This window comes from Stenotrophomonas sp. 10N36, assembly GCF_056395005.1.
The window spans coordinates 57,672-114,342 of record NZ_JBFTIS010000002.1; the positions used below are offsets into that span (position 1 = coordinate 57,672).

The following is a 56,671-nucleotide window of genomic DNA, read 5'->3' on the forward strand; positions in this document are numbered from 1 at the left end:
GCGCGGCGCAGCCGGCCAACCGCCAGGCCTTCGTGGCCTCGTGCGTGGATGCCTACATCAAGGGCAACCTGCCGGTGACCGATGGCGCCGGTGGCGCGGGCGCGGCGGCGGGCGTGTTCGATGGCATCGACATCGACTGGGAATACCCGGTGGCGTGCGGGCTGAGCTGCGGTACCCCGGCCGACAACGCCAACTACACCGCGCTGCTGGCCGAGTTCCGCCGCCAGCTCGATGCGGTGCGGCCCGGGCTGCTGCTGACCGTGGCGGTGGGCGCGGGGATCGACAAGATCCGCGTTACCGACCCGGCGGCGTACCACCCGTACCTGGACTTCATCAACGTGATGACCTACGACTTCCACGGTGCGTGGGATCCGCAGACCAACCATCACTCGGCGCTGTTCGACTCCCCGGCCGATCCGTCCACCGGCGACCAGAAGCTCTACAACAGCAACGATGCGATGGAGGCGTTCCTGAGCCGTGGCGTGCCGGCGTCCAAGTTGAACCTGGGCATCGGCTACTACGGGCGCGGCTGGACCGGCGTGGCCAGTGGCAACAACGGCCTGTACAAGAGCGCCAGCGGCGCGGCGCCGGGCACGTATGAAGCCGGCATCGAAGACTGGAAGGTGCTCAAGAACCTGAACTGGCCGGTCTACACCGACAACGTTGCCAAGGCCACGTGGATCTCCAACGGCACCACCTTCTGGAGCGTGGATACCCCGGCGATGGTCACCGAGAAGATGGGCTACGTGAAAGCCCAGGGACTGGGCGGCGCGTTCTTCTGGGAGTTCAGCGGCGATGACCCGCAGGGCACCCTGACCAAGGCCATCAGCGACGGGTTGAACTGACCCGTAGAGCGGGGCTCTGCCCCGCTGATCGCAACCACGTAGAGCGGGGCTCTGCCCCGCTGATCGATGACCACGTCATTGCAAACGTGCAGCCGGGCAGAGCCCGGCTCTACCGAAACGGTGATGTGCAGCCGGGCAGAGCCCGGCTCTACCGAAACGGTGATGTGCAGCCGGGCAGAGCCCGGCTCTACCCGCCAAAAAAAAACGCCCCGGCATTGCCGGGGCGTTCTGGTTTCAGCGGCTGCCGCCGGCCGTGGTGCGCTCCAGCGCGGCCTTCAGCTGTGCCGGCGGCACGTAACCGCCCAGTTGGGTGCCATCGGCGGCGAAGATCGCCGGAGTGCCGTTCACGCCCATCTGCTGGCCCAGCGTGTACTGCATGGCCACCGGGTTGGTGCAGTTCTTCGGCGTCACCGGCTTGCCGGTCTTGGCCGCGGTGAGCGCCTGCTTGCGATCGGCCGCGCACCACACCGAAATCATGTCGGTGTAGTCCTGGCTGCCCAGGCCCATGCGCGGGAACGCGAGGTATTCCACGGTGATGCCGTTGCGGTTGAGCTCGGCGATGTCCTGGTGCAGCTTGCGGCAGTACCCGCACTCGATATCGGTGAACACGCTGACGGTGTACTTGGCATTGGGCGCGGCAAACACGATGCGTTCGGCCTGCGGCACCTTCGCCAGCAGCTTCTGCCGGTATGCCAGCAGACCGGCACTGCTGACCGGCGCCTTGTTCTGGATGTCGTAGGGCTGGGACTGCATCAGGTAGCGGCCGTCATCGGTGACGTACAGCACCTGCCCGCCCACCAGCACTTCGCGGAAGCCCGGGAACGGCGCGGCGCCGATGTAATCCGGCGCGAACTTGGGATCCAGTTTCTGCAGTGCGCTGCGCACGCGCTCGTCGGCACTGCCGGCGGCAGGTGCCGCAGTGGCGGCCGCGGCGGGGCTGGCGCCCTTGCTGGCGGCAGGCGCGGACGGTTGCTGCGCGCAGGCAGTCAGGCTGAGCGCGCCGAAGAGGGCGGCAATGGCAACACGGAGCATCGAGCAGTCCGTCAGGAAAGAAGGTAAGCGCGATTCTCGCACAGCCGCCCCGGCGCACAGCTGGACCGCAGCGAAACAGGGCGCCCCGCCGGCCCACCCGCGAGGTCAGCCGCGCGGGTGATGCCGGGCGTGCAGCTTCTGCAGGTGCTCACGCGCCACCAGCGTGTAGATCTGGGTGGTGGACAGCGAGCTGTGGCCCAGCAGCATCTGCAGCGCCCGCAGGTCCGCGCCGTGGTTGAGCAGGTGGGTGGCGAAGCTGTGGCGCAGCCCATGCGGGCTGATCCGCACCGGATCGATCCCGGCCAGCGCCGCGTACTTCTTCACCAGCGCCCAGAACTGCTGGCGGCTGAGCGGGTGCAGCGACGGTTCCAGGARCATCGGCACCGAGCCGTCGGCCCCGGCCGGCACTGCGCGCTTGCCGGCCAGCAGCGGCCGCGACTGCGCCAAGTAGCGTTCCAGCCAATGCTGGGATTCCTCCCCCAAGGGCACCAGCCGTTCCTTGCTGCCCTTGCCGGTCACCCGCAGCACGCCCTGGCGCAGGTTGACCGCATTGGCCGGCAGCTGCACCAGTTCGCTCACGCGCAGGCCGGCGGCGTACATCAGCTCCAGCATCGCCCGGTCGCGCAGGCCCAGGGGCGTGTCGATGTCCGGCGCATCCAGCAGTGCCTCGATCTGGCTTTCGGCCAGCGCCTTGGGCAGCAACCGCGGCAGCCGCGGGGGATCCAGCAGCACGCTGGGGTCCTCGCTGCGTTGCCCGCGGCGCAGCGCGTCGGCGAAAAACGCGCGTAGCGCCGACAGCAGCCGCGCGTTGCTGCGCGGCGACCAGCCGTGCCGTGCACGCCAGGCCAGGTAGTCGAACAGGCCGGCCCGGTCGATCGCCGCCAACCCGCCCGCGGCGCCATCGCGCCAGCGCGCCACGCCCTCCAGGTCGCGTCGATAGCTGTCCAGGCTGGCCTGCGCCAGGCCCTGTTCGGCCCAGATCGCATCGAGGAAACGCTGGATCAGCACGTTGTCGGCATCGCGCAGGGGCGGGAGTTGCTGCACCAGCTGGCGGCGCAGCGCGGGGGTAGAGGCATCGGACATGCGACCAGCATACGGAGCCGAACACGGGCCGGCCATCGAACCTGCGCCATGGCGCAGGTATGCTCGGCCCATGGCCACCACCACCGCTCCCGCTGCCGCCACCGATCGCCCCGCCAGCCTGCTGCTGTGGCGCCTGCTGGCCCTGCTCTACGACCTGTTCCCCGCGCTGGCGCTGTGGATGCTGGCCGGCACGCTGTTCACCGTGGGCTACACGCTGTCCGGCCATGCCGAGCGCGACAACATCGCCCCCTTCAGCGCGCTGCAATGGTTGCTCTGGCTGTGCTGCTGGATCGTCACCGGCCTGTACGCCACGCTCAGCTGGCGCCGTGGCGGCCAGACCCTGGGCATGCGCCCTTGGCGCCTGCAGGTCACTAGCACCGACGGCACCGCCCCCAGCCGCCGACAACTGTGGCTGCGCTACGCCGTCGGCACCGTCTCGGTCCTGCTCGGCGGGCTCGGCCTGTGGTGGTCGCTGATCGACCGCCAGCGCCTGACCTGGCACGACCGCGCCAGCGGCACCCGCATGCGACGCCTGCCGAAGCGCTGACCGCGCCCCACGGCAGTGCCGGCCGCTGGCCGGCGCCCGATACCGCCTGACGCATCAGCGTAGTGCCGGCCGCTGGCCGGCGCCCGATACCGCCCGACGCATCACCGTAGTGCCGGCCGCTGGCCGGCACCCGATATTGCCCGACATGTTCCGTGGAGCCGGCCAGCGGCCGGCACTACCCGGACGGTGAAGATTCTGCGGGGAGCCGGCCAGCGGCCGGCACTACCCGGACGGTGAAGATTCTGCGGGGAGCCGGCCAGCGGCCGGAATTACCTGGGCGGTGAAGATTCTGCGGGGAGCCTGCCAGCGGCCGGCCCTGGCGGCACCATTCTGGCCGCACCCGACCCACCTTCCAGAGCGGGCCAGGCAGCCCCCTCCAGGACCCTCCACAACATGGATGTTGTGGATGGAGCCCCCATGGATGGGTTCACGGCGTGTCCTGGAGGGGGCTGCCTGGCCCGCTCCGCGATGGCAACGGAAACGCCACACGCAGATGGTCAGCGCACAGCCACCCATCAGGTAGCCCAGAAAAGCGCGCCGCCACAACGCCGCCGCGTTACCCCGACTTGCGCCGGAACAGCATCCCCGACACCACCAGCATCACGATCGGCGGCAGCGCGTAGGCAATGCGGTAATCGAACTTCAACGCACCGGCCATCCGCCCGAAGAACAACTGCAGCAGCCAGAAGCCCAGCGCGAACAGAATGCCCAGGAACAGCCGCTTGCCCATCCCGCCGCTGCGCAGCGAACCGAATGCGAACGGCACCGCCGCCAGGCACAGCGCCAGCACATTCACCGGGTAGAACCACCGGCTCCAGTAGATGTCCTCGTAATCGCGCGCATCCAGCCCATTGCGCTTGCGGTACTCGATACTCGTGCGCAGGTCCGACGCGCGCAGGTTGCGCGGCTTGGACATGCCGCTGGCCAGCGCCGCCGCATCCAGCTTCGAGTTCCACGGCTCCGATTCCACCGTCTCACGCGTCGCCGAGCGCTCCCCAAACGTATCCCGGCGCACCTTGTTCAACACCCAGCCCGTATCGCCGTGCTCGGCCGTGCCCGCATACGTCAACGACGCCAGCTTGCCGTCGTCGCCGATCTTGTACAGCCGCACATCGCGCAGCACCAGCTTGGTCCCACCGCCCGGCAGCAGCTGCTCGTCGCCTGCGCCCGCGTTGAGGAACGTATCGCCCTCGCGTGCCCACACGCCCGAATAGCGGGCCACCGCCATGTCGTTGCCCCACTTGGCGCTCATCCGGATGTCGTCGGCCCGGCTCTGCGCCCACGGTGCCAGCGTCTCGCCGGTCAACACCATCACCGCCGTCAACAACGACAGCGCGATCGCCACCGACGCGCTCAGGCGCTTGCGCGACAGGCCCAGCGCGCGCAGCGCGGTCAGTTCGGAGGTCGCCGCCAACTGCCCCAGCCCCATCAGCGAACCGATCACCGCCGCCGTCGGGAAGAACGTGTAGGCCCGGCGCGGCACCGTGTACAGCACCCACGCGGCCGCATGGCCGATCGTGTAGCCGCCCTTGCCCACGTCCTTGAATTCGCCGGAGAAGGCCATCACCACGTCCAGCCCCAACAGGACGGCCCAGGTCAGCAGCACCGTGCCGAACACCGACCGGCCAAGATAAAGATCAAACCGCATCGGGCGAAGCTTCATGCGGTCCTCCGCGGGCGCGACAGCTTGCCGTCACGCAGGTACATCCAGATCGCCAGCGCCAGCAGTGGCAGGCTCAGCCACCACAGACCGACACTGCCGGACAATTTGCCATCGGCGATCCAGCGGGTGCCGATGAACATCAGGTTCATGCCCACCAGATAGGCCAGGAACGCCAGCATCATCCGCCCGTAGCGCTGCTGGCGCGGCGAACTGCGCGCCAGCGGCAGCGTCATCAGCGCGAACGCCAGCGCGATCAGTGGCGGGGTGATGCGCGAATGCAGCTGCGCCTGCGCCGCCGGACGCGGGTCACCCAGCAACTGGGTGGTGGGCAGCAGTTCGGGGTCATCCTTCTGGCGGGTATCGGCGCCGTCGGGCATGGCCACGTCGTTGCGCGCGAAGGTCATCAGCTTGTAGTCCAGCGCGCCGTTGGCCGGCCCTTCCACCTGGTGGCCGTCATCCAGCTCCAGGTAGCGCTGGCGCTCGCCCTCGAAGAACATGCGGCCGTGGTCGGCCGACACCACCTCGATGCGGTCGTCCTTCTGCCGCTGCAGGAACACCTTGCCCAGCCGGGTGCCGTCCGGCGACAACGAGGACAGGTAGACCACCCCGCCGTTGTTGGGCAGGTTGGTGAACTTGCCCGACTCCAGCCCGGCCATGGCCACGCTGCGGTTGGCTTCCACGATCATGGTCTCGCTGGTGCGGTCGGCCCAGGGGCCCAGCCACAGCGAGCACAGGCCGATCAGGCCCACCACCGGCAGCACCAGCATCAGCACCGGGCGCAGCAGCCGCCTGGGCCCCACCCCGATGGCGGTCAGCACCGCCATTTCCGAGTCCCGGTAGAGCCGGGCGGTGGCCAGCAGCAGGCCCAGCATCAGCGCCAGCGGCAGGATCAGCGGCATGTAGACGATGAACTGCAGGCCCAGCTGCGAGAACAGCAGGCGGGCCGGTACGCGGCCGTCGGCGATATTGCCGAGGATGTCCACCAGGACACCACCGACGCTTACCACCAGCAGCACGATCAAAGTGGCCAGGAAACTCTGGACGAAATCACGCAGGAGATAGCGATCGAGCTTCGACATGGGGCGGTGGTTTAAACTCTCGGATTCGTTCGCGGTGCTGCCCAGTCTACTGACGGGACGTAAACAGCTCGCGATTGTACGGATTTGCCAACGGAATCTGATCAATGGCCCTGGAATTCACCCTGAACCACGCAACGCCGGCCTCGGCCGCGTTCGATTGCGTCATCGTCGGCGCCTACGCCGACCAGACCCTGAGCCCGGCGGCACAGGCCCTGGACACCGCGTCCGGCGGTCGCCTGACGGCCCTGGTGGCCCGCGGCGACGTCGGCGGCAAGACCGGCAACACCACCCTGCTGCACGATCTGCCGGGCGTCACCGCCCCGCGCGTGCTGGTGGTGGGGCTGGGCGAACCGGCCAAGTTCGGCGTCCCGCAGTACCTCAAGGCGGTGGGCGATGCCAGCCGCGCCCTGAAGAGCGGGGTCAACCACCACGCGCTGTTCACCCTGACCGAGCTGGAGGTCAAGGGCCGCGACGCCGCCTGGAACATCCGCCAGGCCATCATCACCGCCGACCACGCCGCCTACCGCTACAGCGCCACCCTGGGCAAGAAGAAGGCCGACGAACCCGGCCTGACCCAGCTGGCCATCGCCGGTACCGACGCCCAGGCCCTGGCCCAGGGCCAGGCCATCGCCGCCGGCGTGCAGTACGCCCGCGAGCTGGGCAACCTGCCGCCGAACCTGTGCACCCCGGCCTACCTGGCCGAGTCCTCGGTCGCCTTCGCCCAGGCCCATGCCGGTGCCGAGGCGGAGATCCTGGACGAGCACCAGATGGAAGCGCTGGGCATGGGCTCGCTGCTGGCCGTGGCCCGCGGCTCGGCCAACCGCCCGCGCCTGGTGGTGCTGAAGTGGAGCAACGGCGGCGACGCCAAGCCCTACGTACTGGTCGGCAAGGGCATCACCTTCGACACCGGCGGCGTCAACCTGAAGACCCAGGGCGGCATCGAAGAGATGAAGTACGACATGTGCGGTGGCGCCAACGTCATCGGCACCTTCGTCGCGGCGGTCACCGCCAAGCTGCCGCTGAACCTGGTGGTGGTGGTGCCGGCGGTGGAAAACGCCATCGACGGCAATGCCTACCGCCCGTCGGACGTGATCACCTCGATGTCGGGCAAGACCATTGAAGTGGGCAACACCGACGCCGAAGGCCGCCTGATCCTGTGCGACGCGCTCACCTACGCGCAGCGCTTCGAGCCGGCCGCGCTGGTCGACGTGGCCACCCTGACCGGTGCCTGCCTGGTTGCCCTGGGCCACCAGACCGCCGGCCTGATGACCAAGCACGACGACCTGGCCAACGAACTGCTGGCCGCCGGCGAGCACGTGTTCGACCGCGCCTGGCGCCTGCCGCTGTGGGATGAGTACCAGCCGATGCTGGATTCCAGCTTCGCCGACGTCTACAACATCGGCGGCCGCTGGGCCGGCGCGATCACCGCCGGCTGCTTCCTGTCGCGCTTCGCCGAAGGCCAGCGCTGGGCCCACCTGGACATCGCCGGCGTGGCCAGCGACGAAGGCAAGCGTGGCATGGCCACCGGCCGCCCGGTTGGCCTGCTCAGCCAGTGGCTGCTGGACCAGGTCGCCCGCGCCTGATGCCGTGCCCGATCGGGGTGGCCTGAGCGCCGCCCCGATCCCGCCCGGCCTGCTGCCGGGCCTTCCCTTTCGCTCCTGGCCTGCCCATGTCCCGTGCTGATTTCTACCTGATCGCCAAGCCCCGCTTCCTGACCGAGCCGCTGCGCCTGGTCTGTGAGCTGGCCCGCAAGGCCAACGACGCCGGGCTGTTCACCCTGGTGCTGGCACGCGACCAGGCCCAGGCCGAGGAGCTGGACGAGCTGCTGTGGTCGTTCGACGACGAGGCCTACATCCCCCACCAGATCGCCGGTGAGGACATGGACGAGGAGGAGGCGCTGGTGCTGATCGCCGTGCCCGGCACGCCGGCCCCGGCGCGCCCGCTGGTGATCAACCTGCGCGACGACCCGTACCTGGCCGAGTGCGACCGGGTGCTGGAAGTGGTGCCGGCCGACCCGGAAGCGCGCGAACCGCTGCGCGAGCGCTGGCGCCAGTACAAGGCGCTGGGCTTTAACCTGAACAAGTACGACATGTAACCCGCGCGGCGCCCGCCGTGGTGCCGCCACCGAGCCCGGAGACCCTTGATGCGCCTGTTGATCGCCCTGATCTTTCCCTGGTTCGCCTTCTTCACCATTGGCCGCCCGTTCGCAGGCATCCTCTGCCTGATCCTGCAAATCACCCTGATTGGCTGGCTCCCGGCCGCGATCTGGGCCGCCTACGCGGTTTCGCAGTTCCATACCGACCAGAAGATCCAGCGCGCCCTCGGGCGCTGATGTTCCGGCACCCCCACCTCCCGTCTTCGATCCTGGTTCCCGCATGACCCAACTCGCCTCCAGCTACGACCCCAAAACCTTCGAAACCGCGCTGTACGACGCGTGGGAGAAGGCCGGCCATTTCAAGCCGTCCGGCAAGGGCGAGCCGTACACCATCCTGCTGCCGCCGCCGAACGTGACCGGCACGCTGCACATGGGCCATGCCTTCCAGCAGACCCTGATGGACGCGCTGGTGCGCTACCACCGCATGCGCGGCTACGACACGCTGTGGCAGGTGGGTACCGACCACGCCGGCATCGCCACCGAAATGGTGGTCAGCCGCAACCTGGCGCTGGAAGGCAAGGGCGAGACCCGCGATTCGCTGGGCCGCGAGGGCTTCATCGAGAAGGTCTGGGAGTGGAAGGCGTTTTCCGGTGACACCATCGAACGCCAGATGCGCCGCCTGGGCACCTCGGCGGACTGGTCGCGCAGCACCTTCACCATGGACCCGCAGCCGTCCGAAGCGGTGATCGAGGCCTTCCTGCGCTGGCACGAGCAGGGCCTGATCTACCGCGGCCAGCGCCTGGTCAACTGGGACCCGGTGCTGAAGACCGCCATTTCCGACCTGGAAGTGGAGAGCGTGGAAGAAGACGGCTTCCTGTGGTCGATCAGCTACCCGCTGGCCGATGGCAGCGGCACGCTGACCGTGGCCACCACCCGGCCGGAAACCATGCTGGGCGACACCGCGGTGATGGTGCATCCCGAGGACGAGCGCTACGCGCACCTGATCGGCAAGATGGTCAAGCTGCCGCTGACCGACCGCGAAATTCCGGTGATCGCCGATGACTACGTGGACCGCGAGTTCGGTACCGGCGTGGTCAAGGTGACCCCCGCGCACGACTTCAACGATTACCAGGTGGGTGTGCGCCACAACCTGCCGATGATCAACCTGTTCACCCCGGTGGCCGCCATCAACGACAACGCCCCGGAGAAATACCGCGGGCTGGACCGTTATGAAGCGCGCAAGGTGATCCTGGCCGAGCTGGAAGACCTGGGCATCCTGGTCGAAACCAAGCCGCACAAGCTGCAGGTGCCGCGCGGCGACCGCACCCAGCAGGTGATCGAGCCCTACCTCACCGACCAGTGGTTCGTGAAGATGGACGTGCTGGCAAAGCGCGGCCTGGAGCTGGTCGAGAACGGCAGCATCCAGTTCGTTCCGGCCAACTGGATCAACACCTACCGCCACTGGATGGAGAACATCCAGGACTGGTGCATCAGCCGCCAGCTGTGGTGGGGACACCGCATTCCGGCGTGGTTCGATGACGCGGGCAACTGCTATGTCGGCCGCGACGAGGCCGATGCGCGCGCGCGCAACAACGTCGGCGCCGACGTCGCCCTGCACCATGACAGCGACGTACTGGAGACCTGGTTCTCCTCGCAGCTGTGGCCTTTCTCCACCCTGGGCTGGCCGAACGAACAGGCGATGGCCGACCGCGGTTTCGAGCGCTACCTGCCGTCGGCGGTGCTGGTCACCGGCTTCGACATCATCTTCTTCTGGGTGGCCCGCATGATCATGGCCACCGACAGCTTCACCGGGAAGATTCCGTTCAAGGACATCTACATGACCGGCCTGATCCGCGATGCGCAGGGTCAGAAGATGTCCAAGTCCAAGGGCAACGTGCTCGACCCGCTGGACATCATCGACGGCATCTCGCTGGAAGACCTGGTTGCCAAGCGCACCACCGGGCTGATGAAGCCCAAGGATGCGCCGAAGATCGAGAAGGCCACGCGCAAGGAATTCCCCGACGGCATCATTGCCCACGGTGCCGACGCGCTGCGCTTCACCATCGCCGCACTGGCCACGCACGGCCGCGACATCAAGTTCGACATGAGCCGCGCCGAGGGCTACAAGAACTTCTGCAACAAGCTGTGGAACGCCAGCCGCTTCACCCTGATGAACACCGAGGGCAGCAGCTTCACCGGCGTGCCGCAGCCGCGCACCGATGCCGAGCGCTGGATCCTGGCGCGCCTGGCGGCGGTCTCGGCCGAGGCACAGACGCACTACGCCAACTACCGGTTCGACCTGCTGGCCCAGTGCCTGTACGAGTTTGCCTGGAACGAGTTCTGCGACTGGTTCCTGGAACTGACCAAGCCGGCGCTCAACGGCGACAACGCCGACGACGCGGCCAGCACCCGCCACACCCTGCTGTACGTGCTGGAAGCGCTGCTGCGCCTGCTGCACCCGCTGATTCCGTTCGTCACCGAACAGCTGTGGCGCCAGGTGGCCCCGCGCCTGGGCCTGGGCGAAGACACCCTGTCGCTGCGTCCGTACCCGACGGCGGACGAATTCGCGGGCGATTTCGCCCGTGCCGAGGCCGACGTGGAATGGCTCAAGGGCATGGTCAATGCGCTGCGCCGCGTGCGCAGCGAACTGAACGTGCCGCCGGCCAAGCAGGTCACGTTGCTGCTGCAGGGCGGCACCGCGGACGACCGCACCCGCGTGGCCCGCTTCACGGCCTCGCTGTCGTTCCTGCTGAAGTTGGCGCGCATCGATTGGCTGGCCGACGCGGCCGATACCCCGCCGTCGGCGGCGGCCATTGTCGGTGAGCTGAAGCTGCTGGTGCCGCTGGAAGGCCTGGTCGACCTGGGCGCCGAGCGCGCCCGCCTGGACAAGGAAATTGCCCGGGTGGAGTCGGAGAAGGAGAAGAGCCAGACCAAGCTGGGCAAGTTCACCGACAAGGTGCCGGCCGCGGTGGTCGAGCAGGAACGCGTGCGTCTGGTGGAATGGACCGCGCAGCTGGCCGGCCTGGTCGAGCAGCGCGCGAAGTTGTAACGCGGCGGTGTTTGTTGGGAGGTACCGACCACCGGTCGGTACCTGCCGGGTGGGACGATGGACGCAGCCACCCATGGGGTGGCTCTACCGGGGCATGATGCGTGTTCGTCCATGGAATGCGTGCCTGCCGACACGATGTCACTCTCCATTTTCTGTAGCGTGCTGTTCGCTGCCCTGCTGCATGCCAGCTGGAATGCGATCGTCAAACGCGGCAGCGATACGCTGCTGACCACGATCCTGGTCACCGGGTCGGCCGCGCTGATCGCGGCCGTCCTGCTGCCCTTCGTGCCCGCGCCGCTGCCACGCAGCTGGCCATGGCTGGCCGCCTCCACGGTGTTGCAGGTCCTCTATTACGTTCTGGTCGCGCGCACCTACCGGGTGACCGACATGAGCGCGTCCTACCCGCTGATGCGCGGCTGCGCACCGATCCTGGTGGCGCTGGTGGGCACCGTGTTCCTGGGCGAACGCCTGCATGCGGTGGCATGGTGCGGCATTGCACTGATCTGTGCCGGCATCCTGTGCATGGCACGCGGCGGCGCACGCCAGCACCTGTGGCTGCCGCTGCTCAACGCCGGGGTGATTGCCACCTACACGCTGGTTGATGCATGGGGTGCGCGCCAGTCCGGTGCGGCGCTCAGCTACACGCTGTGGCTGTTCCTGTTGTCCGGGCTGCCGCTGCCGGTGTGGGCGGTCTGCACGCGTGCGTCCCGACTATGGGCCTACGCGCGGGAAAACGCGGGCTTTGGCGTGGTCGGCGGGATCGGCACGCTGACCTCGTATGGACTGGCGCTGTGGGCCATGACCATCGCGCCGGTGGCGATGATTTCGGCGCTGCGCGAAACCTCGATCCTGTTCGGCATCCTGATCTCCGCATTCGTCCTGCGTGAGCGGGTGACGCGGATGCGGTGGATCGCGGCGGGGTTGATCGTTGCGGGCGCGGCGGTGTTGCGGGTGGCGTGAGGGGTGTGACCAGCCGTGCGTGGCGGCGCCGGTCCGGCATGGCGTGCAGCCGACCAACGGTCGGCTCTACCTCCGGACGATGCGCGCAGCCGACCAACGGTCGGCTCTACCTCCGGACGATGCGTGCAGCCGACCAACGGTCGGCTCTACCGCCGGACGATGCGTGCAGCCGACCAACGGTCGGCTCTACCGCCGGACGATGCGTGCAGCCGACCAACGGTCGGCTCTACGAGGGTCGGTAGAGCCGACCGTTGGTCGGCTGCCTTGCGCCGTTATGGTCGGGTCGCGCCGTTACAACGGCGGCATGGTCTGGATGTCGTCGTCCACCAGCTCCATCGCCATCACCAGGGCGTCCTCGCGCCCCTCCCGGGCCGGGTAGTAGCGCGGGCGGCGGCCGATCTCGTTGAAGCCTTCGCTGTGGTACAGCGCCACCGCCGGCGTGTTGGACGGGCGCACTTCCAGGAACACGCGCTGGGCGCCATGGTCGCGTGCCAGCTGCACCAGCGCGCGGAACAGAAACCGGCCCAGCCCGCGCGACTGGGTCTGGGGATCCACGCACACGTTCAAGACGTGGGCTTCGTCGGCCGCGATGCTGAGCACACCGTAGCCGACCAGGACGCCGTCATCTTCCAGCGCCAGCGCCGGGTAGCCCGCACGCAGGCAGTCCACGAAAATGCCGCGCGTCCACGGGAACGGGTAGCCGCGCAGTTCGATCGGCATCAGGGTGTCGATATCGCTTTCGCGCAGCGCGCGCAACGCCAGTGGGCGCGGTGAACTGACCGCGCTCACGGCCGGCCCCGCTTGCGCAGGGCCCGCAGTTGCGGCCACAGCGCGCGCTTGGCGGCGGCATTGCCGCGCAGGTCGTCCAGGTTCCACCCGGCCATCAACGCCTGCGTCTCCGGCTCGGCGGGATTGCAGCCGGAGGCCCGCAGCAGGGCGATCTGCAGGCGGTCGGGCATGCGCACGGCCGGGCGGCGCCCGGTGCTGCGTTCGCGCGTCGCTGCCGGGGCCTGCGTTGCACTGCCATTGCCCGCGGCGGCCGGTGCATCGATGCTGGTCGGCGCAGTGCGCCGCGGCGGTGGCGCAGCCTGCGCCGGGGTGTCTGCCGCCGATGCGGACGCGGGCGGCGCCACGGTGCGCTCGGCCGGCGCCGCATGGGCGGCTACACTCAGCGTGATCGGTGCCGGGGCGACCTCGTCGATCTGCCCGTCCACGAACACCGTGTAGCCCATCGCCTGCAGCCACGACTGCTGCGCCGGCGACCACAGCGGCGGCAGGCCGGCCTCGCTCACGCGCGCGGCTCAGCCGTCTTGCGGGCGCGCTGCCACAGCCAGTAGAACGGGCCGGACAGGGCGTACACGATGCCAACCGCAAACAGCACGCGCGGCAGGTCGATGACCATGATGGCAATGGCGATGGGCACCAGCGCCAGGGCCAGGAAGGGGACGCGATCGGCGCGCGGGCCGCGTTCGCCGCTGCCCTTGAAGCTCCAGAAGCGGATCCGGCTGACCATCAGCAACGCCGCCACCAGGGTCACGCCCAACGACACGTAGCGCAGCTGATTGCCATCCCAGCCCAGGTTGCCATCGGCGAAGGCCCAGACGAAGGACATCATCAGCCCGGCGGCGGCCGGGCTGGCCAGGCCGACAAACCAGCGCTTGTCGACCACGGTGACCTGGGTATTGAAGCGGGCCAGGCGCAGCGCGGCGCAGGCCGCATACAGGAAGGCGACCGCCCAGCCGACCCGGCCCCAGACCGGGTCATCGAATTTCAGCCACGACAGCGACCAGTGGTACATCACCAGCGCCGGGGCCATGCCGAAGCTGACCAGGTCGGCCAGCGAGTCGTACTGCACGCCGAATTCGCTGCTGGTCCCGGTGAGCCGGGCCACGCGGCCGTCCAGGCCGTCCATGACCGCGGCCACGAACACGGCAATGGCCGCGTTGACGAAGTCGCCGTTGGCCGCGGCGATGATCGCGTAGAAGCCGGCGAACAGGCCTGCGGTGGTGAACAGGTTGGGCAGCAGGTAGATACTGCGGGAGCGCGGCGGGGGTTTCATCTGATCCATACCGGCCAGTTTAGTGGGTGTGGTGGCCTTTGGGGCAGCCCGGTGCTCTCGGGGTCGGGGAGACCGTTGCCGGTACCCACCGGCCCGCCGGTCGCCCACGGCTTGCCAGCGCCGGGCCGGGGTGCTGCAATCGGCGCCTTGCCTTGATGCCCGGAGTTGCCATGCGTGCCCTGCCCTCGCTGTGCTGCCTGCTGCTGCTCGCCAGCGCCTCGGCCCAGGCCGGTACCGTCTATAAGTGGAAGGACGCCAACGGCGTGACCCAGTATTCGGAAAAGCCCCCGGCCGGGCAGGCGTTCGAAGCGCGCAAGGTGCAGAATCCCTCGCCAGCCACCCGGCCAGCCGCCGCGGCCGCCGCCCCGGCCGAGTCCAGCGAGTGCACCACCGCGCGCGGCAACCTCACGCTGCTCAACGGCCAGGGCGTGGTGATGCAGGACACCAATGGCGACGGCAAGGCCGACACCGCCTTGACCGACCCGCAGCGCGCCGCCCAGAAGACCTTGGCCGAGGCCGCGATCCAGGCGTATTGCAAGCCGGCCACCGGCACCTGACCGGCCGGCTGGCGGCTGCCGGCAACAGGCGGTTGCGCCCACGGCCAGGGCCGTGATGGGCAGGGCGGCGGCCGGGCTGGCAGAATATCGGCTTCTGCCGTTCAGCGAAGCCGACGATGCGCCTTTCCCAGTTCCACCTGCACACCACCAAGGAAACCCCCAGTGACGCGGAGCTCACCAGCCACCGCTTGATGCTGCGCGCGGGCATGATCCGCAAGCTGGCCTCGGGGTTGTACACCTGGTCGCCGCTGGGCCTGCGCGTGCTGCGCAAGGTCGAGCGCATCGTGCGCGAGGAAATGGAGCGCGCCGGCGCGGTGGAATTCCAGATTCCGACCATCCAGCCCAAGGAACTGTGGGAAACCACCGGGCGCTGGGAAAAGTTCGGTCCGCAGCTGCTGAAGATCAAGGATCGCAAGGACCAGGTGTTCTGCTACAGCCCCACCGCCGAAGAGGCCGCGGCCGACTTCGCGCGCCAGGAGCTGTCCAGCTACAAGCAGCTGCCGGTCAACTTCTTCCAGATCCAGACCAAGTTCCGCGACGAGATCCGCCCGCGCTTCGGCGTGATGCGTTCGCGCGAGTTCCTGATGAAGGACGCCTACTCTTTCCACCTGCACGATGACTGCCTGGTGCGCGAGTACGAGAACATGAAGGCGGCCTACAGCCGCATCTTCACCCGCCTGGGCCTGGATTTCCGCATGGTGCAGGCCGATTCCGGCGCGATCGGCGGCGACGCCTCGCAGGAATTCCACGTGATCGCCGATTCCGGCGAAGACGCGCTGGTGTTCTCCACCGGCTCGGACTACGCGGCCAACATGGAAGCGGCCGTGGCCGCCGCCCCGGGCGCCCGCGCCGCGGCCAGCGAGGCGATGCGCAAGGTAGAAACGCCGACCCAGAAGACCTGCGAAGCGGTGGCCGAGCTGCTGGGCCTGGGCCTGGAGCGCACCGTGAAGTCGATCGCGCTGATGACCGAAGCCGGGTTCGTGCTGGCGCTGGTGCGTGGCGACCACGAGGTCAATGAGATCAAGCTGGGCAAGGTGGAGGGTCTGCAGGGTCACCGCATGGCCGGCGAAGCGGAAATCACCGCGCACCTGGGCAGCGAGCCGGGCTTCCTGGGCCCGCTGAACCCGGTCAAGCCGATCCGCATCGTGGCCGACCGCGACGTGGCGGCGATGGCCGACTTCGTGATCGGCGCCAACGAGGCCGGTTTCCATGTTGCCGGGGTGAACTGGGGCCGCGACCTGCCCGAGCCGGACGTGGCCGATATCCGCAATGCGAAGGCCGGCGACCGCGCCACCGACGGTGGTGAGCTGAAGATCGCGCGCGGTATCGAAGTGGGCCATGTGTTCCAGCTGGGCCGCCAGTACGCGCAGGCGCTGAAGGCCACGGTGCTGGATGAGAACGGCAAGGCGGCGGTGATGGCGATGGGCTGCTACGGCATCGGCATTTCGCGCATCGTGGCGGCGGCGATCGAGCAGAACCACGACGAGGCCGGGATTATCTGGCCGGCGGCAATGGCGCCGTGGCAGGTGGTGGTCTGCGTGATCAACCCGAAGCAGGACGAGGCAGTGGCCACCGCGGCGGCCGAGCTGCTGGCGCAGCTGCAGGCGGCGGGGCTGGACGCGGCGCTGGACGACCGGGGTCTGCGCCCGGGCCAGATGTTTGCCGATATGGAGTTGATCGGTGTGCCGCACCGGGTGGTGGTGTCCGAGCGCGGGCTGGCCGCCGGGACCTACGAGTACCGGTCGCGCAGCGCGAGCGAGGCCGAGAGCCTGGACCGCGAGACGCTGCTGGCCCGCCTGGCAGGCTGACCGGAACAGGGTGTCGAAGAAAGCCGGGTGGAATATCCCGGCTTTTCTTTTGCGCGTTCCGATTGAATATCCGGGTTAACTCTGTGCAGCACCCGATGGGATATGTATGCTGTCGCCGACGCCAAGGACTGGCCCACCCCGTCCTTAAATAGATTCCGGAGTAGTTGATGAGCATTGACCTGAGTGGCCTGTCCGCCAAAGAGCTGGGCGCCCTGATCAAGAACGCGAAGAAGCAGCAGACCATCGTGGCCAAGCGCCCGGCGGTGACCAAGGTGCGCGCGCAGCTGACCAAGCTGGCGAAGGCGCACGGGTATTCGATCGAAGAAGTGTTCGGCGGCGTGGCCCCGGCCCGCGGCCGTGCAGCGAAGGCCACCAAGGCCCCGGCCAAGAAGGCCGTGCGCAAGCTGGGCAAGGTTGCCCCGAAGTACCGCAACCCGGCCAACCCGAAGGAAACCTGGACCGGCCGCGGCAAGCAGCCGCGCTGGCTGGCCGCGCTGACGACCAAGGGCAAGAAGGTCGAAGAGTTCCTGATCAAGAAGTAATCGATTCTGGTTTCATCAGAAACCGAATCTCAAAACGCCGGCGAAAGCCGGCGTTTTTTGTGTCTGTGTTCTTATGTCGCTGGCGGTTCTGCGGAGTACGCCAAATGCCAGAGCAACAGCTGCAACGCCGTGTGCGTGCTTTCCCTGGCTGGTCGGGTACGGGTGGGTTGGCGGGACACGCCGTGAATCCATCCCTGGAGGCTCGTGGGCGCCATCCATGGCGCCCAACGGTCCCGCCAACCCACCCGTACCCGCCCTCTGACAGTGTTTCGGTACCCAACGAAAAAGCGAAAAGCGGTTATCGGCCGAAGCGGCTTCCGCTCTTGCTTGATTATGGCCACCAGCAAACTGTCGAGGGTCGGGGGGTGTGGGTTCCCGGGACCCTGAGGCGCATGGATGCGCCGACGGAGCCTACACGGACGTACTTGCGGCGTGTCCCGGGAACCCACACCCCCCGGCCCAGCACGATGCAGGAGGTTACAAGGTCTTGGTCTTGGTCTTGGTCTTGGTCTTGGTCTTGATTTGGATCTGGATTTGGATCTGGATCTGGATCTTGATCCGAACGCTCAAAGATTCTTCCGCGCCGGCACCAGCAGGTTGCCAAACAGCAGCCCGGCCACCAGCGCCATCACCACATTGAGCACCGTCATCAGCACCGTCTGGCCCGCGCTCATATCCTGCTGCTGCACCAGCGTCAGCACCCCGCGCAGACTCGTACTGCCCGGCACCAGCATGATGATCCCCGGCAACCGGATGATCGCGCCCGGCCGTTGCACCCACCGACCGAACAGATTGCCTGCCGCCGTCATCACCATCGCCGACATGAAGATACCCGCCGGCAACCCCCATGCCTGCCCGGCGAATTTCGAAATCGCATAACCGGCCACAGAGGCCGCCATCACCCACGGATAATCTCGCCGATTCGCCTTGAACAGCATCGCGAACGCGAACGCCGCCACCAACAGCGCGCTCCATTCCACCCAGTCAGCCTGCGGCCGCGATGCCCGCACCTGCGGGTCCAGCCCGATGATCCCCGACAGCGTCACCGCGATCACCGCGCCTACCGTCAGTTTCAGAATCGTCGTGATCGCACCGGCAAACCGCGCCGTCCCCGAAACCCAATGCTGACTCGCCAGCTCGTTTACCGCATTGGTCAACGACATCCCCGGCAGCATCACCACCAGCGACGCGATGATCACCGTATTGAGATTCAACGGCCCCAGGAACGACGCCACCAGCGCCGCCACCGTACCGGCCAGCAGCGCCGCCAACGCCTCGCTTGCCTCCCGGCTGGCCGGCCGGCGGTCGGTGTACAGCGTCATCAGCCCGATCAACAACCCGATCATCCCCGCCGTCGCGATATCCAGCCACGGCAGCTTCCACAAGCCGGCCACGCCCGCCGCCCCCAGGCTGTAGGACAGAATCATCCGGATTTTGCCCCGCCGGCCCGGATCCTTGTCCAACTGCCGCAGCGCCGTGTGACCCTGCGCGATGCTCATCGTGCCGTTGGCCACCGCATCGGTGATCTGGTCGGCGATGCTCAGTTTATGCAGGTCGTTCTCGCCCGGCGCCAGCCGGATCACCCGCGTGATGTCCGACGAACCGATCGCCTTGGTCGGGTCGCTGAAACTCAGGATCAGCCCGGTCGGGTTCGACCACGGCTCGCAATCCAGGTCCAGCCGCTGCGCCAGCGCGACCACTGCCGCCTCCAGCCGCTGCGCCGTCGTGCCATAGCTGTGCAGGCGCCCGGCCATTTCCGATACGAATGCCACGCGCTGCGCGTAGGTGGCCTGGGGGGTAACGATGGTGGCGGTATCGGCGGACATGTTTCGTAGTATTACCCGAAGCCTGCCCGGCTGAACATTCATGTTGCCTGCCACACACTTGCCGTCTACACGGACAAGGTATGCTGCGCGGCAGGACGCCCATGACGCACACACAAGCCCCCCATCTCGAACAGGATGCGCAGGACCCCGGCCTGGTCCGGTTGTCCGGCCACTGGACCCTGCATACCGCGCTGGCCGCGGCCGAAGTGCTGCGCGGTATTCCCGACACGCTCACCGGCATCGACGCCAGCGGCATCACCGTGCTCGACTCGGCCGGCGTGCTGCAGGTCCTGCGCGTGGCGCGGCGTGCCGACCTGGGCGAAGACGCCCTGGCCTTCCGCGAAGAACACCGCGCGCTGGTGTGCACCATCGAAGAAGTCGCCGACGACCGCCCCCGCCCCAAGCGTGATTTCGGCGTCCTGGCCGCGCTCGAACGCCTGGGCGTCAGCGTGCACGGCATGGGCCACAACATCGTGGCCCTGGCCAGTTTCCTCGGCGAGAACCTGGTCAAGGGCGCGCGCCTGGTCAAGGAACCGCGCCGTTTCCGGCTCACCGCCACCGTGGCCCAGATGGAACAGGTCGGGCTCGATGCCGTCCCGTTGGTGGCCCTGCTGTCCTATCTCGTGGGCGCGGTGATCGCCTTCCTCGGCTCGACCATCCTGCGCGACTTCGGCGCGGAGATTTACGTGGTCGAGCTGGTCAGCATCGCCTTCCTGCGCGAATTTGCCGTACTGCTCACCGCCATCGTGCTGGCCGGCCGCACCGCCAGCGCCTTCACCGCGCAGATCGGCGCGATGAAGGCACGCGAAGAAATCGATGCGATGAAAACCCTCGGCCTGGACCCGATCGACCTGCTGGTGCTGCCGCGACTGGTCGCGCTGCTGATCACCCTGCCGCTGCTGACCTTCATCGCGATGATGGCCGGGCTTGCCGGTGGCGTCACCGTGGGCGCGTTCGATCTCGGCATCCCGCCGCAGATGTATATCGCGCGCATGTACGAGACCATGGAAGTACGCAACATGCTGGTGGGCTTGTCCAAGGCGCCCGTGTTCGCGCTGGTGATCGGCCTGATCGGCTGCCTGGAAGGCCTCAAGGTGGAAGGCACCGCGCAGTCGGTCGGTGAGCGCACCACCTCCAGCGTGGTCCAGGCCATTTCGCTGGTGATCATCCTCGACGCGTTCGCCGCGCTGTGGTTCATGAAGATGGGCTGGTAACCGGATGACCCTCGACACCGCCCCTGCCGCCGACCACAGCGCGCCCGCCAGCGCCGATCCCGACCTGGTGATCCGCGTGCGTGGGCTGGTCAATCGCTTCGGTGCGCAGCTGGTGCACGACGGCGTCGACCTGGACGTGCGTCGCGGCGAAATCCTGGGCGTGGTGGGCGGCTCGGGCACCGGCAAGTCGGTGCTGATGCGCAGCATCCTCGGCCTGCGCGAGCCCGACGATGGCCAGATCGAGGTACTGGGCGTGGATGCACGCTCCAGCGACCCGGCCAGTCGCCTGCACATCGAACGCAATACCGGCGTGCTGTTCCAGGACGGTGCGCTGTTTTCGTCGCTGACCGTGGGCGAGAACGTGCAGGTGCCGCTGAAGGAACACCACCGCGAACTGCCCGAGCGCTGGCACTACGAACTGGCCCTGCTCAAGGTGAAGCTGGCCGGGCTGCCGGCCGATGCGATCAACAAGCTGCCCTCGCAGTTGTCCGGCGGCATGCGCAAGCGCGCCGGCCTGGCCCGTGCGCTGGCGCTGGATCCGCCACTGCTGTTCCTGGACGAACCCACCGCCGGGCTGGACCCGATCGGCGCGGCCGCCTTCGACCGGCTCATCAAGACCCTGCAGGAAGCGCTGGGCCTGACCGTCTTCCTGATCACACACGATCTGGACACGCTGTATGCCATCTGTGACCGGGTGGCGGTGCTGGCCGACAAGAAGGTCATCGCCAACGCACCGCTGCACGAGATCGAACAGCTGGACCACCCGTGGATCCAGGAGTATTTCCACGGACCACGCGCCCGCGCGGCGCGAAGCGCAAAGAACGAGATCGAGTAAGCCATGGAAACCAAAGCCAATTACGTCCTGATCGGCGCCTTCACCCTGGTGGTGGGACTGGCGCTGCTGGCCTTCGGCCTGTGGGCGGCCAAGTACTCCTCCGACCGCACCTGGACCGAGTACCGGGTGGTCTTCCGCGAGGCCGTCACCGGCCTGACGGTAGGCAGCCCGGTGCAGTACAACGGCATCGCGGTCGGCTCGATCACCGAACTGAACCTGGTGCCGGATGACCCGCGCCAGGTGGTGGCGCGCATCCGCCTGAACTCCAACACCCCGATCAAGACCGACACCCGCGCCAAGCTGGCCATCACCAGCCTGACCGGCCCGTCGATCATCCAGCTCAGCGGTGGCACCCCGCAGGCCGCTGCGCTGACCGCGGTCAACAAGGACCCGGCGCCGATCATTCCGACCACGCCCTCGGCGCTGCAGAACATCACCGACGTGGCCAACCGCATCGTCGAGCGCATGGACCAGGTGCTGAGCGACCGCAACGTGGCCAGCATCAACGCCACCCTGGCCAACCTGGAAACCATCAGCGGCGGCCTGGCCGACCGCGACCAGGGCACCCAGGCGCTGCTGCTCAGCGCGCGCGACGCCGCGCGCAGCCTGGATGTGACTCTCAAGAGCACCAACGGCACCATCCAGCGCCTGGACAAGAACCTGGTGCAGCAGTTGCCGCCGATCCTGGACAAGCTGGAAACCACCCTGAGCAAGCTGGATTCGGCCGCCGGCAATGCCGATTCGATCCTCGGCGAGAACCGTGCGGCGATCAACAGCTTCGCCAACGATGGCCTGGCCCAGCTTGGCCCGACCCTGACCGAGCTGCGCGGGCTGATCCGCGACCTGCGCCGGGTCAGCGACCGCCTCGACAACAACCCGGCACGCTATCTGCTGGGCCGTGACGCGCCCAAGGAGTTCGAACCCAAATGAGCCGCCCGACTCTCACCCGGATCCTGTTGCCGGCGGCGATGCTCGCCCTGCTGGGCGGCTGCTCGCTGCTGGGCAGCAACGAACGCAGCGCGGTCACCATCTATTCCCCGGTCGTGCGCATCCAGGCCGACCCCAGCTGGCCCAAGGTCGACTGGCAGCTGGTGCTGGTGAAGCCCAGCGCCGCACGCGTGGTCGACAGCCCGCGCATCAACGTGCGCCCCTCCCCCTCCGAGCTGGAGGTGTACAAGGGCGTGAGCTGGGCGCAGCCGGCCACCGACATGCTGGATGACGCCCTGGTGCGCGGCTTCGAGGATTCCGGCCGCATCCAAGGGGTGGCCCGCGCCACCACCGGCATCCGCGCCGACTACAAGCTGGCGCTGGATGTGCGCCGCTTCGAGGCCGACTACCGCGGCCAGACCACGCCCACCGCGCTGATCGAAGTGAACGCCAAGCTGATCCACGTGGTGGACCAGCGCGTGGTTGCCGACCGCACCTTCCGCCAGGAGCAGCCGGTGCCCAGCACCGCCACCGCCGATGTCGCCCGCGCGTTCGAGCAGGGCCTGCAGGCGACCACGTCCGAGGTGGTGGGCTGGACGCTGGTGAGCGGCCAGGCCGATTACCAGCAGGCGCAGGTCACGCCGACCCGGCTGCGTCAATCCAGCGGAAAGTAAGGTTGATGCGCTCGGCCAGCGGCCGGGTGCTTTTCGGCAGCGCGTGCTGGTAATGGCGCTGGGTGGCGCCGCCCATCAGCAGCAGGTCGCCATGGCCCAGCACCACTTCGGCCTTCTTTGCATGGTCGTCGCGACGGCGCAGCGCGAAGCGGCGTTCGGCACCCAGGCTCACTGAGGCGATCAGCGGTGCCGGACCCAGCTCGGGTTCGTTGTCGCTGTGCCAGCCCATGCCGTCGTCACCGTCGCGGTAGCGATTGAGCAGCACGCTGTTGAAGTCCCTCCCGCAGAACGCCGCCAGTCGCTCGCGCAGCGGCAGCAACGCCGGGTGCCACGGCGCGGGCACGAAGTCGGTGCCCGAATAGCGGTAGCGCGCCGCCGGGTCGCCCATCCAGCAGCTCAGCCGCGGCGAGTCCACCTGGCGGCCGAACATGCGGATGCGGTGCACCTCCCACGGCACCTGCTCGCGCAGGGTGCGCTGCAGGGCATCGGCATCGGCAGCCGCCAGCCAGTGGCGGTGCCAGCGTACGTCGGCGTCGCGCAGATGCAGGTCCATGCGGTCCTCGTGGGTGGCCGGAGCGCCCGCTTGCACGGGCACCCCGGCACGCCGGGTCAGGCCTGGTCGAAGGCCACGCCGGTCTTTTCCTTCAGCTCGTCGATGCCGACGCCCGGTGCGGCTTCAACCAGCACCAGGCCGGTGTCGGTCACGTCGAACACGGCCAGGTCGGTGATGATGCGGTCGACCACGCCCACGCCGGTCAGCGGCAGCGTGCACTCGGGCAGGATCTTGTGCTCGCCGTTCTTGGCGGTGTGCTCCATCAGTACCACCACGCGCTGCACGCCGGCCACCAGGTCCATCGCCCCGCCCATGCCCTTGACCATCTTGCCCGGCACCATCCAGTTGGCCAGATCACCGCTGGCGGTCACCTGCATCGCGCCCAGGATGGCCAGGTTGATGTGGCCACCGCGGATCATCGCGAAGCTGTCGTGGCTGCCGAAATAGCTGGCGCCAGCGCGCGCGGTAACGGTCTGCTTGCCGGCATTGATCAGGTCGGCATCGACCTCGGCATCGGTCGGGAACGGGCCGATACCAAGCAGGCCGTTCTCCGACTGCAGCCACACACCCACACCCTCGGGAATGTGGTTGGCCACCAGCGTCGGCAGGCCGATGCCCAGGTTGACGTAAGCGCCATCGGTGAGCTCACGCGCTGCGCGCGCGGCCATTTCATCGCGGGTCCAAGCCATCTCAGTTGCCCTCCGCGCGGACGGTGCGCTGTTCGATACGCTTTTCAGGCGTGGGGTTGTGCACGATGCGGTGCACGTAGATGCCCGGCAGATGCACCTGGTCGGGGTCGATGCTGCCCAGCGGCACCACTTCTTCAACCTCGACGATGCAGACCTTGCCGGCCATCGCGCAGGCCGGGTTGAAGTTGCGCGCGGTCTTGCGGAACACCAGGTTGCCGGCCTCGTCGGCCTTCCACGCCTTGACCAGGGCCACGTCGGCGCGCAGCGCGGTTTCCAGCACGAAGTGCTTGCCGTCGAATTCGCGGGTTTCCTTGCCTTCGGCCACCACCGTGCCGTAGCCGGTGGCGGTGAAGAAGGCCGGGATGCCGGCACCGCCGGCGCGCAGGCGCTCGGCCAGGGTGCCCTGCGGGTTGAACTCCAGCTCCAGCTCGCCGGCCAGGAACTGCCGTTCGAATTCCTTGTTCTCGCCCACGTAGGACGAAATCATCTTCTGGATCTGGCGGGTTTCCAGCAGCTGGCCCAGGCCGAAGCCATCCACGCCGGCATTGTTGGAGATCACCGTCAGGCCCTTGACCGCGCTGTCGCGCAGCGCGGCGATCAGCGCCTCGGGGATGCCGCACAGGCCGAAACCGCCCACCGCCAGCGTCTGGCCATCGGCAACCACGCCGTGCAGCGCCTCGGCGGCGCTGGCGTAGCGCTTGCTGCGCCGGCCGGCCGTATCTGGGGACTTGCTCATCTACGCCCTCACCTCGTTGATGTAAGCGGGCATTGTAGCGGGTGGGCCTGCCGTTCCCCTGCCGCGCCGCGGCACGTTCAGTGACCGCGAACGGCGTCCATCACGCTGGCCAGACCGTCCTGCCAGGCAGGCAGCTGCAACCCGGCGTCGGACTGCAGCCGGCGCACGTCCAGGCACGAGTACGCAGGCCGGCGGGCGGCGGTTGGATACTCGGCCGTGGTGATCGCCTCTACCCGCGGTGCACGCGGCAGGATGCCCCGCGCCACGGCCTCGGCAAAAATGGCCTCGGCGAACCCGTGCCAACTGGTGGCACCTGTCGCGGTCAGGTGGTACGTCCCCGACAGCGCAAGACGCTGCTGCAGGATGTGCGCGCTGACATCGGCAATCAGCGTGGCCGGCGTGGGTGTGCCGATCTGATCGGCCACCACGCGCAGCACATCGCGCTCGGCGCCAACGCGCAGCATCGTGCGCAGGAAGTTGGCACCGTGCGCGGCATACACCCATGCCGTTCGGAAGATCAGGTGGCGGCCACCGGCCGCGCGGATCGCCTGCTCGCCGGCAAGCTTGCTGGTGCCGTAGACGCCCAGGGGCGCGGTGGGATCGTCTTCGCGGTACGGGCGCGTGGCGGTGCCGTCGAACACGTAGTCGGTGGAATAGTGCAGCAGCGGCACGCCGGCTGCCGCGCACCAGCGGGCGATCACGCCGGGCGCCTCGGCGTTCGCACGCCAGGCCGCATCAGGATCTGCTTCGGCGCGGTCCACCGCGGTATACGCCGCGGCGTTGACCACCACGTCCGGACCGATCCGGTCCAGCAAGGCAGGCAACGACGCCGGATCGTCGAAGTCGGCTACCTCGCAGGGGCTGCCATCGGGCAATGCACCGCTGCGGGTGGTCGCCACCAGCGTGCCCAGCGGTGCCAGCGTACGCAGCAACGCCTGGCCAACCTGGCCATTGCCACCGAACACCAGCACGTTCACGGCAGGTAGACCGGCAGCCGCTCGGCGGGAATGTCCTGCAGAAACGGCGCCTGCTCATCCTTGGATGAAAGCGTCGGCGCACTGATCGGCCAGTCCACCGCAATGTCGGCATCGTTCCAGCGCACGCTGGCGTCGGCTTCCTTGACGTACACATCGGTGCACAGGTAATTGAACAGCGCATCGTCGGACAGGACCGCGAACCCGTGCGCGAAGCCCGGCGGAATCCACAGCTGGCGGCGGTTTTCCCCGCTCAGGATGAACGCCTCCCATCGACCGAACGTGGGCGAACCACGACGGATGTCCACGGCGACGTCGTAGACCTCGCCCTGCAGAACCGTCACCAGTTTTCCCTGTGGCCGCGGCCACTGGTAATGCAGGCCGCGCAGCACGCCCTTGCTGGACGAGGACACGTTGCTCTGCACGAAGCTGCTGGGCAGGCCCTGCGCCGCGTAGCGCTCGGCGTTCCAGGTTTCGAAGAAGAACCCACGGGCATCGCCGAACACCACCGGTTCAAGCAGGACCAGGCCCGGCAGCGAAGTCTGGATTACTTTCACGGCACAACACCGCGCTGCACCAGCTTGTGCAGGTACTGGCCGTAACCGTTCTTGATCAGCGGCGCCGCCAGTGCTTCCAGCTGCGCGGCATCGATCCAGCCCCGACCGAAGGCAATTTCCTCCGGACAGCAGACCTGCAGGCCCTGGCGGGTCTGGATGGTTTCGATGAAATTGGACGCTTCCAGCAGCGACTGGTGGGTACCGGTATCCAGCCAGGCGTACCCGCGCCCCAGGGCTTCCAGGTGCAGGCTGCCCTCGCGCAGGTAGCGCTGGTTGAGGTCGGTGATTTCCAGCTCGCCGCGGGGCGACGGCTTCAGTTCGGCGGCGTAATCGCTGGCATGGCCATCGTAGAAATACAGGCCGGTCACCGCATAGTTGGAGCGCGGTTGCGCAGGCTTCTCGACGAGATCGATGACCTTGCCGGCCGCATCGAATTCGGCCACGCCGTAGCGCTCGGGATCGTTCACCCAGTAGCCGAACACGGTGGCACCCGACGCGCGCTCGTCCGCGCTGCGCAGCAGCTGGCTCAGCCCATGGCCGTGGAAGATGTTGTCGCCCAGCACCAGGCAGCTCGGCTTGCCGTCGACGAAGTCGCGGCCGATCAGGTAGGCCTGCGCCAGCCCGTCCGGGCTCGGCTGCACGGCGTACTGGATGTTCATGCCCCACTGCGAACCATCGCCCAGCAGCGCCTGGAACAGCGCCTGCTCGTGCGGCGTGTTGATGATCAGTACATCGCGGATACCCGCCAGCATCAGCACGCTGAGCGGGTAGTAGATCATCGGCTTGTCGTACACCGGCAGCAGCTGCTTGCTGACGCCTTTGGTGATCGGGTACAGGCGCGTGCCCGAGCCGCCCGCCAGGATGATGCCCTTGCGTTGAGTCATGCGGTGTTCCTCAGTCTGTGGGGCAGTGCCACTCAAGCGGCGGTGCCGATACGCTGCAGGCGGTAGCTGCCGTCAAGCACGCCGTTCACCCAGGCCTGGTTGTCCAGGTACCAGTCGACGGTGAAGGCAATGCCCTGGTCGAAGGTGTACGTCGGTTCCCAGCCCAGCTGGTTCTTCAACTTGCTGGCGTCGATCGCATAGCGGCGGTCATGCCCCGGGCGGTCGGCCACGTGGGTTATCTGGCTGCTGCGCGGCTGACCGTCCTCGCGCGGCCGGCGGGCATCGAGCAGCGCGCAGATCGCGTGCACCACTTCGATGTTTTCCTTCTCCGCGTTGCCGCCGACGTTGTAGGTCTCGCCGACCTGGCCCTTGGCCAGCACGGTGCGGATCGCCTCGCAATGGTCGGACACGAACAGCCAGTCGCGCACCTGCTTGCCATCGCCGTACACCGGCAGCGGCTCGCCGGCCAGCGCCTTAGCGATCACCAGCGGGATCAGCTTTTCGGGGAAGTGGTACGGACCGTAGTTGTTGGAGCAGTTGGTGGTCAGCACCGGCAACCCGTAGGTGTGGTGGAACGCGCGCACCAGGTGGTCCGAGGCGGCCTTGGACGCCGAGTACGGCGAGTTGGGCGCGAACGGGGTGGTTTCGCTGAACTTGCCGGTCTCGCCCAGCGTGCCGTACACCTCGTCGGTGGACACATGCAGGAAGCGGAACGCGGCGCCCTTGTCGGCCGGCAGCGCCTTCCAGTAGTCGCGCACCGCTTCCAGCAGGGCCAGGGTACCGACCACGTTGGTCTGGATGAACGCACCGGGACCGTCGATGGAGCGGTCGACGTGGCTCTCGGCGGCGAAGTTCACCACCGCATCAGGCCGGTGTTCGGCCAGCAGGCGGGCCACCAGCGCGTGGTCGCCGATGTCGCCGTGCACGAACACGTGGTCCGGGTTGCCCTCCAGCGGGGCCAGGGTCTTCAGGTTGCCCGCGTAGGTCAGCGCATCCAGGTTGATCACCCGCACGCCCTTGGCGACGGCTTCGAGGACAAAGTTACCGCCAATGAATCCGGCACCGCCGGTGACAAGCCATGTGGGCACTACCTGTTCTCCTGTTGGATATTGGTCGGGGCGTCGCATTCACGAACCTCCGACACAGCGGAACAGGATACATCGCGCCTGTCTTCACGACTGCCTGCCGCAGGTGAACGCGGCGGTGCCACGCGCGCAGGCGTGCGGCAATGCAGCATAACCATACGCATTCGCATGGTCGACCTTCGCCAGTTAGAATCCGGGTCCCACCCCCCGAACCGGTTGCAGTCCAGGACCGGACGTTCCCCGTTACTGTGAGCCGGCCAGCGGCCGGCACTACAAGGATCGAGCAGCAGATGAAAATCCTCGTCGCGTACAAGCGCGTGGTGGACTACAACGTCCGCATTCAGGTCAAGCCGGACGGTTCCGGCGTGGTCACCGACGGCGTCAAGCTGTCGCCCAACCCCTTTGACGAAATCGCGCTGGAAGAAGCCCTGCGCCTGCGTGACAAGGGCATCGCCACCGAAGTCGTGGTCGCCACCATCGCCCCCGCCGATGCCCAGGCGCACCTGCGCAACGGCCTGGCCATGGGCGCCAATCGCGCCATCCATGTCGTGACCGACCAGGCCATCCAGCCGCTCACCGCGGCGCGCACCCTGCTCAAGCTGGTCGAGAAGGAACAGCCGGACCTGGTGATCCTGGGCAAGCAGGCCATCGACGATGATGCCAACCAGACCGGGCAGATGCTGGCCACGCTGTGGGGCCGCCCGCAGGCGACCTTCGCCAGCAAGCTGGACATTGCCGACGGCAAGGCCACGGTCACCCGTGAAGTCGACGCCGGCCTGGAAACGCTGGAAGTGGATCTGCCGGCCGTGGTCACCACCGACCTGCGCCTGAACGAGCCGCGCTTCATCAAGCTGCCCGACATCATGAAGGCCAAGGCCAAGCCACTGGAGACCCTGCAGCTGGCTGACCTCGGCGTGGACGCCGCCGATACCTTCAAGACCACCCAGTACGCCGCGCCGGTCAAGCGCAGCAAGGGCGTGATGGTCAAGGATGCGGCCGAACTGGTCGCTGCACTCAAGCAGAAGGGGTTGCTGTAATGACCAAGATCCTCGTTGTTGCCGAACACCATGACGGCAAGCTCAACGCCGCCACCGCCAAGACCGTCAGCGCCGCCGCCGCCATCAGCGGCGCCAGCATCGACGTGCTGGTGCTGGCCGCCGACCCGGCCGCCGTGGCCGCCGAGGCCGCGCAACTGGCGGGCGTAGCCAAGGTGCTGACCGTGGCCAACCCGGCCAACGCGCAGGCGCTGGCCCAGGTACTGGCGCCGCAGATCGCCGCGCTGGCCACCGGCTACACCCACGTGTTCGGCCCGTCGACCACCTTCGGCAAGGACCTGATGCCGTGCGTGGCAGCCCTGCTGGGCGTCAACCAGGTCTCGGACCTGATGACCGTCGAAGGCAGCCACAGCTTCAAGCGCCCGATCTACGCCGGCAACGCGATCATCACCGTGGAGGTCCCGGCCGACCAGATCGTCGTGGCCACCGTGCGTGCCGCGTCCTGGCCGGAAGCGGCCAAGGGCGGCAGCGCCGCGGTTGAAGCGGCGAGCGTGGAGGCGACCCTGCCGTCGCACACCCGCTTCATCGGCCTCGCCGCCGGTGCCACCGACCGTCCGGACCTGCAGAGCGCCAAGCGCGTGGTGTCCGGCGGCCGTGGCGTGGGCTCGGAAGAGAACTTCAAGGTGATCTTCCAGCTGGCCGACAAGCTCGGCGCCGCCGTGGGTGCCTCGCGCGCCGCCGTGGACGCCGGCTACGTGCCCAGCGACCTGCAGGTGGGCCAGACCGGCAAGATCATCTCCCCGGAGCTGTACGTGGCCGTCGGCATCAGCGGTGCGATCCAGCACCTGACCGGCATCAAGGACGCCGGCACCATCGTGGCGATCAACAAGGATCCGGATTCGCCGATCTTCGAGATCGCCGATATCGGCTTGGTGGGGGATCTGTTCACGCTGCTGCCGGAGCTGGAAGCGGCACTTTGATCCACACTGTCCGCTCCCTCCAGATAGGTGCCTGCCGTGATCGGCTGCGATGAAACCGCGGTGAGTGGCCTTCCGGGCACGCCCCCCGACGTGTCGGTGGTCGTGCCTGTGTACGGGTGCGCCAGTTGTCTGGAGGATCTTGCCGACCGGGTAGGCGCCAGCCTGTCCGGTGCGGGCCTGACCCACGAGCTGATTCTGGTGGACGATGACAGCCCGGACAACGCGTGGCGCCGCATCTGCGAGATCAGTTCGCGATCGGCCGCCGTGCGGGGGCTCAGGCTGTCGCGCAATTTCGGCCAGCACGCCGCCATCAGCGCCGGGTTGTCCCGCGCGCGGGGGGCGACGGTGGTGGTCATGGACTGCGATCTGCAGGACGTTCCGGAAGAGATTCCCGCGCTGCTGGCGGGCCTGGATGGCGAACACGAGATCGTGCTCGGCCAGCGCGTCGAACGCCAGGACAGTTGGCTCAAGCGCTCTGGTTCGCGCCTGTTCTACCGCACGCTTGGCTGGCTCACCGATACCCGCTATGACGCCTCGACGGCCAACTTCGGGGCGTACAGCCGGAAAGTCGTGGATGCGATGAACGGCATGCCCGAGATGGACCGGTTCCTGCCACTGATGGCACGTTGGACCGGTTTCCGTACGCGCGCCATCCCGGTGTCGCACGGACGGCGTACCGAAGGCCAGAGCGGCTACAGCCTGCGCAAGCTGATCCAGATGGCCACCCGGATCGTGCTGTCCTTCTCGGACAAGCCGCTGCGGCTGGTCATGTCCCTTGCGTTCGCACTGGCCACAGTGGGCGTGTGCATCGCGCTGTTCGCGATGCTCCGCTACCTGGCCGGTGACATCCAGGTGGCCGGCTTCACCAGCATCCTCGCCTCGGTCTGGCTGGTGGGCAGCTTCATCATGGCCAGCCTGGGCGTGGTCGGGCTTTATCTGGGCCGCATCCATTACGAGACCAAGCAGCGGCCGGCTTTCATTGTCTGGCAGGACACCTGGAAGGACGCGGCATGAATGCCGTCTCCGGCCTTGTACCGGCCGCCCTGGATTCGGCCCGTTTCGGCATCCTGGTCGAGCGCGCTGCGTTCGACGAGGACACCGCCCTGTCCACCATCGTGGCGGCGGTCGCACGCTCGGCGGCCGACCTGATCATCCTGCGCACTGCCGCAGGACGCTCGGACATCGCCACCGCGCTGCAGCAGCAGGGAGAATTCGTCATCCATGCCGACACGCTGGTCTACCACGGCATGCCATTGGCCGCCGGATCGGGCGCGTTGGCCCCCAATGTCCGTGTCGCCACGGCCGCCGACCGTGACGCGATCGCCCTGATCGCCGCGGCCAGTTTCCAGGGCTACCGCGCCCACTACGCCGCCAACCCCCTGTTGCCCCAGGACAAGGTGCACGCCGGCTACGTCGAGTGGGCCCAGAGCCGGCTGGACGACACCCCCGACCGCGCCGCCACCTGGGTGGTCACCGACGGCGGTGCCATTGCCGGGTTCGCCACCTGTGACCGGCATGGCGACACCGTCGACATCGTGCTCAATGCGGTCCACCCCGATTTCGAGCGCCGCGGCCACTATGGGCGCCTGCTCGGCCACCTGGCGCACCACTACGCGCAACAGTCGCTGCAGCGCCTGATCATCTCGACCCAGGTCTGGAACTACGGCGTACAGCGGCAATGGGCCAAGGCCGGCCTCCGGCTGTACGCTGCACTGGACACCTACCATCTGGACCGCAGGCTGGCGCGATCGAGCGCGTTGCGCCGCCCATGATGCCCCTCTTTCCGCAGGCACGTCCCGACACCGGGGCCTGCCTGCCGCCCTTATTTTCCAGGCGCCTTTCTGCATGAGCTATGTATTCATCGGCATGACCATCCTGCTGACTGCTTACGGACAACTTGTCCTGAAGTGGCAGGTGGGACTGCACGGCCATCTTCTGGCCAGCCCGATCCAACCCCTCAACCTGCTGCAGCTGCTGCTGAAGCCGTGGGTGATCTCGGCCTTCGTGGCCGCCTTCGGCGCATCGCTGTGCTGGATGGCCGCCTTGAGCCGCATGCCGCTCAGCCGTGCCTACCCGTACATGGCGATCAATTTCTTCATCGTCGCCCTGTTCGCCGCGGTGCTCTTCCGCGAACAGCTGGACGCCTACAAGATCGCCGGCACGCTGATTATCATGCTGGGCGTGGTCGTCCTGTCCCGATCCGTCGCCTGACCCGCCCCGACACCTACCCTGAGAGCCATCGTGATTCCATTCAACAAACCATTCATGACGGGTAGCGAACTGGAGCACATCGCCCAGGCACATGCCAACGGCCATCTGTCCGGCGACGGCCCGTTCACCAAACGCTGCCACGCATGGCTTGAGCAGAACACCGGCGCCGCCCGCGCCCTGCTGACCCACAGCTGCACCTCGGCCCTGGAAATGGCGGCGCTGCTGCTGGATCTGGAGGAAGGCGACGAGGTCATCATGCCGTCGTATACCTTCGTTTCCACGGCCAATGCGTTCGCGCTGCGTGGCGCCATTCCGGTGTTCGTCGACGTCCGTGCCGACACGTTGAACCTCGACGAACAGCTGGTCGAGGCGGCGATCACCCCGCGCACCAAGGCCATCTGCGTGGTGCATTACGCGGGCGTGGCCTGTGAGATGGACACGATCATGGACATCGCCGCGCGGCATGGGCTGGTGGTGGTGGAAGACGCGGCGCAGGCCATCATGTCCACCTACAAGGGACGCCCGCTGGGCACCATCGGCGAGCTGGGCGCGCTCAGCTTCCATGAAACCAAGAACATCATTTCCGGCGAAGGCGGCGCGCTGCTCTGCCGCGACAGCACCTACGCCGAACGCGCCGAGATCATCCGTGAGAAGGGCACCAACCGCAGCCGCTTCTTCCGCGGCCAGGTCGACAAGTACACCTGGGTGGACGTGGGCTCCTCGTTCCTGCCCGGTGAGATCACCGCGGCGTTCCTGACCGCGCAGATGGATGCGGCCGGGCAGATCACCGACCAGCGCCTGGCCATCTGGGACCGATACCACGCCTGGGCCGAGGCGCATGAGCGCGCAGGCACCGTGCAGCGTCCCAGCATACCGGCCGACTGCACGCACAATGCGCACATGTACTACCTGCTGCTTCCCTCGCTGGAGGTACGCACCCGCTTCATCGCCGAGCTGAAGCAGCGCGGTGTGCAGAGTGTTTTCCATTACATCCCGCTGCATTCGTCGCCGGCCGGGCTGGAACATGGCCGCTGCGGTTCGGCGATGCCGGTTACCGACGACATCAGCGCGCGTCTGGTGCGCCTGCCGCTGTGGGTGGGCGTGGAACAGCAGATGGACACGATCCTGCAGCACGCCGACGAGGCGCTGCGCGCCGCGCTGGCCTGACCCGGCCAGGGGCGGGTGGAACGGCCTGCCTGCGCCCACCCTTACGGGGCCGGGGCGCAGGCATCACGCAAGCTGAATACAGGCGAGTACGCGGGCCGGGCAGGCTGACGCGCCCTTACGGGGCCTGTCGCTATAATCGACGGTCACCCCAAAAAGGACTTCTTTGATGACGCTTCCCTGCTTCAAGGCCTATGACATCCGTGGCCGGGTGCCCGAAGAACTCAACCCGCCGCTGGCCAAGCGCATTGGTGCAGGAACCGCCACGCTGCTGGGCCCGGGCCCGGTGGTATTGGGCTACGACATCCGCCTGAGCAGCCCCGAGCTGCATCAGGCGCTGGCCGAGGGCTTCCGTGCCTCGGGCCGCGACATCATCGACATCGGGCTGTGCGGCACCGAGGAGGTCTATTTCCAGACCTTCCACCGGCAGGCCGCCGGCGGCGTGATGGTGACCGCCAGCCACAACCCGATGGACTACAACGGCATGAAGCTGGTGCGTGAGCAAGCGCGCCCGATCAGCGGCGACACCGGGTTGTTCGACGTGCGTGACTACGCCGCCGCTGACACTGCGCTGCCGGAAGGCGGCAACGGTCAGTTGCGCCAGGACACCGACAAGAGCGCCTACATCGAGCACCTGCTGGGCTATGTGGACCGCAGCGTCCTGAAGCCGCTGAAGATCGTGGTCAACGCCGGCAACGGTGGCGCCGGCCTGGTGATCGACCAGCTTGCGCCGCACCTGCCCTTCGAGTTCATCCGCATCCAGCATGAGCCCGATGGCAGTTTCCCCAACGGCATTCCCAATCCGCTGCTGCCGGAAAACCGCGCCGCCACCGCCACCGCCGTGCGCGAGCATGGTGCCGATTTCGGCATTGCCTGGGACGGTGATTTCGACCGCTGCTTCTTCTTCGACGCGAAGGGCGACTTCATCGAGGGCTACTACCTGGTGGGCCTGCTGGCCACCGCGCTGCTCAAGCGCTACCCGGGCGGCAAGATCATCCACGACCCGCGCCTGACCTGGAACACCGTGGAAATGGTGCAGCAGGCCGGTGGCGTGCCGATCATGAGCAAGACCGGCCATGCGTTCATCAAGGAGCGCATGCGCGCCGAAGACGCCATCTACGGCGGCGAGATGAGCGCGCACCATTACTTCCGGGAGTTCGCCTACTGCGATTCGGGCATGATTCCGTGGCTGCTGATCGCCGAGCTGGTATCGCAGACCGGCACGTCGCTGGGTGATCTGGTTGCCGACCGCATGCAGGCATTCCCGTGCAGCGGCGAGATCAATTTCCGCGTCGACGATGCCAAGGCCACCGTTGCCCGCGTGATGGCGCATTACGCCAGCGAGCAGCCGACCCTGGACAACACCGACGGTGTCAGCGCCGAATTCAAGGACTGGCGCTTCAACCTGCGCAGCTCCAACACCGAACCCCTGCTCCGCTTGAACGTGGAGACCCGTGGTGACGCCGCCCTGCTGCGCACCCGTACCGACGAGCTGACCGCCCTGATCGGCGGCAGCGCGGCCCAACACTGATCCAGGACGCATCCATGTTGCCCATCGTTCCCGTCATCCTCTCCGGTGGTTCCGGCACCCGCCTGTGGCCCGTCTCGCGCGAGGCCTATCCGAAGCAGTTCCTGCCGCTGGTCGGGGAGGACACCATGCTCCAGGCCACGTGGAAGCGCGTTGCGCAGGTCGCCGGTGCCGCACCGATCGTGGTGGCCAACCAGGAACACCGTTTCATGGCCGCCGAGCAGCTGCGCGAGTGCAATGTCACGCCGCAGGCGCTGATCCTCGAACCGATCGGCCGCAACACCGCCCCGGCGATCGCCATTGCCGCGCTGCAGGCAATGGCCAACGGCGATGACGCGCTGCTGCTGGTGTTGCCGTCGGACCACGTGGTGCGCGATGAAAAGGCGTTCCACGAGGCGGTCGAGCAGGCCGCGGCCGCCGCGCAGACGGGCAAGCTGGTCACCTTCGGCATCGTGCCGACCGCACCGGAAACCGGCTACGGCTACATCAAGGCCGCGGCTGGCCAGGGCGTGCGCGCGGTCGAGCGCTTCGTCGAGAAACCGAACCTGGAAACCGCCGAACAGTACGTGCGGTCCGGCGAGTACTTCTGGAACAGCGGCATGTTCCTGTTCAAGGCCTCGCGTTACCTGGCCGAGCTTGAAGCCCTGCAGCCGGCCATCCTGGCCGCCAGCCGTGCCGCGCTGGACAAGGCGTCGCGCGACAGCGACTTCATCCGCCTGGATGCCGACGCCTTCGCCGCCAGCCCGAACGATTCCATCGATTACGCAGTGATGGAAAAGACCGCCGATGCGGCCGTGGTGCCGCTGGATGCCGGCTGGAACGACGTGGGCTCGTGGTCGGCGCTGTGGGAAGTGTCGGACAAGGATGCCTCGGGCAATGCCTGCCACGGCGACGTGATCGCGGTCGATTGCCGCAACAGTTACGCCTACGGCAGCCGCCTGATCGCCATGGTCGGGCTGGATGACGTGGTGGTGGTGGAAACCGATGATGCGGTGTTCGTGGGCCACAAGGACCGCGTGCAGGACGTCAAGGAAATCGTGGCCCGGATCAAGCGCGACGGCCGCAGCGAAGCAGCCGCGCACCGCAAGGTCTACCGCCCGTGGGGCGCCTACGACTCGATCGATAACGGCGCCCGGTTCCAGGTCAAGCGCATCACCGTCAAGCCGGGCGCCACGCTCAGCCTGCAGATGCACCACCACCGGGCCGAACACTGGATCGTGGTCAGCGGCACTGCCGAGGTCACCCGTGGCGAGGAGGTCATCCTGCTGACCGAAAACCAGAGCACCTACATCCCGCTGGGCGTTACCCATCGCCTGAAGAACCCGGGCAAGCTGCCGTTGGAGCTGATCGAAGTGCAGTCGGGCAGCTATCTGGGCGAAGACGACATCGTGCGCTTCGAGGACAGCTACGGCCGGGCCTGAGCACGCGCGCGGGTAGTTGGCAGTCTCTCAAGACCCCGCTTCGGCGGGGTTTTCTGCATCTGGTGGGCGTGCATCGGTCCGGCATGCCGCAGTCGCACTTGCGTGGCCAGCGGCAAGTGCAGGACTATCAGCAGTCAGGAGGGTCACTCCGGCCTCCCGCCACCCCGTACCTCGAGAGGTTAGCCATGGCCCAGAAGACGACCGGCCTTCACGCAATTCTCTCGGCCCCGTGGGCCTACGACCTGCTGCAGAACATCCTGGGCGCACAGAAGGCGCGCAAGCGCCTGCTCAACGACCATGCGCGGCCGGGGCCCAACGCGACCATCCTGGATATCGGGTGCGGGACCGGTGAGATCGTCCCCCACCTGCCAAAGGGAGCCGGCTACCACGGCTTCGACCTGTCCCCGCTTTACATCGAATCGGCCAACCGCCGCTTCGGCAACCGCGCCACGTTCCACTGCATGGACATTGCCGACTACCAGCCACAGGACGGCGACGAACTGGCCGACGTGGTCCTGGCCGTCGGCATCCTGCACCACCTGGACGACGATATCGTGGTGAAGTTGATGCAGTCGGCGCGCAGCAAGCTCAAGCCCGGTGGCCATCTGGTCACCATGGATGGCACCTTGGTGGACGACCAGTCCTCCCTGGCACGCAACCTGATCCTGCGCGACCGCGGCCAGAACATCCGCACACCGGATGCCTACCGCGCCTTGGCGGAGAAGGCCTTCCAGGACGTCAAAGTCACCGTTCGCCACGACATGATCTACGTTCCCTACACGCATTGCGTAATGGAGTGCCGCGCCTGAGGGCGAACGATGCCTGAGCGCGCGTCAGCCACGGGAGGCTGACGGCGGCATCGTGCTACAGCGCCGCGCGGGGAAGCGCGGCGACACAGAGCAACCTGAGCAAGAACAGCACTGCCAGATGATGCCCGGGTTGGGTGAGACCCGGTAGAGACCAAACGTGGTTCTTCCTGCGGAATCGACCTGTGAGCAGAGCATCGATGCACTCGACTGCGGTACCGCACGTGCGCGGGGAAAAGCGCTGGCGCGCCGGTGTGACCGGCTTCCTGACCCGTGAGCGCGGGCGCACCGCAGTGGCGTCAGTGCTGCTGGTGATCAATGTGGTCCTGCTGATCACCTACCTGTTCGTCAGCTACAAGGGCATCTTCCACTCCGATTCGGCCGTCAAGAATCTGCTCGCACAGGAAATGCACGATACGGCGCGGTTCTTCCCGCCGGGCTGGAACTACGTCAACAAGGACCTGATGGTCCTGTTCGGCCAGCTGGGCATCTTTCCCCTGCTGTTCTTCTTCGACAACAGCTACACGCTCTATGCGATCTCCAGCAGCGTGGTGGCCCTGCTCATTCTGGCCAGCGCCGGCTGGTTCACCGGGCTGCTGGACGGCAGACCCTGGCAGCGGGTGCTGGCCGTGGCGGTGCTGGCCGGCGGCATCTCGGGCGGCGTCGCGGAGGATGTGTTCGGACAGGCCGCCTACGGTGCGGTGGTGATGTTCACCTGCCTGGTCACGGTGCTGGCCTGGAAGGTCATGAGCACCGCGATGGCGCGGCGCGTTCTGTGGTGCGCCCTGCTCTTCGGGCTGGTGACCCTGATCACCTGGAGCAATCCGCAGCGGTCGGCCGCGTCCTACCTGCTGCCGCTGTTCTGTGGGCTGGCCGCCTATGCCTGGGGCGGAGAGTGGAAGCGACGCCTGCAGCGCTGCGTGCCGGTTGTCGTGGCGGCCCTGGGCGGCTTCGCCGCAGGCGCGGTTCTGAGCGTGCTGACGCTGACCCGGGTCAACAACAATGCCGGTGCGGGGGCCGCACGCTGGCTGAGTTTTGATGGGATGGCCGCGAACGTGGTGCACACCGGGCATGCGCTGATGGGCCTGCTGGGCGGCGTGCCGGTCGGCGGTGGCAGCGTGACCACCGCGGCCGGACTGTACGCCGCGGTGAGGCTTCTGGCGGCCCTGGTGCTGCTGGTGATGATCGGCCGGAGGATCGTGGTGATGTGTGCGGGGCCCGGCGATCGTGCGCGGTTCGTGGGCGGGCTGCTGGCGGGACTTTCACTGTGCTTCCTGTTCCTGCAGGCCACCACCACCATTCCCGACATCAACGACCCGGTCAGCGCGGCACGTTACCTGACGCCGATGGTCGTCCTCGGGGTGATGGCCGTGGTCTGCTCGCCGCTGGATGCCGCCGCGCCGCTGCGGTCGCTGCTGGTGGTGGGCATGAGCCTGCTGCTGGCCACCAGCAGTGTGGTGTCCTTCAATCCCGGGTCGATGATCAATCCGGGCTGGCAGAATCCACAACGCGACGCACTGGTCGCCGAGCTGAAGACCCTGGGGCTGCGCTACGGCTATGCCAACTACTGGAACGCCGGATCGCTGACCGTCCTCAGCGGCAGCGAGATCCGGATTCGCCAGATCATCATTTCCAGTGGCCTGCCGCTGCCCATGCGCCACCTGTCATCCGATCGCTGGTACGAGCCGGAGGCGTGGCAGGGCGAGACCTTCCTGCTGCTCAATGACACCGACATGGCCGCGATGGACTGGAGTGCCATGACCCGGCATGCCGGGGCGCCGATCCGCGAATCGCGCGTCGGCAACCTGCACCTGTACGTCTTCAAGCACAACATCGCGCGGGACCTGCCCAACTGGAGCAATGCACTGAACGCGCCGTACCACCTGTCGGCCGCGCCTGACAGCGCGAAAATGGTCGGCCGATGGGTCGATGCGGAAGGCGCGCTGCGGACACGGTTGGGCGAGTCCGGCTTCCTTCAGTACGGCCCGTACCGGCCGCTGCGTCGCGGCACCTACCAGGTGACCTATGACGTCACCGGCAGCAGCGAGCCGACGGGACAGGTGGTGGCCGTTGTGGATGTATCGGTTGCCGGCGGCACCGGCATTCTGGGCTCCGCGGAGGTTCGCGCAGACGGCCAGACCACGCATACGGTCCAGTTCCGCCTGGATCAGCCGGTCACCGACCTTGAACTACGGATCATGGCAACGGGCAGCGGCGAGGTGGCGTACAGAGGACTCACGCTCTCGGCCCGGTGAAACACCCTGCGCCGGCGCCCCGATGGGCGCTGGCGAGGGGCGCGATCAACGCGCGGACAGTGTCACGCCCTTGTAGGTGACCTCGCCGGTGCCGTTGGCAACCACGCGCATCTCCAGGGTGGCCACGGGCTTGTCCAGGGTGAACTCGATGGTGTGCTGGGCAGTGCCGTCGCCGCGCACCTCCGCCACGCCCATCACCTGCGCCCCGCCTTCGGCGACCACATCCACGACCGCCACCACCTGCTGTGCAGGATCGGCCTGGCCGGCGACATCGAACGTGACGCTGTAGCGTCCGCGGCCAAGCAACACGTAGGGCCCGAACTGAAGGTAGCCGGACTCGCCGGGCATGGCCTTCAGCGACTGGGTCGAGTCGACCCAGCGCCCGACCGTTTTCGACCCGTCCGGCCCGGCGTTGATCCGCAGCGGCTTGCGCAGCACCGCACTCCAGCCGGGAACGTCCAGGGCCAGGTTCTGCTTGAACACGAACACCTGCTTGTCACCGATCCTGGCCTGCCGGATCGGCTGGCCGGCGTAGTGGGTCAGCGTGCCCCAGTTGATCGACGCCACTTCGGTGTCGGTCAGCAGCAGGAACGTCTCGCCCTGCCAGGCTTCCGGCTCGTACCAATGGTCCGACGAAAGGTGGCGCATCGGAACCGGCAAACCGTTGAACACCTCGACCTGCCGGATCTTGACGTCGCCGCCGCTGAGGACGGTGAGCGCACCGGCATTCCAATAGGTGGCATACCCATACTGCAGCCCCATGGCCTTCAGTTCGGCCACCAGCGCATCACGCTGCGGGTTCTGCCAGGCGGGGTGGATCATCGAGCCCGGGTTGAAACGGACCACGCTGTTGGTGGCCAACAGCAGGCTGAGTCCGACCACAAGCAGTGCCCCCAGGCGGGACGCGCTCTGGAGCGGCGAGCAGATCACCAGCAGCAGCGCCAGCGTGGTCGCCGGAGCCAGATAGCGGGCCACGCTGACCGGGTCGTTCATGTCGGCCACGGTGGTGGTGACATGCAGGAACAGGAAGCACGCGGCCAGACCCGCCACCATCCCGCCCACGAAGCGTGCCTGCGGGCTGGCACTTCGGCACAGCGCAACGACCTTGCGCCCCATCAGCACCAGCAGGATCACCGCGGCAAGCAGCCGCAGCGCCGCGTAGATGCCCGGTGCGCTGATGACATTGCCGCCACCGGCCGGCACGCCGCCCAGCAGGGCCACCAGGCCGTGGGCGGTGTGCACGATGTTGGTGGCCATCGCGTTGAAATCGAGCCAATGGGCTGCGCCCACGCCCGCATTGTTGTTGACGTGCGTCAGCGTCCATACGCTGAGGCCGGCGCCGATGACGAACCCGAGCACCGTGGCAGCCACTACCGGCACAGATGCCCGCAGGCGCGGCTTCCAGTCCCCGCCCCACAGGTAGGCGGCCAGGCCGCAGTACAACGGCAGCAGATAGGTGGCCGCGGCGCGCTGCGGATTGCTCCACGTGCACAGGGCAACCAGGACGAACAACAGCGCCCACCACACCGGACGTCGCTGCGGCACGGCCGTCATCGACTTCCAGGTCAGCACCGTGATCAGGCAGCTGAGCATCAGCAGGATGCCGTACGCCGCCTGGCCGAAGATGTCTTCCTCGATGCCCGCCGAGACCCCGCCGGCGAGCACGGCCAACGCCAGCACACGCTGCCAGGTACTGCCCCCGAGCAGCCCGGTAAACCACCAGACACTGCCCAGGATCAGCACGGCCACGGCAACGCCGGTCACCGCATAAAGCGTGTAACTGCCTTCATAGAAGAACTGAAGCGGCCACACGCCGAGCTGGGCGAACAGGATCATCAGATCCTTGTTGACGTAGTTCCAGCCCGCCGGGAAGAACCGGCCGGTGTCGTGCATCTCCTGCGCCAGCAGTACACGGACCGCCGAATCGGAGTGGAAGATGCCCTTGTAGCTGACGAAGAGAAACACCACCAGCAGGACGAAATTGATCGCCAGCAGGAACGCCGCCAGCAGGGTGCGGCGGCGGTCATCGCACAGGAACTGCCCGGCCCGCAGGAGGGCGTCCGGCCAACCGCGTTGTTGGGCGGGGGCAACGTTCAATGGAGATTGGCTCACGGGGTGCTTCCGTACATCCAGGACAGGGTGGAGGCGAAGTCGAACGCGGGCATCTCACCGACCTTGGCCAACACCTTGTCGTTGGAGCCGCGCAGCGATTTGACTTCGTTGCCGCGCACAAAGGCGGGGTTCACCCGCACCTCGATGGTGTAGCCGGCGAGTGCGTTGAGCGTGTCGATCACCTGCTGCAGCGACCACTCCACGCCGGAGCAGACGTTGTACACCTCGCCAACGCCCGGCGTGGCGAGCAACCGCGCGTACAACTCGGCAACCCAGCGCACGTCGTAGAAATCGCGTGACACGTCGATGTTGCCCAGCTCGATCACCGGCGCGCGACGCTTGAAATGCCCCACGATCTTGGGAATCAGGAACCGTTCGGACTGCCCTACCCCGGTGTAGTTGAACGGCCTGACCACGGTGATCGGCAGCCGGTCCTTCCACAGCGACGCCATCGCCTCCATGGCCATCTTGCTGACGGCATAGTCATTCTGCGGCGACAACGGCGCGTCTTCGCCGAGCACACCGCCCACGTTGCCATACACGTTCGCGCTGCTGGCCAGCAGCACATGCGCCGGCGGCGTCGGCAACCCGGCAAGGGCCTCGAGCAGGTTGCGCGTGCCTACGATGTTGACCCGGTAGATTTCATCGGCATCCCCATGGGCGACAAATGAGATCGCCGCCAGGTGGATGACATAGGCCGGCTGCAGCGCCTCAAGGGCGACCTGCAGCGCGGCGCGATCGAGCAGATCCACCGACGCGGTGCCCGACGGGCCCGCGTGCGACCCCAGGGTCACCACCTCGTACCCATCGGCCTGCAGCCGCTCGATCACGTAGCGTCCGGTGAAGCCGGACGCCCCCGTGATCAGGACACGCTTACCGGGGATCTCAGAAGGAGAAACCACGTTCGTTCCTCTTCAGGTCCGCCTCAACCATCATCTGGCACAGCTGTTCCAGGGTGGTCGTCGGCTTCCAGCCCAGCACGCGCGCGGCTTTCTCCGGATTGCCGATCAGCAGGTCGACTTCGGCCGGGCGGTGGAACTTCGCATTGATGCGCATCACCGTCTTTCCGGTAGCCGTATCGACCGCGGTTTCGTCCTGGTCCTTGCCACGGAACTCGACGTCGATGCCCGCGCCCTTGAAGGCCATCTGCACGAAGTCGCGCACGGTCTCGGTGCGGTTGGTTGCCAGCACGAAGGTGTCGGGCTGGTCGACCTGCAGCATGCGCCACATGCCTTCCACGTATTCCTTGGCAAAGCCCCAGTCGCGCTTGGCATCCAGGTTGCCCAGCTCCAGGCAGTCCAGCTGGCCGAGCTTGATCTTGGCCACCGAGTCGGTGATCTTTCGGGTCACGAACTCACGGCCGCGCAGCGGGCTTTCGTGGTTGAACAGGATGCCGCTGGAACCGAAGATGTCGTAGCTCTCGCGGTAGTTCACCGTGATCCAGTGCGCGTAGAGCTTGGCCACGCCATACGGGCTGCGCGGGTAGAACGGCGTCTCTTCGATCTGCGGGATGGCCTGCACCTTGCCGAACATTTCCGAGGTCGACGCCTGGTAGAAGCGGATCTTCGGATTGATCAGGCGGATCGCTTCCAGCAGGTGGAGCGCGCCGACGCCGGTGATCTGTGCGGTGGTGGTGGGCTGTTCGAAGCTCACGCCCACGAAGCTCTGCGCGGCCAGGTTGTAGATCTCGTCCGGCTGGATCTTCTGCACCATCGAGATGGTGGTGCCCAGGTCGGTGAGGTCGTACTCGACCAGATGCAGGTTCGGGTGGTTGAGCACGCCCACTTCGTCCAGGCGCCAGAAGTTCACCGAGCTGGTGCGACGGTACGTGCCATGGACCTCGTAGCCCTTCTCAAGCAGCAGTTCGGTCAGGTAAGCACCGTCCTGACCCGTGATACCCGTGATGATTGCCTTCTTCATGATGTGTTTTCTTCTTCAATGATTGATACGGTTTTGGCAGGTCGGTCCCTGCTGCAGATCCGGCAGCAAACGGGAGCGACGTTCTCTACGCGCCAGGTGGCTGCGCAGCGAAGCCGCGCGCCCGGACCCCCAGCGAGCCTGGCAGTAGGCTGAAGCGGGATATTCTGCCACGGGTCTTCACATTCCCCGCGACACGCCCATCACAGCCTGCAGCACCGGCCCGCCCTGCCAGTGTCCGCTGTAGCAGCGCCGGCCCGGTTGCCGTCGCGATACGGTGGTCGAGCACGTTATCCAGCGTGCATCCTCGGTGCCCAGTCATCCCAGTTCGCCTCCTGCACGCCGGTCCAGCGCAGATGCCGGCGCGCCACGCTGTCCACCGCCTGCGCGCCGGGCATGCCGAGCAGCAGGTCACCCGGTGCTGCATCCACGGGATCATCGGCCAGCATGTCGTCAGGACAGCCCAGCAACGCCAGCGTTGCCTTGCGCGCATAGTGGTAGACGCCGTCACCGCGGCAGGTCACCGGCTCGATCCGCCAGCCCGGCGGCGGCGCCAGCAGCAGCACGCGCAGTCGCTCCAGCGCGCTCTCGTTGCCGGCCGCGCTCAGCGCATCGATATCCACCAATGCCTGGGGGCAGGTCGACGCCGCCGGGAAACTCCAGGCCATGGCCTGGCCAAGCGCGGCTTCATCCACCATCCCGCCGCCGTGGGCCAGGTAACGACCGAGCGAGGTAACCAACGCCTGCGGTGACGCCTGGGCAGCGGCATGGAACGCTTCGATGGCCTGGTGGTACGCCTCTGCGCATCGACGCGGCCCGTGGACGTCGAGCATGAACGCCCGGGCGTCGGCGGACAGGCGCGCGCGCAGCGCGTCATCGCGGTAGAGCGTGACCAGTGCATCCTGCAGCGACGCATCGTCGAACGCATCGGGCAACTTGATGACGACATGGTCCGGCAGGTCGGCCATGGCGCCGTTGGCATTCACCACCGTGGCCAGCCCATGGTTCATCGCGTCCAGGACCGCAGCCGACGTCTCGCCTCGCGAGAAGGTCCGCAGCTGCACGGCAACGTCGCCGGCCATCAGGTAGCGGCGGAAATCGTCCCGCTCGGCGAACCCGGTGATGTGGATACGCTTGCCTGCCGGACTGGACTGGATGCTGCGCTCAAGCGCATGGCCGTAGTCGTTCGGATCGGCCTGGCCGACGAAGACCAGGTGGCACCGCTCGTCCTTGGCCAGCGGTGACGCCAGCCACGCGTCGACAAGGCGTGCGTTCTGCTTGGATGGCGCCATGAAGCCGAAGCTGCAGACCACGAAGGCGTTTTCCGGCAGGCCCAGCGCTGCGCGTGCAGCACGGCGCTCGGCCGTGCCGGGGAACGCCGGCGCACGCATGAGGGGAACCTCACGCCACGACGCCGTATCACCGCACGGGTAGTACTGCTGGGCCATCCGCCGCGAAACGGCGGAATGGACAACCACGCCCTGCGCCGCAGACAGCACCGTGAAATTGCACGGATAGTCCTGCATGAGCTGTTCGTGCTGGCGGTCGGCCTTGGCCGGCATGGGCACGTAACCATGCGAGCGGTACAACGCCTCGTTCCACGTGCCACGCATTCCCATGGCCAGTTCGCGGTAGGCGAACAGGCCACTGAGGAAGAAATCGTGCAGCACCACCACGCCCGGCACCCGCTCCAGCATCTCCACCATGTGGGCGTGGTACATCGAGTTGCCGAAATGGTAGATCACCCGGTCGTAGCCGGCGCCGTGCGCCTGGAACCACGCCATATCACGCACCCGCGCCGTGCCCTCCACGGCATGGTCGTCGATGTCGGGCTGGGTGAGGATCACATCGATCTCATAGAAGCGCGCCAGCTCGGGCACCAGCTCGGCACTGTAGTCGGCGATCCCGCTGCGCTCCGGCGGCATCGGCGAAACGTAGGCCAAGCGGGGCCGCGGGGCCGCCAGCGGACGCTCACAGCATGCCTCCATGGCCGCGATGGCCTTGATGGCGCTGGCATCCCAGGAGAACTTCAGCGCCTGCACCGGCGCGTGCGCAAGCAGCCGCGCGCGGAAGGCCTCGTCGGTCAGGCCCTGCGCCATCTTCTGCATGATGGCCAGATCGTCATAGGGGTCGAACAGGGCCTCTTCCAGGCCGATGACCTCCGGCAGGCTGGACGTGGCCGCACCGATCACCGGCGCACCGCACTGCATCGCCTCCAGCGCGGGCAGGCCAAATCCTTCATGCCAGGACGGGAACACGAACAGCCGCGCGATGTTGTACAGCGCCACCAGGTCCTCCTCCGGCACGAACCCGGTGAGCACCACTTCGTCCTCGCGCAATCCACAGTCGCGCATGAGGGCGGTCAACAGGCGTCGCGGCTCTTCGTGCACGGAGCACACGATGGCCAGCTGATGCGCCGATCGCACGTTCTTGGGCAACTTCGCATAGGCGCGGATCAGCCCTTCAATGTTCTTGCGATGGTCGATGCCGCCGGTGTACATCACAAAGGGACGCGTCAGCGCGTACCTGCCACGGACCGCCGCCTCGTCCAGGGCATCGGCACCCAGGCGCTGGAAGCCCTCGTCGATGGCCGAAGAAATATTGACCACGCCGTCGGCATCGAACCCGAGATGGTCCACTGCCTCCTGCGCGGCCGAGGCGGAGATGCCCAGCAGCAGGTCGGCCCGCCGCATCTGCGCGATCTTGCCGTGATACCAGCGCGCCATCACCGGGTTGTCCAGGTAACGCTTGCGGTAGATCAGCGGAATCAGATCGAACAGGGTCACCGCCGTGCGCATCGGGGTACTGCCAACGCCGATGCTGGTGATGGCAGGCTCGCCCAGCCCTTCAAACAGACTGGACACATGCACGATGTCCGGCTTCAACGCCTGCAGGAAGGCTTCACGCAGCCGCTCATCCACCCCATCGTCACCGACCAGTCCGGCCGTGCGCACAGGCAGCCAGATGTGGAAACGGTTCGCCGGAAGCGTGTCACCGAACGCCTTGATGATGGGCTCGATGCTGTCCTCGAAGCGGCCATTGAGCACGGCATGGATCTCGTGGCTGCCCGCATTGCGCACCATGGCCAACGCCAGCGACAACGAATAGCGGCCGATACCACGGAAGCGGCTGCCGGACTGCGCCCCCTGAAGGTCGATTACGATGCGCACTTAGGCCTTCGCTCCTACCACTGCATGGCGCAGGCGCAGCAAACGCTGCCTTGCCTGGGCCGAAACATCCGCCGGCAACGGCTCAGCGAGCAGTTGCCGGAGGGCCGTTGAATCCACCGCCGTGATCGCCTGCGGGCCCGGGTGAATCACCGTCGGCCTGCCCAGGGCGGCACCATGCCAGGCGCGAAGGCGCGCATCCAGCGCCGGCATCGACGCCAGGACGTTGCCCGCCGTACGCCGGAGCCTCGGCGAGCGCGACGCACGGCGAAGGACGCCGAAGACGACCCGCTTCACTGCCGGCTTGAACGCCTGCACCCCGTGCCGCGCCAGGCTGACCGGCGCCTTGGCGACGGCGCGCAGCACGCGCGACAACACCCGCAGGGGCGCCGTGACGATCCACGAGGTGCTGTTATGGATGATCGTGAGATCGCCATGCAGCTTGGCCACCTGGGACAGCGCGAGGTCGCGCTCGTCGGAGACCTGTGCGACGGCCGCCGCCACTGCCTCGGCCGCGGCGGCCTTGGTCTGCATCAACTCTTCCTGCAGGCGACCCGCATGGCTCATGGCCCATGCCTGGTCTGCCAGCAGCGCCTTCTGCCGCTCGCTGGCGTCCAGCCGCTGCTGCAGCAGGCGCAGCTCGAACTCCGTATTGGCCTGTTGGGTGCTCGACAACACGTCCTTGGTCTGCGCCAGCTCGGCGGATATCCGCGTCAGGTCTTCTCCCCTGCGTGCGGCTTCGCCGTGGGCGACGGCGGCATCGAGGTTCAACTTGGCGGCGAAGGTGGATGTGGCGGTGCCGGCCAGTTGGAAGCGGTCGAATACGTTCGGCCCGACGTGGAAGGCATCGGCCAGCTCCGGGTGGGCGTCACTGACGTAGAAGCGGTTGAGGCCGTCGAAATACACGAACCGGTAGCCCTTCTCGACCACCAGCGCGTCCCACTCCTCGTAGTTCTGTTCCTGGCTCATGGGGCGCGTGCTTTCGATCACCAGCACCCACGGGCGCAAGGGGCCATGCCAGCCCTCCAGGACCTGCTTTTCGGCACCTTCGACGTCGATCTTCAACCAGTGGACATCGCCTTCGACGATCGCCAGGACCTGATCGAGCGTGACCACCGGCACCACGACGCGGGTGACGTCCCGGCCGTCGCGCTCGTAGCCCTCGGCAAGGTCTTCGCGCGAGGTGCTCAAGCCGGTGCCGGACATCGCAAACAGGGCACCGATCCCTTCTTCGGCACCGACCATCACCTGCATCACCACGTCACCCGGCCGCTCCTTGCGAAGCTGGTCCGCATAGAACGGCATGGGCTCCACGTGCACGCCCTTCCAGCCCTGCTCATGGAAGGCGCGGCTGACCGAGTCCTCGTAGGCGCTCTGCGCACCGATGTCCACGTAGTTGCCTGCCGGCACGTGACCCAGTGCGCGCCAGAGGATCACGTCCTCAAAATTCTGCGCATAGGAAATGATGCCGTCCTTCATGCGATGCCCCCCTTCGCAGGCACATGCTGGGCGGTACCCCGTTCGATGACGAAATCGCCATCGAGCCAGGTCGTACCAATGAACACGTCCCGATCAACATTCACCACGTCGAAAACCAGCAGGTTGTCGACCCATTCGTAGTTGTTCTCAAGATGGTTGTCCCCGCTCACCAGCGCCGGCGAGACCGAGTAGGAACCCGGGCCGAGCGTGCAGGTGAACGGAAGCGAGAACACCACCGTCTCGCCGGCTACCAGCCCATGCTCCACCTGTTTGGTATGCCAGGTATTGGTGCCCCAGACCACGTGCCCATACTTGTCGCGGACCATGTAGCCCAGCACCAGCCGGTCCACCGGCGCGTGCACGCCGGCAACCAGGCGAAGCTCCACCTTCTGCCCCACCGTGGCGACCTGGATCGGGTTGCCCTGCGCATCCAGCAGTGCCAGTGAATTGCAGGTCACTTCGCGCGTGCCACTGCGCGTCAGCATCCAGCCATCCGCTTCGCGATGCTGCTCGATGTTGAGCGAGGCATTTTCCTTCTTCGCCACCAGCGCGTTGTAGTAGTCCACCACTTCATCGGGCGACCCATCCTTGAGCACGCGGCCAGCGTCCAGCAGGATTACGCGATCGCACAGCGTCTTCACTTCGGACATGCCGTGGGAGACGAACAGGATCGACGTCCCCTGCTCGCGGAACGCCCGGATGCGGTCGAAGCTCTTGTGCTGGAAATAGGAGTCGCCCACCGACAACGCTTCGTCGACGATGAGGATGTCCGGCTTGAAGGCGGTGGCCACGCTGAAGGCCACGCGCATCTGCATGCCGCTGGAGTAGGTGCGGACGGGCTGATCGAAGTAGTCGCCGATCTCGGCAAACGCTTCGATCGCCGGCATCGCCTCGAGCACTTGGCTCATCTCGTAGCCCATCAGGCCGGCGGCATGGGTGGCGTTCTGGCGACCGGTCAGCTCGGGGTTGAAGCCCATGCCCAGTTCAAGGATGGCGGCAATGCGTCCGCGCCGGCCCACCTGGCCAACGGTGGGCCGCACGGTGCCGGTCACGATCTTGAGCAGGGTGCTCTTTCCTGCGCCGTTCTGACCGATGAGGCCAATGGCCTCGCCCGGCCCGACGTGCAGGTCGATGTCCTGGAGCACCCAGTGCTCATCGGTGGGACGGGCGGGAATGCCAAACCAGGAGGCCACCCGCTTCCATTCGCTGCCCCAGGTCCGGTAGGACTTGCCAACGCCGGAAAGTGTCAGTTCGCCGCTCATAGTGCATCCACCATCTCAGGCGAGGCCCGCCGGAACACGATCATCGCCACCAACGCAGCAGCCAGGGTAAAGACGGTCAGCACCGCCAGCTCACGCAGCATCGGCGGCTTGCCGAACACAAGCACGTTCTGATAACTGGCCACCAGCGGGTACAACGGATTGAGCTTGAAGAACTGCTGCACGCGCTCGGGCAGGATGTTGATGCTGTAGACCACCGGGGTGAGCCAGAACAGCGCCTGCAGGACCACCGGCACCACCTGCCCGATGTCGCGCATGAACACGTTGAGTGAGCCAAGCAGGATGCCCACCGACATGGACAACAGCAGCGTCAGCAGCATCAGCGGCGGCAGCCACAGGGCCTGCGCATCCGGCAGGTGGCCCAACGCGGCGAACACCCCGAAGATGGCCACCATCAGCAGCACGTTGGTGACCAGCATCTGGCCGGCCGCGATCAACGGCAGGCACAGCCGCGGGAACGCCATCTTCTTCATCAGGTTGCCATTATCGATGAATAGATTGGTGCACTTCTGCAGCGTTTCAGAGAACAGCGTCCAGCACAGCTGCCCGGCCATCAGGAAGATCGCGTACGCATACTTGTTGTCGATTCCGGGCAGCTTGGCAGCCAGCACTTCGGACAGGATCAGCGCAAAAATAAGCACCTGGGCCAGTGGATGGATGATCATCCACAACCCGCCCAGCTTGCTTCGGATGAAGCGCGACCGCAGGTCGTTCTTGATCGATGAGAGGATGAAGTGGCGGTAAGCCCACACCGCACGTAGAAGTTCTTTCATGACACCCTTTGTTGGGAATGCCGGTCGCCCGGCAAGGAAGTGCGTTCAAGCAGGTGGGTGATGGCGCTGCGCAGGCCCGATGCGCACGCCGCCGATGACAAGGTCTTATGGATATCCGTACGTGCCTGCGCGCCCAGCGCCCCGGCCAGGGCCGGCTCGCCGCGGACGCGGCGCATGGCAAGGGCGGCCTGATCGATATCGGCGTCGGCCCAGCGCGCGCGCGGATCACCCGGGTAGTCGCCAGGCTGCACCGGCACCAGCTGCGCATCAACCAGCAGGCTGTTCTGCGCCGTCATGAAGTCCAGGTTGCCCGACCACGCCGTGGCGATCACCGGCTTGCCGATGGCCATGCATTCGGCCATCCCCAACCCCAGTCCTTCGCTGCGATGCAGGGATACAAAGGCGTCGCAGCACCGCTGCAGCGCGGCCACATGCGCAGGGGCGATCAGGTCGTCACGCACCTGCACGCGGTCGTCGGCGCCGGCAAGGGACAGCAGCGTCTGCAGCTGCTCCGGATGCCGGTGCCCGTGGCTGGTCTTGAGCAGCAGGCGCACCGAACGATCGCCGGGCGGAAACGCCGTGCGGAAGGCCGCAATCACCGCACCGGGATTCTTGCGCTGCATCCACGAATTGAAGTCGAAACTGTACAGGAACAGGAAAGGCGCCTCTTCCAGTCCAAAATCGCTGCGTTGCAGGCCGCTATCCACCGCTGCGTGCATCGGTACCGGTACGTGGAACAACGGCGTGCTGCACGCGCGGGCAAAGGCATCCTGGATGAACTGCGTTGCCACGACGATGCCATCCACGCGCGCGATAGCCGGCTGCCATGCCTCGGGAATAGCCTCCAGCTCCCAGAACCAGCTGGCCAGCAGCGGCTTGCCCTGCAGGCGCGCGGAGCCGATGCGGTCGAGCACCTCGGAAAAATCATCCGGATTGGTACAGACCAGGTTGACGGCGTGCGGGGCGGACGCGTCGTGGTAGCGGGCCAGGTGTGGATCGGCGCCGTTGCCCGGGGCACCGATGTCCACCAGTGCGACGGGCACGCCGTTGCCTGCCAGGGCGCGCGCATACGCACGCGCCACTTCGGCCAGACCGAACTCGCCCGAAAAATGGCCGAACACGTTCAACCCGGGCGCACCGGGTTCGGATGGACGGACCGTCGGCGCGGCCGGCCGCTGGATGGGCTGCGACCAGGCCGGCGTGCGGGCGAAGCGCAGTTGCTCCACCACACTGCCGGCCATCGCCGAAGACACCTTTTCGCGCCACGCCCGCGGCAGCGGGCGATACAAGGCCCGCACCAGACCCTGGCTGCGCAGCCATGCCGACAGCCGCAACCAGCGACTGCCTGTCGGCACAGGTGCCGCCATCACGGCGATCCGGGTGCAGGCCAGGGGCGGGGCGTGCTCACGAAAGCGCACCTTCCAGATCCACCTGCAGATCCCCCAGCTCCTCCACGCCCACGCTCAGCCGCACCAGCGCATCGCTGATGCCCAGCTGGGCGCGGCGTTCCACCGGGATCGAGGCATGGGTCATCACTGCCGGGTGGTTGACCAGGCTTTCCACGCCGCCGAGCGACTCGGCCAGGGTGAACAGTTCGGTCTTCTCGCAGAAGCGCTTGGCCGCCTCGAAACCGCCCTTGAGGACGATCGAGACAATGCCACCGTAGCCGTTCATCTGGCGCGTGGCCAGCTCATGCTGCGGGTGCGAGGCCAAGCCGGGGTAGATCACTTTCTCTACCGCCGGGTGGGTCTCCAGCCACTGGGCCAGGGCCAGCGCGTTGGCGCAGTGGGCCTTCATGCGCAACGGCAGCGTCTTCAGGCCACGCAGGGCCAGGAAGCTGTCGAACGGGCCCTGCACGCCCCCGATGGAGTTCTGCAGGAAGGCCATCTGTTCGGCCAGCTCGGCGTTGTCGCCCACCACCACCATGCCGCCGACCATGTCCGAGTGCCCGTTGAGGTACTTGGTGGCCGAGTGCAGGACCAGGTCCGCGCCCAGTTCCAGCGGGCGCTGCAGCATCGGCGAGGCGAAGGTGTTGTCCACCACCACGACCAGGCCGTGGCGCTTGGCGATGGCGGCCACCGCGGCGATGTCCACGATCTTCAGCATCGGGTTGGTCGGGGTTTCGATCCAGACCATCTTGGTCTGCGGGGTGATCGAGGCCTCGAACGCGGCCAGGTCGGTCAGGTCGACGAAGCTGAACTGCAGGTTGGCGGTGCGCTTCCGCACGCGCTCGAACAGGCGGAAGGTGCCGCCGTAGATGTCATCCATCGCCACGACGTGGCTGCCGGCGTCCAGCAGCTCCATCACGGTGGAGCTGGCGGCCATGCCCGAGGCGAACGCGAAGCCGCGGCTGCCGCCTTCCAGGGAGGCCACGCAGCGCTCGTAGGCGAAGCGGGTCGGGTTGTGAGTACGCGAGTACTCGAAGCCCTGGTGTTCACCGGGGCTGGACTGGGCGTAGGTGGAGGTCGCGTAGATCGGCGGCATCACTGCGCCGGTGCTCGGATCCGGCGACTGTCCGCCGTGGATGGCCAGGGTAGCCAGGGCAAGCGCACGGTTGCCGTGCCCGGAGGAAGCGTGGTCGGACATGTTGTTTCCCAGCAAGGAGAGCCCCGGTGGGGGCTCCCGCAAAAGGAGCGGAAGTCTATCAGCGGCGGCTTAATCGGCCGTTGACGCGGATAAACGCAGATTCAGAGCAGCGGCGGCCGGGGCCAGGCGCTTACTGAACGCGGCGACGCAGGTAGTTCAGCAGGTCGATGCGGGTGATCAGGCCCAGGAACGTGCCGCCGTCCATGACGATGGCCACCTGGCCCCGGTCGAACACCGGCAGCAGCGCCTCGATCGGGGACTTCACGTCCAGCCGGTCCAGCTTGCTGACCATGGCCGTGGCCACCGGGTCGCGGAAGCGGGCTTCATCGCCATATACGTGCAGCAGCACGTCGCTTTCATCCACGATGCCCACCAGCTGGTCGCCGTCCATCACCGGCAGCTGCGACACGTCGTACAGCTTCATGCGCTGGTAGGCGGTGGTCAGCAGGTCGTTCGGGCCGATCACGACAGTGTCGCGCTGGCCGTACGGGCGCAGGATCAGGTCGCGCAGGTCGCCGCTCTGCGGGCGCTCCAGGAAGCCGTTGTCCAGCATCCAGTAGTCGTTGTACATCTTGGACAGGTACTTGTTGCCGGTGTCGCAGACCAGCACCAGCACCTTCTTCGGGGTGGTCTGCTCTTTGCAGTACTTCAGCGCCGCCGCCAGCAGGGTGCCGGTAGAGGACCCGCCCAGGATGCCTTCCTTGCCCAGCAGCTCGCGCGCGGTGTGGAAGCTCTCCGCATCGGTGATGGCATAGGCCTTGGTGACCCGGCTGAAATCGGCAATGGAGGGCAGGAAGTCTTCGCCGATGCCTTCCACCAGCCAGCTGCCCGACTTGTCGTTGAGCACGCCGTCGTTGATGTACTCGGCCAGGATCGAGCCGACCGGGTCGGCCAGGACCAGCTCGGTCTTCGGCGAGGCGCTGGCGAAGGCGCGGGACAGGCCGGTCATGGTGCCCGAGCTGCCGCAGCCGAACACGATCGCGTCCAGGTCGCCGTCCATCTGTTCCAGGATCTCCGGGCCGGTGCCGAACTCATGGGCGGCCGGGTTGTCCGGGTTGCCGAACTGGTTGATGAAGTACGCGCCGGGGGTTTCCTCGGCCACGCGCTTGGCCATGTCCTGGTAGTACTCCGGGTGGCCCTTGGCCACGTCCGAACGGGTCAGGCGCACTTCGGCGCCCATCGCCTTCAGGTTGAAGATCTTCTCGCGGCTCATCTTGTCGGGCACGACCAGGATCAGCTTGTAGCCCTTCTGCTGGGCCACCAGGGCCAGGCCCAGGCCGGTGTTGCCGGCGGTGCCCTCGACCAGGGTCGCGCCCGGGGTGAGCTCGCCGCGCTTCTCAGCGGCCTCGATCATCGACAGGCCGATGCGGTCCTTGATCGATCCTCCGGGATTGGCGCTCTCCAGCTTCAGGTAGAGCTCGCAGACACCGGTGTCCAGGCGCTGGGCCTTGACGATCGGGGTGTGCCCAATGAGGTCGAGTACGGAGGAGTGGATTGCCATCGGATCACATCGTTCGCGCCGCAATGCGGCCGGACCGGTGATTATCCGACGGTTGACGCGGAAAGTCAGGTTGTGGCGATCAACGGCCGATGCCGGGCTGTCGGCGGCGGAGTGATGCCGGCCGCGACAGCGGAGCGACGCGAACGGCGCCCGTCGACGAGGTGACGGACGCCGCCCGCGGCGTTGGGTCAAAACCTTACATCAATGCATGGGGGAGTCGTACATCCGTTCCAGCTTCTGCTTGGCCAGCAGCTTCTCACGCTTCATCTGGCCCAAGGTGAGATCGTCTATCGGCAGTACACCGAGTTGGGCATCCATGCACTTTTTGTTCAACTTCTGGTGCCGTTCGTAAAGTGCCTTGAATTCCGGATCACGCTTGCGGCGTGCGTCGATCTCGCTCTGGGGCTGACCTTCAAACATGATGAACCTCCTATCGCTGTACGGCAGAAACAAGAACGCCCCGGCCTGACGGCACGGGGCGTTGCTTTTGGGTGGAGCACCTGACGATCACCGCGACCGAACCCGCATGCGCAACCGGGACTGCCCGGACTGCAGACTGCTGTGGTTCGTGCCCTCGGTTCATCGGCCCGGCCCTCCAATCGTCCGGGTCGCGGAAGGCGCCCCGGACAACTGACCCTACGCCTGCCCGAAGGGGTCTTCAAGCGTTTCATCTGAAATTTTCGATGCGCTCCAGCCGGGGTTCAGGCTGAACGCGCACTTCAACGAAAATTAAACAAAAACAGCAAGTTGCGTCATGACCAACGGTCATGACCGACCGTTGCCGGCGACCTACGGTGACCCCGCAGACCCGGCTCAGGGGGCGATGATGACCTCGGCCGAACGCGCCTTGGTGGCCGCGGCCTTCTTGCCCGCCACCTGCAGGCGGCTGGCGCTGACGCCGGCGGCCACCAGGGCGTCGCGCAGGGCCTGGGCGCGCTGGTCGCCCACCCCGGCCGCGGCGTCATAGGCCTCGATCCGGACCCGGCCCTTCTTGCCGATGTTCAGGTACTCGGCCAGTGCCTTGGCCTGGCCCTTGGCGCCACCGGACAGGCTGCCCTTGCCGGCCGCGAAGGCGTCGCCATTGAAGGTGAACACCTCGCCGCGGCTGTCGAACTTCGACCCCGGCAGCTTGCTGCCCGAGACCAGTTCGGCTTCCTCGCGGGCCAGCTTGGCCGCGCTCTGCTGGGCCGCGCTCAGGCGGGCGGTCTGCTTGCCGGCCACGCTGGTCAGCGCCGTTTCGGCGTCCTGGCGGGCCAGGGCCTCCTGCTCGGCCGACTGGCGCAGGCGCTCGGTTTCCTCGGCCTGGATCTGCGCCTGCACGCGCAGCCTCTCGGTTTCCTGCCGGGCGCGCTGGGCGTCGCGGCGGCTGGCTTCGATCAGCAGCTCGCTGCGGGTACGTTCCAGCTGGTCCACCTCGCGCTGGGCCAGGGCCGCACGCACGCTGGTTTCGGCGATCTCGACCCGGCGTTCGGCCAGGTAACGGGCCTGGTCCAGGTCGCGGCGCTTGGCCTTGGCCAGGTCGGCCACGGCCTGCTGGGCCTGCAGGCGCTCGAAGGCAGCCAGCTGCGAGGCGTCGGGATTGGCCTGCATGGCCATCAGGCGCTGGGTCAGCTGGGCCACGGCCGGGTCTTCGGCGGCCTGGGCCAGCAGCGGCAGGGCCAGGCCGGCGGCCAGCACCAGGGTGGACGCGCGCAGGGTGCGGGACTTCTTCGGCGCGACGGTCATCAACGGTTCTCCCCGGTGGCGAGCTGGCGTTGCAGCTGGGTCACTTCATTGCGACGCAGCTGCAGCTGGGCGGTGGCGGTGGCTTCTTCGCTGCGGGCGCGCGCCAGGTCGGCGTCCACGGTGGCGCGCACGGCCAGGGCCGGGGCGTTCTTGCGCTCGCGGCGGTCGCCGGCGGCGCGCTGGGCCTGTTCCAGGCCTTGGCGGGCCACGGCGATCAGATCCGGGGCGTACTGGTCGGCATCGGCCTGGGTGGCCTTGTCCACCGCCTGCCGGGCCTGCATCAGTTCCAGGGCGCCGTCCTGGGCCTGGGCGGCGCCTGCGAGCGCGAATGTGCACGCCATCACGCAAACAATCATGACCACCGACGGGATACGTCGTATTTGTGCGAAGCTATTCATTGGGGGTGCCGTCGCCAGAAGTAGGAGCGCGGCCATTGTCGGAAGCCTGCGGCGTGCTTGCAATGGCACGCGGCCGATTGTTGGGGAAACATTTCGCATG

At 67.1% G+C, this 56,671-nt stretch carries 52 protein-coding genes and 1 pseudogene (2 of these 53 only partly in view); 25 read left to right on the forward strand and 28 right to left on the reverse strand.

From position 1 onward, the window contains the following. Window positions 1-845, forward strand: the final stretch of a protein-coding gene (locus AC1DCJ_RS03855; RefSeq protein WP_478070161.1) for a glycosyl hydrolase family 18 protein. 1,255 nt of this gene lie to the left of the window's left edge; 845 of the gene's 2,100 nt are visible here — the last part of the coding sequence; its start codon lies beyond the left edge, outside the window; its stop codon occupies window positions 843-845. A gap of 234 nt (window positions 846-1,079) precedes the next feature. Here the strand turns inward: AC1DCJ_RS03855 and AC1DCJ_RS03860 are convergent, their stop codons facing one another. After that, entirely contained in the window at window positions 1,080-1,877 is a 798-nt protein-coding gene (locus AC1DCJ_RS03860; RefSeq protein WP_141059579.1) for a thioredoxin fold domain-containing protein, read from the reverse strand. A 105-nt stretch (window positions 1,878-1,982) separates the two neighbouring features. Then, on the reverse strand, window positions 1,983-2,960 hold the full coding sequence (gene xerD / locus AC1DCJ_RS03865; RefSeq protein ID WP_478070162.1) for a site-specific tyrosine recombinase XerD: 978 nt from the start codon (window positions 2,958-2,960) through the stop codon (window positions 1,983-1,985). A 70-nt stretch (window positions 2,961-3,030) separates the two neighbouring features. On the opposite strand from xerD, the gene AC1DCJ_RS03870 reads away from it, so the two are divergent. Next, window positions 3,031-3,507: an RDD family protein gene (locus tag AC1DCJ_RS03870; RefSeq protein ID WP_314405399.1), complete on the forward strand. Its 477-nt coding sequence runs from the start codon at window positions 3,031-3,033 to the stop codon at window positions 3,505-3,507. A 556-nt stretch (window positions 3,508-4,063) separates the two neighbouring features. Here AC1DCJ_RS03870 and lptG read toward each other — a convergent pair. Together lptG and lptF are read right to left on the reverse strand one after the other, a co-directional pair. Further along, the gene (gene lptG, locus AC1DCJ_RS03875; protein ID WP_478070163.1) at window positions 4,064-5,170 is read right to left on the reverse strand and encodes an LPS export ABC transporter permease LptG; all 1,107 of its coding nucleotides are present in this window, start codon (window positions 5,168-5,170) and stop codon (window positions 4,064-4,066) included. Further along, window positions 5,167-6,249, reverse strand: a complete 1,083-nt coding sequence (gene lptF, locus AC1DCJ_RS03880) for an LPS export ABC transporter permease LptF (protein ID WP_478070164.1) — start codon at window positions 6,247-6,249, stop codon at window positions 5,167-5,169. The genes lptG and lptF overlap by 4 nt, the downstream gene beginning before the upstream one ends. Window positions 6,250-6,353: 104 nt before the next feature. Between lptF and AC1DCJ_RS03885 the strand changes: the two genes are divergently transcribed. From AC1DCJ_RS03885 to AC1DCJ_RS03905, 5 genes are all read left to right on the forward strand, one after another. Then, entirely contained in the window at window positions 6,354-7,832 is a 1,479-nt protein-coding gene (locus tag AC1DCJ_RS03885) for a leucyl aminopeptidase (RefSeq protein WP_038690582.1), read from the forward strand. Window positions 7,833-7,918: 86 nt separating this feature from the next. Continuing rightward, on the forward strand, window positions 7,919-8,344 hold the full coding sequence (locus AC1DCJ_RS03890; protein WP_478070165.1) for a DNA polymerase III subunit chi: 426 nt from the start codon (window positions 7,919-7,921) through the stop codon (window positions 8,342-8,344). A 48-nt stretch (window positions 8,345-8,392) separates the two neighbouring features. After that, window positions 8,393-8,581, forward strand: a complete 189-nt coding sequence (locus tag AC1DCJ_RS03895) for a YqaE/Pmp3 family membrane protein (RefSeq protein ID WP_038690586.1) — start codon at window positions 8,393-8,395, stop codon at window positions 8,579-8,581. Between the two features lie 43 nt (window positions 8,582-8,624). After that, a complete protein-coding gene (locus tag AC1DCJ_RS03900; RefSeq protein WP_478070166.1) occupies window positions 8,625-11,393 on the forward strand; it encodes a valine--tRNA ligase in 2,769 nt (922 codons plus the stop codon). Between the two features lie 135 nt (window positions 11,394-11,528). After that, a complete protein-coding gene (locus AC1DCJ_RS03905; RefSeq protein ID WP_478070167.1) occupies window positions 11,529-12,353 on the forward strand; it encodes an SMR family transporter in 825 nt (274 codons plus the stop codon). 291 nt (window positions 12,354-12,644) lie between these two features. On the opposite strand, the gene rimI is transcribed toward AC1DCJ_RS03905, so the two are convergent. The 3 genes from rimI to pssA are packed head-to-tail and all read right to left on the reverse strand — an operon-like array spanning window position 12,645 to window position 14,421. Further along, window positions 12,645-13,142, reverse strand: a complete 498-nt coding sequence (gene rimI, locus AC1DCJ_RS03910) for a ribosomal protein S18-alanine N-acetyltransferase (RefSeq protein WP_038690590.1) — start codon at window positions 13,140-13,142, stop codon at window positions 12,645-12,647. Next, on the reverse strand, window positions 13,139-13,645 hold the full coding sequence (locus AC1DCJ_RS03915) for a hypothetical protein (protein ID WP_478070168.1): 507 nt from the start codon (window positions 13,643-13,645) through the stop codon (window positions 13,139-13,141). Before AC1DCJ_RS03915 ends, rimI begins: the two co-directional genes overlap by 4 nt. Next, window positions 13,642-14,421, reverse strand: a complete 780-nt coding sequence (gene pssA, locus AC1DCJ_RS03920; protein WP_038690594.1) for a CDP-diacylglycerol--serine O-phosphatidyltransferase — start codon at window positions 14,419-14,421, stop codon at window positions 13,642-13,644. Before pssA ends, AC1DCJ_RS03915 begins: the two co-directional genes overlap by 4 nt. A 161-nt stretch (window positions 14,422-14,582) precedes the next feature. Between pssA and AC1DCJ_RS03925 the strand changes: the two genes are divergently transcribed. From AC1DCJ_RS03925 to AC1DCJ_RS03935, 3 genes and pseudogenes are all read left to right on the forward strand, one after another. Continuing rightward, window positions 14,583-14,969, forward strand: coding sequence for a DUF4124 domain-containing protein (locus AC1DCJ_RS03925; RefSeq protein WP_478070169.1), 387 nt, complete (start codon window positions 14,583-14,585; stop codon window positions 14,967-14,969). A 116-nt stretch (window positions 14,970-15,085) separates the two neighbouring features. Then, window positions 15,086-16,777 carry a proline--tRNA ligase gene (locus tag AC1DCJ_RS03930; protein WP_478070170.1) on the forward strand — a complete coding sequence of 564 codons (1,692 nt, stop codon included), beginning with the start codon at window positions 15,086-15,088 and terminating at the stop codon, window positions 16,775-16,777. Between the two features lie 167 nt (window positions 16,778-16,944). Further along, window positions 16,945-17,316, forward strand: a pseudogene (locus AC1DCJ_RS03935) (H-NS histone family protein); the annotation flags it as partial. Between the two features lie 569 nt (window positions 17,317-17,885). On the opposite strand, the gene AC1DCJ_RS03940 reads toward AC1DCJ_RS03935, so the two are convergent. Continuing rightward, window positions 17,886-19,145 carry a threonine/serine exporter family protein gene (locus AC1DCJ_RS03940; RefSeq protein ID WP_038690601.1) on the reverse strand — a complete coding sequence of 420 codons (1,260 nt, stop codon included), beginning with the start codon at window positions 19,143-19,145 and terminating at the stop codon, window positions 17,886-17,888. A gap of 101 nt (window positions 19,146-19,246) precedes the next feature. Between AC1DCJ_RS03940 and AC1DCJ_RS03945 the strand changes: the two genes are divergently transcribed. Genes AC1DCJ_RS03945 through AC1DCJ_RS03960 form a run of 4 tightly spaced genes read left to right on the forward strand, consistent with a single transcriptional unit; the run spans window position 19,247 to window position 22,795 of the window. Next, window positions 19,247-20,359 (forward strand): ABC transporter permease, encoded by a 1,113-nt coding sequence (locus AC1DCJ_RS03945; RefSeq protein ID WP_137191103.1) that lies wholly within the window; start codon window positions 19,247-19,249, stop codon window positions 20,357-20,359. 4 nt (window positions 20,360-20,363) lie between these two features. Then, window positions 20,364-21,194, forward strand: a complete 831-nt coding sequence (locus tag AC1DCJ_RS03950) for an ABC transporter ATP-binding protein (RefSeq protein ID WP_038690605.1) — start codon at window positions 20,364-20,366, stop codon at window positions 21,192-21,194. A gap of 3 nt (window positions 21,195-21,197) precedes the next feature. Further along, window positions 21,198-22,124: an MlaD family protein gene (locus tag AC1DCJ_RS03955; RefSeq protein WP_038690607.1), complete on the forward strand. Its 927-nt coding sequence runs from the start codon at window positions 21,198-21,200 to the stop codon at window positions 22,122-22,124. Beyond that, window positions 22,121-22,795: an ABC-type transport auxiliary lipoprotein family protein gene (locus AC1DCJ_RS03960; RefSeq protein ID WP_478070171.1), complete on the forward strand. Its 675-nt coding sequence runs from the start codon at window positions 22,121-22,123 to the stop codon at window positions 22,793-22,795. Before AC1DCJ_RS03955 ends, AC1DCJ_RS03960 begins: the two co-directional genes overlap by 4 nt. Here AC1DCJ_RS03960 and AC1DCJ_RS03965 read toward each other — a convergent pair. From AC1DCJ_RS03965 to rfbB, 7 genes are all read right to left on the reverse strand, one after another. Further along, on the reverse strand, window positions 22,758-23,348 hold the full coding sequence (locus AC1DCJ_RS03965) for an alpha-ketoglutarate-dependent dioxygenase AlkB family protein (protein WP_478070172.1): 591 nt from the start codon (window positions 23,346-23,348) through the stop codon (window positions 22,758-22,760). The two genes, AC1DCJ_RS03960 and AC1DCJ_RS03965, sit on opposite strands and share 38 nt — an antisense overlap. Window positions 23,349-23,404: 56 nt before the next feature. Further along, complete coding sequence (locus AC1DCJ_RS03970) at window positions 23,405-24,037, reverse strand: CoA transferase subunit B (RefSeq protein WP_478070173.1); 633 nt, start codon at window positions 24,035-24,037, stop codon at window positions 23,405-23,407. A gap of 1 nt (window position 24,038) precedes the next feature. Next, window positions 24,039-24,773, reverse strand: a complete 735-nt coding sequence (locus AC1DCJ_RS03975) for a CoA transferase subunit A (protein ID WP_137191108.1) — start codon at window positions 24,771-24,773, stop codon at window positions 24,039-24,041. Between the two features lie 77 nt (window positions 24,774-24,850). Beyond that, on the reverse strand, window positions 24,851-25,750 hold the full coding sequence (gene rfbD, locus AC1DCJ_RS03980) for a dTDP-4-dehydrorhamnose reductase (protein ID WP_478070174.1): 900 nt from the start codon (window positions 25,748-25,750) through the stop codon (window positions 24,851-24,853). Continuing rightward, on the reverse strand, window positions 25,747-26,304 hold the full coding sequence (rfbC, locus tag AC1DCJ_RS03985; RefSeq protein ID WP_159495672.1) for a dTDP-4-dehydrorhamnose 3,5-epimerase: 558 nt from the start codon (window positions 26,302-26,304) through the stop codon (window positions 25,747-25,749). The genes rfbD and rfbC overlap by 4 nt, the downstream gene beginning before the upstream one ends. Then, window positions 26,301-27,188: a glucose-1-phosphate thymidylyltransferase RfbA gene (gene rfbA, locus AC1DCJ_RS03990; RefSeq protein WP_159495671.1), complete on the reverse strand. Its 888-nt coding sequence runs from the start codon at window positions 27,186-27,188 to the stop codon at window positions 26,301-26,303. The genes rfbC and rfbA overlap by 4 nt, the downstream gene beginning before the upstream one ends. Before the next feature lie 32 nt (window positions 27,189-27,220). Continuing rightward, the gene (gene rfbB, locus AC1DCJ_RS03995) at window positions 27,221-28,276 is read right to left on the reverse strand and encodes a dTDP-glucose 4,6-dehydratase (RefSeq protein WP_448135226.1); all 1,056 of its coding nucleotides are present in this window, start codon (window positions 28,274-28,276) and stop codon (window positions 27,221-27,223) included. 287 nt (window positions 28,277-28,563) lie between these two features. Here rfbB and AC1DCJ_RS04000 point away from each other — a divergent pair, with 287 nt between their 5' ends. From AC1DCJ_RS04000 to AC1DCJ_RS04045, 10 genes are all read left to right on the forward strand, one after another. Further along, window positions 28,564-29,310, forward strand: a complete 747-nt coding sequence (locus AC1DCJ_RS04000; protein WP_121042567.1) for an electron transfer flavoprotein subunit beta/FixA family protein — start codon at window positions 28,564-28,566, stop codon at window positions 29,308-29,310. Next, window positions 29,310-30,248: an electron transfer flavoprotein subunit alpha/FixB family protein gene (locus tag AC1DCJ_RS04005; RefSeq protein WP_038690631.1), complete on the forward strand. Its 939-nt coding sequence runs from the start codon at window positions 29,310-29,312 to the stop codon at window positions 30,246-30,248. The genes AC1DCJ_RS04000 and AC1DCJ_RS04005 overlap by 1 nt, the downstream gene beginning before the upstream one ends. Before the next feature lie 60 nt (window positions 30,249-30,308). Then, window positions 30,309-31,262: a glycosyltransferase family 2 protein gene (locus tag AC1DCJ_RS04010; protein WP_236546164.1), complete on the forward strand. Its 954-nt coding sequence runs from the start codon at window positions 30,309-30,311 to the stop codon at window positions 31,260-31,262. Beyond that, window positions 31,259-32,020: an N-acetyltransferase family protein gene (locus AC1DCJ_RS04015; protein WP_478070175.1), complete on the forward strand. Its 762-nt coding sequence runs from the start codon at window positions 31,259-31,261 to the stop codon at window positions 32,018-32,020. Before AC1DCJ_RS04010 ends, AC1DCJ_RS04015 begins: the two co-directional genes overlap by 4 nt. A gap of 52 nt (window positions 32,021-32,072) precedes the next feature. Then, window positions 32,073-32,459 carry an EamA family transporter gene (locus AC1DCJ_RS04020; RefSeq protein WP_478070266.1) on the forward strand — a complete coding sequence of 129 codons (387 nt, stop codon included), beginning with the start codon at window positions 32,073-32,075 and terminating at the stop codon, window positions 32,457-32,459. A 30-nt stretch (window positions 32,460-32,489) separates the two neighbouring features. Then, window positions 32,490-33,626, forward strand: a complete 1,137-nt coding sequence (gene rffA / locus AC1DCJ_RS04025) for a dTDP-4-amino-4,6-dideoxygalactose transaminase (RefSeq protein ID WP_478070176.1) — start codon at window positions 32,490-32,492, stop codon at window positions 33,624-33,626. A 166-nt stretch (window positions 33,627-33,792) separates the two neighbouring features. Then, window positions 33,793-35,154 (forward strand): phosphohexomutase domain-containing protein, encoded by a 1,362-nt coding sequence (locus AC1DCJ_RS04030; protein WP_141058482.1) that lies wholly within the window; start codon window positions 33,793-33,795, stop codon window positions 35,152-35,154. Between the two features lie 14 nt (window positions 35,155-35,168). Next, the gene (locus AC1DCJ_RS04035) at window positions 35,169-36,572 is read left to right on the forward strand and encodes a mannose-1-phosphate guanylyltransferase/mannose-6-phosphate isomerase (protein ID WP_478070177.1); all 1,404 of its coding nucleotides are present in this window, start codon (window positions 35,169-35,171) and stop codon (window positions 36,570-36,572) included. A gap of 185 nt (window positions 36,573-36,757) precedes the next feature. Beyond that, window positions 36,758-37,381, forward strand: coding sequence for a class I SAM-dependent methyltransferase (locus tag AC1DCJ_RS04040; protein WP_159495664.1), 624 nt, complete (start codon window positions 36,758-36,760; stop codon window positions 37,379-37,381). A gap of 197 nt (window positions 37,382-37,578) precedes the next feature. Next, window positions 37,579-39,633 (forward strand): hypothetical protein, encoded by a 2,055-nt coding sequence (locus AC1DCJ_RS04045; protein WP_478070178.1) that lies wholly within the window; start codon window positions 37,579-37,581, stop codon window positions 39,631-39,633. A gap of 45 nt (window positions 39,634-39,678) precedes the next feature. Here AC1DCJ_RS04045 and AC1DCJ_RS04050 read toward each other — a convergent pair whose 3' ends face one another. The 13 genes from AC1DCJ_RS04050 to AC1DCJ_RS04110 form a co-directional block, all read right to left on the reverse strand. Then, window positions 39,679-41,745: a hypothetical protein gene (locus AC1DCJ_RS04050; protein ID WP_478070179.1), complete on the reverse strand. Its 2,067-nt coding sequence runs from the start codon at window positions 41,743-41,745 to the stop codon at window positions 39,679-39,681. Further along, on the reverse strand, window positions 41,742-42,647 hold the full coding sequence (locus tag AC1DCJ_RS04055) for an NAD-dependent epimerase/dehydratase family protein (protein ID WP_478070180.1): 906 nt from the start codon (window positions 42,645-42,647) through the stop codon (window positions 41,742-41,744). Before AC1DCJ_RS04055 ends, AC1DCJ_RS04050 begins: the two co-directional genes overlap by 4 nt. After that, window positions 42,631-43,665 (reverse strand): GDP-mannose 4,6-dehydratase, encoded by a 1,035-nt coding sequence (gene gmd / locus AC1DCJ_RS04060; protein ID WP_159495660.1) that lies wholly within the window; start codon window positions 43,663-43,665, stop codon window positions 42,631-42,633. Before gmd ends, AC1DCJ_RS04055 begins: the two co-directional genes overlap by 17 nt. A gap of 287 nt (window positions 43,666-43,952) precedes the next feature. After that, window positions 43,953-46,832, reverse strand: a complete 2,880-nt coding sequence (locus tag AC1DCJ_RS04065; RefSeq protein WP_478070181.1) for a glycosyltransferase — start codon at window positions 46,830-46,832, stop codon at window positions 43,953-43,955. Continuing rightward, window positions 46,833-48,221 (reverse strand): FkbM family methyltransferase, encoded by a 1,389-nt coding sequence (locus AC1DCJ_RS04070; protein WP_478070182.1) that lies wholly within the window; start codon window positions 48,219-48,221, stop codon window positions 46,833-46,835. An 83-nt stretch (window positions 48,222-48,304) separates the two neighbouring features. Then, window positions 48,305-49,570, reverse strand: a complete 1,266-nt coding sequence (locus AC1DCJ_RS04075; protein WP_478070183.1) for an ABC transporter ATP-binding protein — start codon at window positions 49,568-49,570, stop codon at window positions 48,305-48,307. Beyond that, complete coding sequence (locus AC1DCJ_RS04080) at window positions 49,567-50,361, reverse strand: ABC transporter permease (protein ID WP_354285168.1); 795 nt, start codon at window positions 50,359-50,361, stop codon at window positions 49,567-49,569. Before AC1DCJ_RS04080 ends, AC1DCJ_RS04075 begins: the two co-directional genes overlap by 4 nt. After that, on the reverse strand, window positions 50,358-51,728 hold the full coding sequence (locus tag AC1DCJ_RS04085) for a glycosyltransferase (protein ID WP_478070184.1): 1,371 nt from the start codon (window positions 51,726-51,728) through the stop codon (window positions 50,358-50,360). The genes AC1DCJ_RS04080 and AC1DCJ_RS04085 overlap by 4 nt, the downstream gene beginning before the upstream one ends. 37 nt (window positions 51,729-51,765) lie before the next feature. Continuing rightward, on the reverse strand, window positions 51,766-52,947 hold the full coding sequence (locus tag AC1DCJ_RS04090) for a cystathionine gamma-synthase (RefSeq protein WP_478070185.1): 1,182 nt from the start codon (window positions 52,945-52,947) through the stop codon (window positions 51,766-51,768). 130 nt (window positions 52,948-53,077) lie between these two features. After that, a complete protein-coding gene (locus AC1DCJ_RS04095) occupies window positions 53,078-54,448 on the reverse strand; it encodes a pyridoxal-phosphate dependent enzyme (protein ID WP_038690651.1) in 1,371 nt (456 codons plus the stop codon). 201 nt (window positions 54,449-54,649) lie between these two features. After that, window positions 54,650-54,868, reverse strand: coding sequence for an HP1242/YdcH family protein (locus AC1DCJ_RS04100; protein ID WP_038690653.1), 219 nt, complete (start codon window positions 54,866-54,868; stop codon window positions 54,650-54,652). Between the two features lie 393 nt (window positions 54,869-55,261). Then, the gene (locus tag AC1DCJ_RS04105; protein ID WP_478070186.1) at window positions 55,262-56,173 is read right to left on the reverse strand and encodes a hypothetical protein; all 912 of its coding nucleotides are present in this window, start codon (window positions 56,171-56,173) and stop codon (window positions 55,262-55,264) included. Continuing rightward, the gene (locus AC1DCJ_RS04110) at window positions 56,173-56,514 is read right to left on the reverse strand and encodes a DUF4398 domain-containing protein (RefSeq protein ID WP_051598900.1); all 342 of its coding nucleotides are present in this window, start codon (window positions 56,512-56,514) and stop codon (window positions 56,173-56,175) included. Before AC1DCJ_RS04110 ends, AC1DCJ_RS04105 begins: the two co-directional genes overlap by 1 nt. A gap of 154 nt (window positions 56,515-56,668) precedes the next feature. On the opposite strand from AC1DCJ_RS04110, the gene AC1DCJ_RS04115 reads away from it, so the two are divergent. Further along, window positions 56,669-56,671 carry the start of a PilT/PilU family type 4a pilus ATPase gene (locus AC1DCJ_RS04115; RefSeq protein WP_478070187.1) on the forward strand. Its footprint extends 1,131 nt past the window's final position, so only the first 3 of its 1,134 coding nucleotides appear in the window; the start codon lies at window positions 56,669-56,671; its stop codon lies beyond the right edge, outside the window.

What these genes read in the sequence shown, in the direction of transcription:
- AC1DCJ_RS04035 (WP_478070177.1), top strand. Translation starts at nt 35,169, where the DNA reads ATGTTGCCCATCGTTCCCGTCATCCTCTCCGGTGGTTCCGGCACCCGC.
- AC1DCJ_RS03905 (WP_478070167.1), top strand. Translation starts at nt 11,529, where the DNA reads ATGTCACTCTCCATTTTCTGTAGCGTGCTGTTCGCTGCCCTGCTGCAT.
- AC1DCJ_RS03970 (WP_478070173.1), bottom strand. Translation starts at nt 24,037, where the DNA reads ATGGCTTGGACCCGCGATGAAATGGCCGCGCGCGCAGCGCGTGAGCTC.
- AC1DCJ_RS03925 (WP_478070169.1), top strand. Translation starts at nt 14,583, where the DNA reads ATGCGTGCCCTGCCCTCGCTGTGCTGCCTGCTGCTGCTCGCCAGCGCC.
- AC1DCJ_RS03945 (WP_137191103.1), top strand. Translation starts at nt 19,247, where the DNA reads ATGACGCACACACAAGCCCCCCATCTCGAACAGGATGCGCAGGACCCC.
- AC1DCJ_RS04030 (WP_141058482.1), top strand. Translation starts at nt 33,793, where the DNA reads ATGACGCTTCCCTGCTTCAAGGCCTATGACATCCGTGGCCGGGTGCCC.
- pssA (WP_038690594.1), bottom strand. Translation starts at nt 14,421, where the DNA reads ATGGATCAGATGAAACCCCCGCCGCGCTCCCGCAGTATCTACCTGCTG.
- lptF (WP_478070164.1), bottom strand. Translation starts at nt 6,249, where the DNA reads ATGTCGAAGCTCGATCGCTATCTCCTGCGTGATTTCGTCCAGAGTTTC.
- AC1DCJ_RS03930 (WP_478070170.1), top strand. Translation starts at nt 15,086, where the DNA reads ATGCGCCTTTCCCAGTTCCACCTGCACACCACCAAGGAAACCCCCAGT.
- AC1DCJ_RS04090 (WP_478070185.1), bottom strand. Translation starts at nt 52,947, where the DNA reads ATGTCCGACCACGCTTCCTCCGGGCACGGCAACCGTGCGCTTGCCCTG.
- lptG (WP_478070163.1), bottom strand. Translation starts at nt 5,170, where the DNA reads ATGAAGCTTCGCCCGATGCGGTTTGATCTTTATCTTGGCCGGTCGGTG.
- AC1DCJ_RS03895 (WP_038690586.1), top strand. Translation starts at nt 8,393, where the DNA reads ATGCGCCTGTTGATCGCCCTGATCTTTCCCTGGTTCGCCTTCTTCACC.
- AC1DCJ_RS04005 (WP_038690631.1), top strand. Translation starts at nt 29,310, where the DNA reads ATGACCAAGATCCTCGTTGTTGCCGAACACCATGACGGCAAGCTCAAC.
- AC1DCJ_RS04095 (WP_038690651.1), bottom strand. Translation starts at nt 54,448, where the DNA reads ATGGCAATCCACTCCTCCGTACTCGACCTCATTGGGCACACCCCGATC.
- AC1DCJ_RS03975 (WP_137191108.1), bottom strand. Translation starts at nt 24,773, where the DNA reads ATGAGCAAGTCCCCAGATACGGCCGGCCGGCGCAGCAAGCGCTACGCC.
- AC1DCJ_RS04015 (WP_478070175.1), top strand. Translation starts at nt 31,259, where the DNA reads ATGAATGCCGTCTCCGGCCTTGTACCGGCCGCCCTGGATTCGGCCCGT.
- AC1DCJ_RS04045 (WP_478070178.1), top strand. Translation starts at nt 37,579, where the DNA reads ATGCACTCGACTGCGGTACCGCACGTGCGCGGGGAAAAGCGCTGGCGC.
- AC1DCJ_RS04105 (WP_478070186.1), bottom strand. Translation starts at nt 56,173, where the DNA reads ATGACCGTCGCGCCGAAGAAGTCCCGCACCCTGCGCGCGTCCACCCTG.
- gmd (WP_159495660.1), bottom strand. Translation starts at nt 43,665, where the DNA reads ATGAAGAAGGCAATCATCACGGGTATCACGGGTCAGGACGGTGCTTAC.
- AC1DCJ_RS04110 (WP_051598900.1), bottom strand. Translation starts at nt 56,514, where the DNA reads ATGGCGTGCACATTCGCGCTCGCAGGCGCCGCCCAGGCCCAGGACGGC.
- AC1DCJ_RS04085 (WP_478070184.1), bottom strand. Translation starts at nt 51,728, where the DNA reads ATGGCGGCACCTGTGCCGACAGGCAGTCGCTGGTTGCGGCTGTCGGCA.
- AC1DCJ_RS03960 (WP_478070171.1), top strand. Translation starts at nt 22,121, where the DNA reads ATGAGCCGCCCGACTCTCACCCGGATCCTGTTGCCGGCGGCGATGCTC.
- AC1DCJ_RS03965 (WP_478070172.1), bottom strand. Translation starts at nt 23,348, where the DNA reads ATGGACCTGCATCTGCGCGACGCCGACGTACGCTGGCACCGCCACTGG.
- AC1DCJ_RS03890 (WP_478070165.1), top strand. Translation starts at nt 7,919, where the DNA reads ATGTCCCGTGCTGATTTCTACCTGATCGCCAAGCCCCGCTTCCTGACC.
- AC1DCJ_RS03885 (WP_038690582.1), top strand. Translation starts at nt 6,354, where the DNA reads ATGGCCCTGGAATTCACCCTGAACCACGCAACGCCGGCCTCGGCCGCG.
- rfbA (WP_159495671.1), bottom strand. Translation starts at nt 27,188, where the DNA reads ATGACTCAACGCAAGGGCATCATCCTGGCGGGCGGCTCGGGCACGCGC.
- AC1DCJ_RS04100 (WP_038690653.1), bottom strand. Translation starts at nt 54,868, where the DNA reads ATGTTTGAAGGTCAGCCCCAGAGCGAGATCGACGCACGCCGCAAGCGT.
- AC1DCJ_RS04075 (WP_478070183.1), bottom strand. Translation starts at nt 49,570, where the DNA reads ATGAGCGGCGAACTGACACTTTCCGGCGTTGGCAAGTCCTACCGGACC.
- AC1DCJ_RS03950 (WP_038690605.1), top strand. Translation starts at nt 20,364, where the DNA reads ATGACCCTCGACACCGCCCCTGCCGCCGACCACAGCGCGCCCGCCAGC.
- AC1DCJ_RS04040 (WP_159495664.1), top strand. Translation starts at nt 36,758, where the DNA reads ATGGCCCAGAAGACGACCGGCCTTCACGCAATTCTCTCGGCCCCGTGG.
- AC1DCJ_RS04000 (WP_121042567.1), top strand. Translation starts at nt 28,564, where the DNA reads ATGAAAATCCTCGTCGCGTACAAGCGCGTGGTGGACTACAACGTCCGC.
- AC1DCJ_RS04080 (WP_354285168.1), bottom strand. Translation starts at nt 50,361, where the DNA reads ATGAAAGAACTTCTACGTGCGGTGTGGGCTTACCGCCACTTCATCCTC.
- AC1DCJ_RS03860 (WP_141059579.1), bottom strand. Translation starts at nt 1,877, where the DNA reads ATGCTCCGTGTTGCCATTGCCGCCCTCTTCGGCGCGCTCAGCCTGACT.
- AC1DCJ_RS03955 (WP_038690607.1), top strand. Translation starts at nt 21,198, where the DNA reads ATGGAAACCAAAGCCAATTACGTCCTGATCGGCGCCTTCACCCTGGTG.
- AC1DCJ_RS03940 (WP_038690601.1), bottom strand. Translation starts at nt 19,145, where the DNA reads ATGTCCGCCGATACCGCCACCATCGTTACCCCCCAGGCCACCTACGCG.
- AC1DCJ_RS03900 (WP_478070166.1), top strand. Translation starts at nt 8,625, where the DNA reads ATGACCCAACTCGCCTCCAGCTACGACCCCAAAACCTTCGAAACCGCG.
- AC1DCJ_RS03870 (WP_314405399.1), top strand. Translation starts at nt 3,031, where the DNA reads ATGGCCACCACCACCGCTCCCGCTGCCGCCACCGATCGCCCCGCCAGC.